At 34.2% G+C, this 57,671-nt stretch carries 48 protein-coding genes, 1 tRNA gene, 1 pseudogene and 2 CRISPR repeat arrays (1 of these 52 only partly in view); of the genes and pseudogenes, 38 read left to right on the top strand and 12 right to left on the bottom strand.

The window, feature by feature from the left end; translation table 11 throughout:
- Positions 1-518 precede the first annotated feature (518 nt).
- The 5 genes from H3T83_RS00070 to murJ all read left to right on the top strand — a co-directional run bounded on the left by H3T83_RS00070 (position 519) and on the right by murJ (position 9,760).
- Positions 519-2,636, top strand: coding sequence for a TonB-dependent siderophore receptor (locus H3T83_RS00070; protein ID WP_198214769.1), 2,118 nt, complete (start codon positions 519-521; stop codon positions 2,634-2,636).
- A 525-nt stretch (positions 2,637-3,161) separates the two neighbouring features.
- A complete protein-coding gene (locus H3T83_RS00075; protein ID WP_198214770.1) occupies positions 3,162-5,426 on the top strand; it encodes an aconitate hydratase in 2,265 nt (754 codons plus the stop codon).
- A 21-nt stretch (positions 5,427-5,447) separates the two neighbouring features.
- A complete protein-coding gene (gene icd, locus H3T83_RS00080) occupies positions 5,448-6,710 on the top strand; it encodes an NADP-dependent isocitrate dehydrogenase (RefSeq protein WP_198214771.1) in 1,263 nt (420 codons plus the stop codon).
- Positions 6,711-6,727: 17 nt separating this feature from the next.
- Positions 6,728-8,083 (top strand): citrate synthase, encoded by a 1,356-nt coding sequence (locus tag H3T83_RS00085; protein ID WP_086365700.1) that lies wholly within the window; start codon positions 6,728-6,730, stop codon positions 8,081-8,083.
- Positions 8,084-8,221: 138 nt separating this feature from the next.
- Complete coding sequence (gene murJ / locus H3T83_RS00090; protein WP_198214772.1) at positions 8,222-9,760, top strand: murein biosynthesis integral membrane protein MurJ; 1,539 nt, start codon at positions 8,222-8,224, stop codon at positions 9,758-9,760.
- 404 nt (positions 9,761-10,164) lie between these two features.
- Here murJ and H3T83_RS00095 read toward each other — a convergent pair whose 3' ends face one another.
- Positions 10,165-10,308, bottom strand: a complete 144-nt coding sequence (locus tag H3T83_RS00095) for a hypothetical protein (RefSeq protein ID WP_198214773.1) — start codon at positions 10,306-10,308, stop codon at positions 10,165-10,167.
- Between the two features lie 412 nt (positions 10,309-10,720).
- On the opposite strand from H3T83_RS00095, the gene H3T83_RS00100 reads away from it, so the two are divergent.
- Complete coding sequence (locus H3T83_RS00100) at positions 10,721-11,659, top strand: hypothetical protein (protein WP_198214774.1); 939 nt, start codon at positions 10,721-10,723, stop codon at positions 11,657-11,659.
- On the opposite strand, the gene dusC is transcribed toward H3T83_RS00100, so the two are convergent.
- The 6 genes from dusC to H3T83_RS00130 all read right to left on the bottom strand — a co-directional run bounded on the left by dusC (position 11,656) and on the right by H3T83_RS00130 (position 16,632).
- The gene (gene dusC / locus H3T83_RS00105) at positions 11,656-12,615 is read right to left on the bottom strand and encodes a tRNA dihydrouridine(16) synthase DusC (RefSeq protein ID WP_086354313.1); all 960 of its coding nucleotides are present in this window, start codon (positions 12,613-12,615) and stop codon (positions 11,656-11,658) included. The genes H3T83_RS00100 and dusC overlap by 4 nt on opposite strands.
- On the bottom strand, positions 12,606-13,385 hold the full coding sequence (locus H3T83_RS00110) for a molybdopterin-synthase adenylyltransferase MoeB (protein WP_198214775.1): 780 nt from the start codon (positions 13,383-13,385) through the stop codon (positions 12,606-12,608). Before H3T83_RS00110 ends, dusC begins: the two co-directional genes overlap by 10 nt.
- A 79-nt stretch (positions 13,386-13,464) precedes the next feature.
- Entirely contained in the window at positions 13,465-14,784 is a 1,320-nt protein-coding gene (locus H3T83_RS00115) for an amidohydrolase (protein WP_198214776.1), read from the bottom strand.
- Between the two features lie 21 nt (positions 14,785-14,805).
- Positions 14,806-15,255, bottom strand: coding sequence for a hypothetical protein (locus H3T83_RS00120; protein WP_065577773.1), 450 nt, complete (start codon positions 15,253-15,255; stop codon positions 14,806-14,808).
- 10 nt (positions 15,256-15,265) lie between these two features.
- A complete protein-coding gene (locus H3T83_RS00125) occupies positions 15,266-16,042 on the bottom strand; it encodes a DUF3100 domain-containing protein (RefSeq protein ID WP_065650838.1) in 777 nt (258 codons plus the stop codon).
- A gap of 44 nt (positions 16,043-16,086) precedes the next feature.
- Entirely contained in the window at positions 16,087-16,632 is a 546-nt protein-coding gene (locus H3T83_RS00130) for a cysteine hydrolase family protein (RefSeq protein WP_065614344.1), read from the bottom strand.
- A gap of 285 nt (positions 16,633-16,917) precedes the next feature.
- Here H3T83_RS00130 and aspS point away from each other — a divergent pair, with 285 nt between their 5' ends.
- The 5 genes from aspS (at position 16,918) to H3T83_RS00155 (ending at position 22,271) form a co-directional block, all read left to right on the top strand.
- Complete coding sequence (gene aspS / locus H3T83_RS00135; protein ID WP_198214777.1) at positions 16,918-18,675, top strand: aspartate--tRNA ligase; 1,758 nt, start codon at positions 16,918-16,920, stop codon at positions 18,673-18,675.
- Positions 18,676-18,685: 10 nt separating this feature from the next.
- Entirely contained in the window at positions 18,686-19,153 is a 468-nt protein-coding gene (nudB, locus tag H3T83_RS00140) for a dihydroneopterin triphosphate diphosphatase (RefSeq protein WP_065614346.1), read from the top strand.
- Positions 19,150-19,566 (top strand): hypothetical protein, encoded by a 417-nt coding sequence (locus tag H3T83_RS00145; protein WP_065650835.1) that lies wholly within the window; start codon positions 19,150-19,152, stop codon positions 19,564-19,566. Before nudB ends, H3T83_RS00145 begins: the two co-directional genes overlap by 4 nt.
- 56 nt (positions 19,567-19,622) lie before the next feature.
- A complete protein-coding gene (gene ubiD / locus H3T83_RS00150; protein WP_110453032.1) occupies positions 19,623-21,086 on the top strand; it encodes a 4-hydroxy-3-polyprenylbenzoate decarboxylase in 1,464 nt (487 codons plus the stop codon).
- A 114-nt stretch (positions 21,087-21,200) separates the two neighbouring features.
- Complete coding sequence (locus H3T83_RS00155) at positions 21,201-22,271, top strand: SEL1-like repeat protein (RefSeq protein ID WP_198214778.1); 1,071 nt, start codon at positions 21,201-21,203, stop codon at positions 22,269-22,271.
- Positions 22,272-22,282: 11 nt separating this feature from the next.
- Here H3T83_RS00155 and ppc read toward each other — a convergent pair whose 3' ends face one another.
- Entirely contained in the window at positions 22,283-24,925 is a 2,643-nt protein-coding gene (ppc, locus tag H3T83_RS00160) for a phosphoenolpyruvate carboxylase (RefSeq protein ID WP_198214779.1), read from the bottom strand.
- A gap of 330 nt (positions 24,926-25,255) precedes the next feature.
- Between ppc and H3T83_RS00165 the strand changes: the two genes are divergently transcribed.
- The 12 genes from H3T83_RS00165 to H3T83_RS00220 all read left to right on the top strand — a co-directional run bounded on the left by H3T83_RS00165 (position 25,256) and on the right by H3T83_RS00220 (position 36,003).
- Positions 25,256-25,747: an NADH-quinone oxidoreductase subunit J gene (locus tag H3T83_RS00165; RefSeq protein ID WP_198214780.1), complete on the top strand. Its 492-nt coding sequence runs from the start codon at positions 25,256-25,258 to the stop codon at positions 25,745-25,747.
- Between the two features lies 1 nt (position 25,748).
- Complete coding sequence (gene nuoK / locus H3T83_RS00170; RefSeq protein ID WP_065577763.1) at positions 25,749-26,051, top strand: NADH-quinone oxidoreductase subunit NuoK; 303 nt, start codon at positions 25,749-25,751, stop codon at positions 26,049-26,051.
- The gene (locus H3T83_RS00175; RefSeq protein WP_065577762.1) at positions 26,048-27,895 is read left to right on the top strand and encodes an NADH-quinone oxidoreductase subunit L; all 1,848 of its coding nucleotides are present in this window, start codon (positions 26,048-26,050) and stop codon (positions 27,893-27,895) included. Before nuoK ends, H3T83_RS00175 begins: the two co-directional genes overlap by 4 nt.
- Before the next feature lie 16 nt (positions 27,896-27,911).
- Positions 27,912-29,456, top strand: a complete 1,545-nt coding sequence (locus H3T83_RS00180) for a NuoM family protein (protein ID WP_198214781.1) — start codon at positions 27,912-27,914, stop codon at positions 29,454-29,456.
- Positions 29,457-29,606: 150 nt separating this feature from the next.
- The gene (locus tag H3T83_RS00185; RefSeq protein ID WP_181414536.1) at positions 29,607-31,181 is read left to right on the top strand and encodes an NADH-quinone oxidoreductase subunit N; all 1,575 of its coding nucleotides are present in this window, start codon (positions 29,607-29,609) and stop codon (positions 31,179-31,181) included.
- A 182-nt stretch (positions 31,182-31,363) separates the two neighbouring features.
- On the top strand, positions 31,364-31,693 hold the full coding sequence (yajC, locus tag H3T83_RS00190; protein ID WP_065577759.1) for a preprotein translocase subunit YajC: 330 nt from the start codon (positions 31,364-31,366) through the stop codon (positions 31,691-31,693).
- A 58-nt stretch (positions 31,694-31,751) separates the two neighbouring features.
- Positions 31,752-33,608, top strand: coding sequence for a protein translocase subunit SecD (gene secD / locus H3T83_RS00195; RefSeq protein WP_081298790.1), 1,857 nt, complete (start codon positions 31,752-31,754; stop codon positions 33,606-33,608).
- A gap of 15 nt (positions 33,609-33,623) precedes the next feature.
- Positions 33,624-34,619: a protein translocase subunit SecF gene (gene secF / locus H3T83_RS00200; protein ID WP_198214987.1), complete on the top strand. Its 996-nt coding sequence runs from the start codon at positions 33,624-33,626 to the stop codon at positions 34,617-34,619.
- A 123-nt stretch (positions 34,620-34,742) separates the two neighbouring features.
- Positions 34,743-34,818 (top strand) — tRNA-Ala (locus H3T83_RS00205).
- Positions 34,819-34,902: 84 nt separating this feature from the next.
- Positions 34,903-35,220: a chorismate mutase gene (locus H3T83_RS00210; protein ID WP_065650830.1), complete on the top strand. Its 318-nt coding sequence runs from the start codon at positions 34,903-34,905 to the stop codon at positions 35,218-35,220.
- A 1-nt stretch (position 35,221) separates the two neighbouring features.
- Positions 35,222-35,734 carry a ClbS/DfsB family four-helix bundle protein gene (locus H3T83_RS00215; protein ID WP_198214782.1) on the top strand — a complete coding sequence of 171 codons (513 nt, stop codon included), beginning with the start codon at positions 35,222-35,224 and terminating at the stop codon, positions 35,732-35,734.
- Positions 35,735-35,769: 35 nt separating this feature from the next.
- On the top strand, positions 35,770-36,003 hold the full coding sequence (locus H3T83_RS00220) for a hypothetical protein (RefSeq protein ID WP_065577746.1): 234 nt from the start codon (positions 35,770-35,772) through the stop codon (positions 36,001-36,003).
- Positions 36,004-36,025: 22 nt separating this feature from the next.
- A CRISPR array of direct repeats spans positions 36,026-36,663; the repeat unit is 28 nt; unit sequence GGTTTATCCCTATGTGTATAGGGAACAC.
- A 119-nt stretch (positions 36,664-36,782) separates the two neighbouring features.
- Here the strand turns inward: H3T83_RS00220 and cas3 are convergent.
- Positions 36,783-39,491: a CRISPR-associated helicase Cas3' gene (gene cas3, locus H3T83_RS00225; protein WP_198214783.1), complete on the bottom strand. Its 2,709-nt coding sequence runs from the start codon at positions 39,489-39,491 to the stop codon at positions 36,783-36,785.
- Between the two features lie 486 nt (positions 39,492-39,977).
- Between cas3 and H3T83_RS00230 the strand changes: the two genes are divergently transcribed.
- The 5 genes and pseudogenes from H3T83_RS00230 to H3T83_RS00250 all read left to right on the top strand — a co-directional run bounded on the left by H3T83_RS00230 (position 39,978) and on the right by H3T83_RS00250 (position 46,679).
- Positions 39,978-41,858 (top strand): extracellular solute-binding protein, encoded by a 1,881-nt coding sequence (locus H3T83_RS00230; RefSeq protein ID WP_198214784.1) that lies wholly within the window; start codon positions 39,978-39,980, stop codon positions 41,856-41,858.
- A 1-nt stretch (position 41,859) separates the two neighbouring features.
- Positions 41,860-42,948 (top strand): microcin C ABC transporter permease YejB, encoded by a 1,089-nt coding sequence (locus H3T83_RS00235; RefSeq protein WP_198214785.1) that lies wholly within the window; start codon positions 41,860-41,862, stop codon positions 42,946-42,948.
- Complete coding sequence (locus tag H3T83_RS00240; protein WP_065614357.1) at positions 42,948-43,979, top strand: ABC transporter permease; 1,032 nt, start codon at positions 42,948-42,950, stop codon at positions 43,977-43,979. Before H3T83_RS00235 ends, H3T83_RS00240 begins: the two co-directional genes overlap by 1 nt.
- A pseudogene (gene yejF, locus H3T83_RS00245) lies at positions 43,976-45,559 on the top strand (microcin C ABC transporter ATP-binding protein YejF); the annotation flags it as partial. The gene H3T83_RS00240 and the pseudogene yejF, both read left to right, overlap by 4 nt.
- A 259-nt stretch (positions 45,560-45,818) precedes the next feature.
- Positions 45,819-46,679, top strand: coding sequence for a hypothetical protein (locus H3T83_RS00250; protein ID WP_065650823.1), 861 nt, complete (start codon positions 45,819-45,821; stop codon positions 46,677-46,679).
- 65 nt (positions 46,680-46,744) lie between these two features.
- Here the strand turns inward: H3T83_RS00250 and frdD are convergent, their stop codons facing one another.
- The 3 genes from frdD to H3T83_RS00265 all read right to left on the bottom strand — a co-directional run bounded on the left by frdD (position 46,745) and on the right by H3T83_RS00265 (position 48,107).
- Positions 46,745-47,098 (bottom strand): fumarate reductase subunit FrdD, encoded by a 354-nt coding sequence (gene frdD / locus H3T83_RS00255; RefSeq protein ID WP_086320426.1) that lies wholly within the window; start codon positions 47,096-47,098, stop codon positions 46,745-46,747.
- Between the two features lie 14 nt (positions 47,099-47,112).
- Positions 47,113-47,550, bottom strand: coding sequence for a hypothetical protein (locus H3T83_RS00260; RefSeq protein WP_198214787.1), 438 nt, complete (start codon positions 47,548-47,550; stop codon positions 47,113-47,115).
- A gap of 197 nt (positions 47,551-47,747) precedes the next feature.
- Positions 47,748-48,107, bottom strand: a complete 360-nt coding sequence (locus H3T83_RS00265) for a hypothetical protein (protein WP_198214788.1) — start codon at positions 48,105-48,107, stop codon at positions 47,748-47,750.
- Between the two features lie 617 nt (positions 48,108-48,724).
- Between H3T83_RS00265 and casA the strand changes: the two genes are divergently transcribed.
- From casA to H3T83_RS00315, 10 genes are all read left to right on the top strand, one after another.
- On the top strand, positions 48,725-50,251 hold the full coding sequence (casA, locus tag H3T83_RS00270; RefSeq protein WP_198214789.1) for a type I-E CRISPR-associated protein Cse1/CasA: 1,527 nt from the start codon (positions 48,725-48,727) through the stop codon (positions 50,249-50,251).
- Positions 50,252-50,271: 20 nt separating this feature from the next.
- On the top strand, positions 50,272-50,889 hold the full coding sequence (gene casB / locus H3T83_RS00275) for a type I-E CRISPR-associated protein Cse2/CasB (RefSeq protein WP_065650819.1): 618 nt from the start codon (positions 50,272-50,274) through the stop codon (positions 50,887-50,889).
- Between the two features lie 5 nt (positions 50,890-50,894).
- The gene (cas7e, locus tag H3T83_RS00280) at positions 50,895-51,959 is read left to right on the top strand and encodes a type I-E CRISPR-associated protein Cas7/Cse4/CasC (RefSeq protein WP_110453043.1); all 1,065 of its coding nucleotides are present in this window, start codon (positions 50,895-50,897) and stop codon (positions 51,957-51,959) included.
- A 13-nt stretch (positions 51,960-51,972) separates the two neighbouring features.
- The gene (gene cas5e, locus H3T83_RS00285; RefSeq protein WP_198214790.1) at positions 51,973-52,716 is read left to right on the top strand and encodes a type I-E CRISPR-associated protein Cas5/CasD; all 744 of its coding nucleotides are present in this window, start codon (positions 51,973-51,975) and stop codon (positions 52,714-52,716) included.
- Positions 52,717-53,385 carry a type I-E CRISPR-associated protein Cas6/Cse3/CasE gene (gene cas6e / locus H3T83_RS00290; RefSeq protein ID WP_110453045.1) on the top strand — a complete coding sequence of 223 codons (669 nt, stop codon included), beginning with the start codon at positions 52,717-52,719 and terminating at the stop codon, positions 53,383-53,385.
- An 11-nt stretch (positions 53,386-53,396) separates the two neighbouring features.
- A complete protein-coding gene (gene cas1e, locus H3T83_RS00295; protein ID WP_110422615.1) occupies positions 53,397-54,314 on the top strand; it encodes a type I-E CRISPR-associated endonuclease Cas1e in 918 nt (305 codons plus the stop codon).
- A gap of 2 nt (positions 54,315-54,316) precedes the next feature.
- Positions 54,317-54,610: a type I-E CRISPR-associated endoribonuclease Cas2e gene (gene cas2e / locus H3T83_RS00300; protein ID WP_065577731.1), complete on the top strand. Its 294-nt coding sequence runs from the start codon at positions 54,317-54,319 to the stop codon at positions 54,608-54,610.
- Positions 54,611-54,694: 84 nt separating this feature from the next.
- Positions 54,695-55,517: a CRISPR direct-repeat array (repeat unit 29 nt; unit sequence GAGTTCCCTGTAGGTACAGGGATATACCG).
- Positions 55,518-55,765: 248 nt separating this feature from the next.
- Positions 55,766-56,392 carry a dTMP kinase gene (gene tmk / locus H3T83_RS00305; protein ID WP_065577730.1) on the top strand — a complete coding sequence of 209 codons (627 nt, stop codon included), beginning with the start codon at positions 55,766-55,768 and terminating at the stop codon, positions 56,390-56,392.
- 11 nt (positions 56,393-56,403) lie between these two features.
- On the top strand, positions 56,404-57,402 hold the full coding sequence (gene holB / locus H3T83_RS00310) for a DNA polymerase III subunit delta' (RefSeq protein WP_198214791.1): 999 nt from the start codon (positions 56,404-56,406) through the stop codon (positions 57,400-57,402).
- 63 nt (positions 57,403-57,465) lie between these two features.
- On the top strand, positions 57,466-57,671 hold the 5' end (the start) of the coding sequence (locus H3T83_RS00315; protein WP_198214792.1) for an MBOAT family protein. Its footprint extends 1,195 nt past the window's final position; 206 of the gene's 1,401 nt are visible here — the first part of the coding sequence; its start codon is at positions 57,466-57,468; its stop codon lies beyond the right edge, outside the window.

A 57,671-nucleotide genomic window follows, 5' to 3' on the forward strand; every position in this document is an offset into this window, starting at 1 on the left:
CGCTCACGACCCACCACCCTTTTTCATCAATATAAAAAACAACTCAAATAAAATTAATAGATAAAGCGATGAGAACGCTAGCGTTCGACAAATTCGTCAGGAACGAATTTGAACAACACAACGTGTTGGCCCTGAAAGGGTGAGACACAGGATGTGTCGAATAATCTAGCTCACGACCCACCACCCTTTTTCATCAATATAAAAAACAACTCAAATAAAATTAATAGATAAAGCGATGAGAACGCTAGCGTTCGATAAATTCGTCTGAATTATTTCAATTATCGTTTATTCAATTTTTTATCATTTCTAAAATTTGCTTAAACTAGTAAATTGGTCCCTAACTAAAATTAATTAAATTTCCTAATTATATAAATTAATTTCAATAAGATATGAGTTGATAACCTTTTTTAATTGATTAAAAAATATAAAATAATTTGTAAATGCAAACAATAATCATTATCATTATTTGTTGTTATTTTGAAATTAATTAGATAACACAGCAAATAATAGGAAAAATAATGAAATTAGTTAATCAATTAGTCTTACCTTGTATATTGGGCTCATCAGCTTTTATAGTTAATGCCCAAGAAAAAGTTAATGGTGATAATGATATTGAAACTATGAAAGTTGTCGCAACTATTAAGGATAATAATGATCAGCGCATAAAAAAATCATCAACAGCAACTAAAACATCCTTTGATATTAAGGATATACCACAAACCATCAATTCGGTTAATCTTGAACAAGAGAAAATTTATGGACAAAACGACCTAAGTGTTATTGTCAATAAATTGCCTGGTGTAGATGCAACCTATGATATGCGGGATGAAGGCATAAAAATTAGAGGCTTTTCGGCAAGTTCTGGTGATATTTACCGAGATGGTGTTCGTGCAAGCGGACAGGTTAGGCAAAGTACCGCTAATATTGAGCGAATTGAAGTACTAAAAGGGCCTGCCTCGGTACTCTACGGTCGAGGTTCTGGTGGCGGAATAATAAATATGATCAGTAAACAAGCCAACTTTGATTTACCAACGACATTAAGTATTCGTGGTGGATCTTGGGATAAATATGGTGGAATGGTAGATATTAACCATGTTTTACATGATAAGCTTGCGGTACGAATGACCATTGATCATCAATCGGATAAAAGTTTTCGTAAAGGTATTAAACAACGAGATACAATGATTTCTCCAAGTTTATTGTACGATAATTTGGAAGGATTTAATTGGTTAGTACAATATACTAATGATAAATTATGGCGTAAACCTGATCGGGCTCCAGCTTATTATGATTTACCTAAAGGTGTTTCGATTAAAACGGCTTATGCGCATCCAGATGACTATGTCAAAGATAATTTTAATTCATTACGTTCGGTAATGGGATATCAATTCAATCATAATTGGTCTATCAAATTAACGAATATGTATCGTAAAGCTGATCAAAATTTTGATCATCTTTATGCGGGTACTTATTGTGATCTGAATGGAAAAACTAGCAGAAAAGCCTCTTGTAACTACCAAGGTAAATTGAAATTCCGTCGAGCTTGGCAAGAAACTTCAAACAAAACCTATAGTAATACGCTTGATTTAGCGGGTAAATTTGCTACGGCAAGTATAGCTCATGATATGTTAATTGGAATTGAATATAATATTGAAAAACGACAACCTCGATTAGCTTTAACTAATGAATATCCAGAAGCAATTGATCCGTTTCATCCTCATTGGAACTCTAAAAAGCCTCGCTACAATAAATTAAGTACTAAGACAAATCATAAAGCTACATCTAAAGGATTATATTGGCAAGATCTCATTAGTTTTACTGAACAATGGAAATTACTGGCAGGATTACGTTATGATAAATATGAGTTTGCTTCGGATAATAAATTAAATCATCAAAGTCGTTCTTATGAGGGTCACTCTTTAAGCCCACGGATAGGATTAATTTGGCAGCCGATAGAGTCACAAAGTTTTTATGCTTCTTATAGTAAAAATTTTGCACCCTATGGTGGTCGAGGCATGATAACTATTGCTACTGATTCTAAGACGGTCTATGATGACAAACCTCAATATTCACGCCAATATGAAATCGGGATTAAGAGTGATTGGTTTAATGATAAGCTATCTTCTCAAATCGCCCTCTATGACCTTGAACTATATAATGTTCGTTATCAACCAGATGCCGTCAATGACCCTTATAATTGGCAGGTTAGAGGTAGTGATCGAAGCCAAGGTATAGAATTAAGTGCAATAGGACAATTGAGCAAAAATTGGTATATCAATAGTGGTGTTGGTTATCAACAGGCTAAAGTTCATAAAGATAAAAAAACACCTGATAATAAAGGTAAATATTTATCTAACACAGCCAAACATAGTGGTCATATTGGTGTTCGTTATTTACCTTACGAAAATTGGTTTACCGAAGTCGAATTTAATTATAAAGGTTCGATGTATAACGATGATAAAAATCTGGTTAAGCGTTCAGGTTATGGAACATGGAATGCGGCTGTAGGTTATCAAACACGATCTGTTGATATAACTTTAGCTGTAACTAATTTATTGGGTAAAGAGTATTGGCGATCAAGTAGTATGCCGGGAACACCTAGAGCTTTCTTACTAACTGCTAGTTATAAATTATAATTGTTAATAAATATTTGTCAGAGCTAAATTAGGTTTTGATACATTAAAGAGGGAATAGTATTCCCTTTTTTAATTATTCTTATCTTTTAACGACTGATTAAATAATTCTGAGCATCTAATTTGAATAATGAGATTAATGTTAAAAAACTTAAAATAAAATTTAGATGTAGCAAAAAATCATTTATTAATATCAAAAAACATCCTTATTTTGCTATTTTATGGCTTAAAAACCCCTCTCCTCAAAATTTTTACATTATTTTTACTTATACAATTTGCTAATTTTGAATTTTCTTTAATGTGCATAATATTTAATATTCCGCTAGTATAGAATTTGTACTAGTTAACAAGTCTAAACTAATTACTACTAATAATATTGATATCAGCAATTACGTTAGGATTGCATAAAATAAAAACAATGCTATATTATATGAATAATTAATCAAAAAAATAGAATAAATATTCAATTATTGTGCTTGTGAATAGAGCTTTAAAGGATATTATAATATCAGCAATGGGAGCTTCATTATGGTTTTCGATATTGATTTAATAAAAGGTATTTATCAAAGTTATCCACAAAAAATTGATGTTATCCGCCAGAAAATTGGAAAACCATTAACATTGACGGAAAAAATTCTCTATGCTCATCTGGCTGAAGGAGAGGAACTTAAAGCTTATAAACGAGGGGAAGATTATGTAAATTTCTCCCCCGATCGTGTCGCGATGCAAGATGCAACCGCACAGATGGCACTATTGCAGTTAATGAATTCAGGCCGTAAACGAGTTGCAGTTCCATCAACAGTCCACTGTGATCACCTTATCCAAGCTTATAAAAATGCCCATGATGACCTGATTATTGCTGAAAGTAATAACCATGAAGTTTATCAATTTTTACGTGATGTTTCGAACAAATATGGTATCGGATTTTGGAAGCCTGATGCTGGTATTATTCACCAAGTGGTGCTGGAAAATTATGCCTTTCCTGGTGGGATGATGATTGGTACCGATTCACATACCCCTAATGCCGGTGGTTTATCCATGATTGCAATTGGTGTTGGTGGTGCTGATGCTGTTGATGTAATGGCTGGTATGCCATGGGAACTGAAAATGCCAAAAATTATTGGCGTAAAATTGATTGGCAAATTATCGGGTTGGGCATCACCAAAAGATGTCATTTTAAAACTAGCCGGTATCTTAACAGTTAAAGGTGGTACTAATTCTATTATTGAATATTTTGGTGAAGGTACTGAGTCATTATCTGCCACCGGTAAAGCAACGATTTGTAATATGGGGGCAGAAGTGGGAGCAACGACTTCAATCTTCCCTTATAGTAAAAAATCTGCTGATTATCTTAGCATGACCGGTCGTCAAGAAATCGTTGATTTTGCTAATACATTAACCGATTGTTTCAATCCTGATAAAGCGGTATTAGAACAACCTGAAAATTATTACGATCAAGTTATCGAGATTAATCTATCGACGTTAGAACCTTATGTTAATGGCCCATTTACTCCTGACTTAGCTTATCCTATTTCCCAGCTTGCCTCTGCTGTTAAGGAACATGATTATCCTGATAATATGGAAGTTGGACTTATTGGCTCATGCACTAACTCTTCTTACGAAGATATGATGCGCGCAGCCTCAGTGATTGATAATGCCAATAAGTTAGGCTTGAAAGTAAATGCCAAGCTAATTATCAATCCTGGTTCAGAACAAGTTAAATATACTTCAAAACGGGATGGTATTTTAAGTCGTTTTGAACAAGCTGGTGCAGCTATTATGGCTAATGCATGCGGGCCTTGTATTGGGCAATGGCGTCGAGATGATGTTGCCGATGAACACAAAAATTCGATTGTCACTTCGTTCAATCGTAATTTCGCTAAACGTAATGATGGTAGCCCAAACACCTATGCATTTGTTTGCTCGCCAGAAATAGTAGTAGCGCTATCAATTGCTGGTAAATTAAGTTTTAATCCATTAACCGACAATCTCATCAATGATAAAGGTGAAAAAGTGAAGCTTCCTGAACCCATTGGCGATGAGTTACCAAAACAAGGATTTGCTGTCGATGATGCCGGTTATATTGAGCCGATGGCTGATGGTAGTTTAGTTGAAGTTCGTATTGCACCTAATTCAGAACGGTTGCAACAGCTGTTACCTTTCTCACCTTGGGATGGTAAAGATATTATTTCGCAACCGTTATTGATTAAAGCAACCGGTAAATGTACCACTGACCATATTTCAATGGCCGGTAAATGGTTAAAATTTCGTGGTCATTTAGATAATATTTCCAATAATATGTTAATTGGTGCGGTTAATGCTTTTAATCAGAAAACCAACAGTGTGTTGGATGCACAAACTGGCGATTATGTTGAAGTCCCTGCGTTGGCTCGTAAATTAAAAGCACAAGGAGTCGGCTCAATAGTCGTTGCTGAAGAGAATTACGGTGAAGGTTCGTCAAGGGAGCATGCCGCAATGGAGCCGCGCTTTTTAAATGTTAAAGCAATTGTGGTTAAATCGTTTGCGCGTATTCATGAAACTAATCTGAAAAAACAAGGCATGCTTGCATTAACCTTTGTTAACAAAGATGACTATGACAAGATTCGGGAAGATGATCAAATTAGCATTACAGGACTTTGCGATTTTGCACCGGGTAAAAATTTGACATTAACCCTTCATCATCGTGATGGTAGTCAAGATTCTTTTGCAGTGGCGCATACTCATAATCAAGCACAAATTGAATGGTTCAAAGCGGGTAGCGCATTGAATAAGTTAAAAGAAGAATTTAAATAAGAAATAAGAGGAAGAGACAATATGAATCAGCAAGTTTCAATTGAAAATGGACAATTAGTCGTTCCAAATCATCCAACGATTCCTTTTATTGAAGGCGATGGCGTTGGTAAAGAGATTTGGCATGCTGCTCAAACTATTTTTGATAAAGCAGTTGAAAAGGCTTACCAAGGCAAACGTAGTGTTCTATGGAAAGAGGTACTTGCTGGTGAAAAGTCGTTTAATGCAAATGGATCATGGTTACCGCAAGAGACCATGGATGCCTTCAAACATTATCTTATCGGTATCAAAGGACCATTAATGACACCAGTTGGCGGTGGGATCCGCTCACTCAATGTTGCTTTGCGTCAAGAGTTAGATCTTTATGTCTGTTTGCGCCCAGTGCGTTGGTTTAAAGGTGTTGAATCACCGTTAAAGCACCCAGAAAAAGTCAGTATGACCATTTTTCGTGAAAATACTGAAGACATTTATGCCGGTATTGAGTGGCAACAAGGTACGGTCGAAGCTGAAAAGTTTTATCATTTTTTAGCTGACCAGATGAAAGTGACCAAAGTCCGTTTTCCTAACACTTCGGCTTTCGGGGTTAAACCTGTTTCTATTGAGGGATCTGAGCGTTTAATCCGAGCCGCAATTAACTATGCATTACAACATAAATTACCATCGGTTACTTTAGTTCATAAAGGTAATATTATGAAATTCACAGAAGGTGGATTTAAGCAATGGGGCTATGAACTTGCGGAAAGAGAATTTACTGACGTAGTATTCACCATGAATCAATATGCTAAAATTCAAAAAGCCGAAGGTAAGGCAGCAGCTGAACAAGCATTACAAGCCGCGAAATCAGCCGGTAAATTGATTATAAAAGATGTGATTTGTGATGCATTTTTACAAAATACCTTGTTAAAACCCGAGGATTATTCGGTTGTTGCGACATTAAACCTTAATGGTGATTATGTTTCCGATCAGCTTGCCGCCATGGTAGGTGGGATTGGTATTGCACCGGGCGCTAATATTAACTATTTAACCGGACATGCTATATTCGAAGCGACCCATGGTACCGCTCCTGATATTGCCGGCCAAAATCAGGCCAATCCATCATCACTTTTATTATCTGGCGTGATGATGTTTGAATATTTAGGATGGCATGAAGTTGGGCAACTAATTACTAATGCAATGGAAAGCTTATTTCAATCAGGCAAAGCAACTGCAGATTTAGCGCGCTTTATGCAAAATGGGCAACCATTATCAACAACCCAATTTACTCAAGCCGTTATCGATAATTTATAATTCAAAGGGGATGGTTAATGAAAGAAAAGTTCTTAGTTTATAAATTATCAGAAACCATTAAAAATACCAGTAAAATTGAATCTCAGCTATTCGAACAATTTAATGTAAAACGTGGATTACGTAATGCTGACCATACCGGTGTTTTAGTTGGGTTAACCAAAATTGGTGATGTATTAGGTTATGAACGCTTAGATGATGGCTCACTAAAACCAATTGCAGGTAAATTATTATATCGTGGTATTGATATTGAAGAGCTTGTGCATAATGCTCAACAAGAACAACGTACAGGTTTCGAAGAGACTATTTATTTACTCTTATCTGGTTCTTTGCCCGATAAAGAAGAATTACGTGATTTCTCACGCTTACTTTGTGAATCAATGGCATTAGAAAAGCAAACCAAGATTGCAATTATGGAGCTTGAGGGGCACGATGTAATGAACATTTTGGCTAGAACTGTTCTAGAAATGTATACTTATGATTCACTGCCAGATGATACTTCTCGTGATAATTTAATGCGTCAATCCATAGATCTGATTGCTAAATTTCCAGCTATTATTGCGTATGCTTATAATATGTTAAGTCATAGCGCTAAAGGTAAATCCTTACATATTCGCCATCCTCATGAGGATTTTTCAATTGCGGAAAATTTTCTTTATATGATGAAAGGGTCAGGAGGATATACAGAGTTAGATGTAAGAGTGCTTGATTTAGCCATGATAATTCATGCCGAGCATGGTGGTGGGAATAACTCAACTTTTACCGTTCGAGTAACGAGCTCAACGGGTACTGATACTTACTCATCAATTGCCGCTGGGATTGGTTCATTGAAAGGCCCATTACATGGCGGAGCAAATTTACAAGTCGGAAAAATGCTTAAACATCTTGCTGATGAGATTAAAAATTGGACTGACGTGAATGAAATTGATGCTTATTTACAACGTATTTTAAATAAAGAGGTCTTTGATCAAAAAGGGCTAATTTATGGTATTGGTCATGCTGTTTATACGGTATCAGATCCACGGGCAATGTTACTAAAAGAGATGGCATATAAACTCGCTCAAGAAAAAGGCCGTGAAAAAGAGTATAACTTCTTAAATTTATTAGAAGAACGAGCTATTCATGCGGTAGTGAATCGTAAAAATGCTCGAACCAAAAAACAAGTTTGTGCCAATGTTGATTTTTACTCTGGGTTTGTTTACGACATGATTGGTTTACCTAAAGAAGTTTATACTCCTCTATTTGCTATGTCGCGAATTGTTGGTTGGTGTGCTCATCGTATTGAAGAACTCAATTTTGATGATCGTCGAATTATCCGTCCGGCCTATAAAAATATTGGCCAACTTATGTCATTTACTCCTTTAAAAGATCGTTAGTTTATTTACCGTCAGTATTTCCTGACGGTAGCTGCTAAAAATATTGCTTATTAAAAAATCGTGGTGATTTAGAACAATAGTTTGTAGACTATGCCTAATTAATCGTTTTTGGCTATGTACTTTGTACATAAATTATATATGAATCTTTTAAAATCTTTAGCTACAGTTAGCTCAATGACAATGGTTTCACGAGTTTTAGGCTTTGTTCGTGATGCGATTATTGCCCGTTTTTTTGGTGCGGGGATGGCAACTGATGCCTTTTTTGTTGCTTTCAAATTACCAAATTTGCTTCGTCGTATTTTTGCAGAAGGTGCGTTTTCACAGGCGTTTGTACCGATTTTAGCTGAATATAAAAATCAACAAGGCATTGAGGCTTCACGTACTTTTGTGGCTTATGTCGCTGGGCTACTAACGCTAGTATTGGCTATTGTTACCTTGATTGGTGTTATAACTGCACCTTTTATAATAATGTTAACTGCACCTGGATTTATGCAAGACTCAACTGAAAAGTTTGAGCTTGCTACTGTGATGTTGAGAATAACATTTCCCTATATCTTTTTTATTTCACTCGCATCATTAGTGGGGGCCATACTTAATACCTGGAATCGTTTTTCTGTTCCTGCGTTTGTGCCAACTTTACTTAATTTAAGTATGATAGTTGGTACATTATTTTTAACACCTTATTTTAATCCTCCGGTACTTGCACTCGCTGTTTCAGTAGTTATTGGTGGTGTTTTACAACTGCTTTATCAGCTACCATATTTAAAAAAGATTGGTATGTTAGTTTTACCGCGAATTAGCTTCAAAGATAGTGGTGTTTGGCGAGTGTTAAAACAGATGGGGCCGGCTATTTTAGGTGTTTCGGTTGGCCAAATATCGTTAATCATTAATACAATCTTTGCATCATTCTTAATTTCGGGTTCTGTTTCTTGGATGTATTATGCTGACCGACTTATGGAGTTTCCAGCCGGTGTGCTCGGTGTGGCTCTAGGTACTATTTTATTGCCATCTTTAGCAAAAAGTTTTGCTAAAGGTGACCAAAAACAATATTCAGAGCTATTAGATTGGGGGCTTCGTCTCTGTTTTTTATTAGCTTTGCCAAGTACCGTAGCATTGGGTGTTATTTCAAAGCCATTAATATCAACTCTTTTTGAGTATGGACAATTTACTTTAAATGATACGTTAATGACTCAACGTGCTTTAATTGCATATTCAATTGGTTTACTTGGGATGATTTTAATTAAAGTATTAGCGCCTGCGTTTTATTCCAGACAAGATATTAAAACACCCGTTAAAATAGCCATTGTTACTTTGATATTAACTCAGTTAATGAATTTGGTATTTATTGGGCCATTACAACATGCAGGTCTCTCATTATCAATTGGGCTGGCAGCATGTTTTAATGCTGGGCTGTTATTTTGGCAACTTCGTAAAAAGAAACTCTATCAACCACAGCCAGGTTGGTATCGATTTTTAATCAAGGTCATTACTGCAGTTTTATTGATGTCAGCAGTATTGTGGTTTGGTGCACAGTTATTACCTGATTGGTCTACTGGCTCAATGTTAACTAGAATTAGCCGTCTATTCTTGTTAGTTATAATGGGTATTGGCATCTATTTTGGATCACTGGCTTTAATGGGTTTTAAAATAAAGCATTTTATTAAACGGATTGAATAAATATAGATAACAAGGAAGTAAGATGGAGAAAGCATCTTTTTTTAAATTGTCGATGATAGGTAGTACAATTTATTTGTTTCTGAGTTTTTTATTGATTATCTTTTATTGCTCTTATCTACCAGATATAGGTTTTTCACAAGAATTATTTTGGGATTATCTTAACTCCGTTAGCTTATTAGATTCGTTTTTTTTATATCAATTTTTTGAAGTGTTATGGCTTTTTGGAGTATTAACATTATTTCTTCATTTTAATAATATTTATCTTGTTAACTTACATAATATCCTTTTATTAATGCTATTAATATTAATGTATTCAGGCATCACTTTTTGTATATGGTGTTTTATTGACACTTATATTGATGAGCTCTCTTCTTTATCACAGCGTATATTATGTTATTCTGTATTCATTTTTCTTCATTATATTTTTTATTCTTTACTTCTGTATTATTTGATTGAACTATCAAAAAAATTTTTTTTAAAACATCGGCAACCTTTTCGTTTAACGCCCCAAAATAGTAGTTTAATTCATGCGATACTTTTTTTAGCATTTATTTGTCCAATTTTTTTTAGTGGATTTGAAATAATTGAAGTTTTTTACGATCTATCTGTTAATCCTAATTTAAAATTTACTTTTGTTCTTTTTATACTATTTTGTATGCGTGTTAGTAAAAAAAATTTCATGATTTCTTTTGATGAAATTCAATATGCAAGGTTATTTAAAAGTGTATTCGTATCCAGTGTCTTGTTGTTACTTAATGTTTTAATTTTTTTACTTCTTAGAGGAAAGTCTAGAAGTTTTTATTTTGATTATTCCTCGTTAATCTTAGATTATAATAAACTGTTTTTTTTAGTTGTATTTTTTCTTTTATTAACTTATCTAATTTTCAATAAAGTGACTAAATATTATTTTTTAAAATTTGATAATAAAAAATAATCAATGGAATGGAGTGTAATATACATATGGAAAAGAGTTTTTTTAAACTACCGTTGATAGGTTGTTTAATCTATTTTTTGTTAAACATATTATTGAATATATTTTCTTTATATTTGCACGCAGATGAACTTTTCTTAGGTAATTTTACTTGGTATGTATTTTTTAATGTACCTTTTTCATCTTTATTACAGTTTTTTTTTGAACACTATTTTATAGATTCCTTATTAGTTTTTGGCCTTTTAACTCTATTCTTTCATTCTGCCCATGTTTATGTTGTTAATAAAGTTAATATTATTTTGTTGATTATTATAATGTTGATTTATTGTATTGTTGCCTATTTCATAACAATTAATACGAACGTTTATTTAAAAATAGAATCGCCTTTGTTTCTAATATTTTTTAATATAGCATTTGCTATTATCCATTATGTACTTGATGCTTTACTTTTATATTATTTGATTGTTTTTTGTAAAGGTTATTTTATTAAAAGCCAAAATGAGTTTATTTTAACGAAAAAAGATTCCCCAAATATTCACTTCGTTCTTTTTTCTATTTTTAGTTGCTTTATATTGATTAAATGTTTTATCTTTCTAAATCGAGCCTTTTTAAATGTATTTAATGGTTCTATTTATAATTATTTAACGGCTATTTATTTGGTTGCGATATTATGTGGTTTTGTATTAAGCAAACAATCTTTTCATGTTTTCTTTGATAAAATTCAATATGAAAAACTTTTTAAAAGTGTATCAATATCAAGTGGTTTAATTTTCTTCTTTATTTTTATTGCCTTTACTATCATTGATAATAATCCATCAAAATACTATATTGATTCATTTATATCTGTTTTTAACAATATTAATAAATTACTTTTAGTGATATTGCTTATTTCATTGATTTGTCTAACTATTAATAAAACAACTAAATATTATTTTGGTAAGGCAGTATTTAGAAAGAGTCAAAATTAGTTAGATTCATTATCTAATTTGGTTTTCAAAAAATTACAGATTTCATTTTGTGATTTTAGTTGCCTGATTTCTGGTAATACTATTGATGCTTGTGGGTAATATTGTCTTAAATAAGCTAACCACTGCTTTATCCTAGCCGAATGGTAAAGTGGTTTAGCATCTTCGATGGATGTCATTGCATAACGAAGCAGTAATTGTATAACTTTATGCCAATTTAATGGTGAATGATTAAAACGAATTGTATTGGCTAAATTAGGAATATTAAGTATTCCTCGTCCTAGCATAATGTCATTTGTATGACTTTGTGTTATGCAATTTTTAGCATCTTCAGCAGAAAATATTTCACCATTAGCAATAACAGGAATGGTTAATTTTTGTTTAATTTTACCAATGGTTGGCCAATCAATTTTCTCGGCTTTATATCCATCTATTTTGGTTCGTCCATGAATAACAATTTCATTAGCACCAGCTTGTTCAATTGCTTCAGCTATTTCGTAACAGTGAGATTTATCATCCCAACCTAATCGAATTTTAACAGATAAAGTTGAGGCAGAGCCAATTGCTGTCCTAACTTGAGTTACAATATTAAATATTTGCTCAGGATATTGTAATAAATAAGCACCACCATGGCTGCCAACAACGGTTTTAGCTGGACAACCAAAATTGATATCTATGCCATAAGAACCTAGTTCAAGCGCTTTAATGGCATTTTCAGCCATCCATTCAGGAGATTGTCCTAATAATTGAACTCGGACTGGCGTTCCTGATAAGGTTTTTCCTTCATTATAAAGTTCTGGACATAGTCGATAAAAAGTTCTGTTTGATAATTTATGCTGAGTTACTCTTACAAATTCAGTTACACAATAATCAAATTGATTAATTTCAGTTAATATTTGCCGCACATGATAATCAAGAACCCCTTCCATTGGTGCTAAAATGATGCGATTTATTTGCATTTTAGCTCCTGTTTAGCATGTTGGTTTCCACACACAATACAATTAGTTTGTTTAGTAAATATGACTTGGTTAAATTCCATTGTCATACTATCAATCATTAGAACTCGACCAATTAAAGGTTTGCCATAATTGGTAAGTACTTTGATTGCCTCTAGAGCTTGCATTGAACCGAACATGCCAACTAATGGTGCCATTACCCCCGCTTCAATACAAGTAAGTTGGTCTTCACCAAATAATTGACTTAAGCATTGATAGCATGGTTGATTATCTTGATAATTGAATACAGTGAGTAAACCTTCCATGCGGATTGCTGCACCAGAAATTAATGGTTTCTTTTCGAGAAAACAACAGCGATTAATTTGTTCACGGCTGATTAAATTATCGGTGCAATCAATAACGATATCATGCTGTTTGATTAGCGAAATTAGCTCATTATCACTCAGTTTCTGATTAATTGTTTCAATAATCATATCGGCATTAATATTACATAATGCTTGTTTTGCGACTTCAACCTTATACTGATTTATTGATTGTTGAGTATATAAAATTTGTCTATTTAAATTCGACGCTGATATTGTATCAAAATCAATCAATGTTAGTTTACCGATGCCTGATGCTGCTAAATAGACGGCAGCAGCACAACCTAACCCGCCTAATCCTATAATTAATGCTGTACTATTTTTTAAAGTTTGCTGCTTGTCGATATCGAATCCATGCAAAGTGATTTGTCGGTCGTAGCGTAGCAATTCTTGATCAGAAAGCGTTAACATATGAAGTGATAGTTATTGTTGATAATGATTTGTATAGTATAACAAAAACTTGGCACATGATTGTGCCAAGTTTTTAACTTTATTTATCAAAACCCGATAGGAATGTTAAATATTCCTCTTTTGTCATAAGTGGTTGGTAATTTGTCATTAATGTTTGAGCTGATTTCGCATCATCATAAAGTAGATCAATAATGGTACATGCCATCATTTGTGCAGGGCGAATATAAGCCATATCTTCATCAAATACAGTGTAATCTTTGCCATGTAACACGCCTCTAACCGAACCAATCCAAGGATGACTTACTGGCATAATATGCGATAGATCACCTGTGTCGGTACTTCCTGTCATATGAGGTGCAATTGAAACGTTTTCTTCACCAATTAAATTTTCAGCATTTTGTTTTAGAAAATCATTGAGTGTTGGATTATTATTTAACGGCAGATAACCTGGAAGATCTTTAATTTCGCAAGTAGCACCAACAGCCATTGCTCCTGCCTTTAGTGCTTGATTAATTCTTTCATTCGCGTCAATCATGGCTGGTACATTAGCTGCTCGCACATAACTTTCCATTCTTACATCGCTTGGTACAACATTTACTAAATCACCACCTTGGGTAATAATTGGATGAAAACGAATATAATCTTTTTCTTGAAATGTTTCACGGATAGCATGGACACCCATCATTCCCATCATAGCTGCATTTAATGCATTTACACCAGCATGAGGAGCTGCGGCAGCATGGGATGCTTCACCTTTATATTTAATTAGTTTACCAATAAAGCCATTGCTTGTCGTTGAGATCTCAATAAAACCATCTTGGCGTTCATTTGGCACACTGGTTAAATGTATTTGTAATGCCATATCAACATCATCAAAATCACCGCGAGAAATTAATTCTGGTTTACCACCAATATATTTAATCTTACCTTCTTCTATTAATCGATTTCGATAGGTAATTTCAACATATTCTTCGGCTGGAACGGCAAATGGTACTACATCACCAGCTAAAAATTCCATGGCACCTGAATCAATTAATCCCATGGTAACCGCCATCATGTTGGCTATTTGGGCATTATGTCCACAGCAGTGAGCAGCGCCGGATGTTTCATCAGCAGCAGGGTGGTCGGCACAGATGATCGCATCTAGCTCACCAATAACCGCTATACTATATTTGCTACCTTTACCGCCTTTAAGACGACCTTTTACCCCGGTTAAGGCTAATTTATTTTTAAAAGGAACACCCAATTTCTCAAAAGCATCTTCTACTTTTTTAGCGGTTTTATGCTCTTTGTAACCGAGCTCTGGTTCTGACCAAATTGCCTCGGCAATTGACTTGATATCTGCTTTTCGATTGGCAATTGCATCGCAAACTTTTTTCTTTAGTTCTTCTTTTGTCATAAATAAAATCCTTATCTAAATTTAGATAACGCCTTCCCAGTGTAGTGTGACTTGAGCAATTATAGCTGCAAAAATAAATGTACCAGAAAAAACAGCTAAAGATACGGGAATAATGCGCCAAGAGATATTTTTAAATAACGCAAGATCTTTACCGATAGCTAATCCCGCATAAGCAAGTATAGGCGTACAAACTGCAAGTAATGACACTTGATCAGTAATTGCAACAATTTCTTGATGGTATGGGAATATTGGTGCTGACATAATAGCTGCAACTACAGATACCCATAAAATTACCGGTAATTTATTAAATCCGGGTAACTTACTTATTAACAGCCCTACAATAGAGATAATAACTAGCATCGCTACTGCTTCAAGCGATGAAATCAAATCAATTTTATATCCCACAGTGTTACCAGCTGCCATAATAATGGCGACTAAAATAAATACAAAAATCGTCTCGAAAATCTTCATTATGACATCCTTATTTTTTGCGTCGAAAACGGTCTAAAGTGTTATACATAAAAGAAGCGAAAGGCAAAGAAAATAGTGTGTAAATATACATACCCACCATTCCCGACATTAAATTCGCTGTGGTAGCATAAGCATTAATGTTTTCTGATAAGTCAGGATATAAATCGCTTATTGGTGCAAGTGAGGCTGCCATCATACTTCCACTACCTACACCAGCTCCCATTGCTAGCGCATATGGGTGTAGAATGTTCAATTTTGCTATTAAGCTGGCAAGAATACTCATCCAAATCGCACCATAAAGAGTACCGCAGACATACATAGCCATAACACCTCGACCTTCGGGTGAATCTAAACCATATTTATCTGCAACTATGGCGATATTAGGTTCGCGAGCTACCGAATAAGTAGCCCCAACAGCTTCTCGTTTCATACCTAAGATCATTGCTAATGGTAGGCCCAGTAAAATGGTTCCGGCAAAATGACCTAATTCTTGAAAAATTAGGGCTAGTTTGGCATCTTCTAAAATCATATCAATTTTCGGGCCTACAGCTACACCAAGTTTTGCGACAAGTAGAATTAATGTAACCATCATCACAAGACTTGCATTTTGCATATTTTTATTGGTTAATATTTTTAGTTTTGGGAAGCTAATAATGCCACCAAAAATCATTGCATATAGCATTGGATAAACAGCAATAATCCATATAGTTTGTCTGCCGATAAGCTCACAAATAATTACTACTAAAAAGGCAATTAAATGCAATTTATAGTCTCGTAAAACTTCCATTCTTGCTCCTTCTTTATTTTTTATCTGTTTTTATACTGCACTTTTTATACTACGGTTGCTCCTAAGGTATTTTGAAAATGCTTCAAAGCCCATTGATGGCCAATGGGATCAAAGCTTGCAACAGCATTTTGATGAATAACTAATTTATAACCTAAGTTATAGGCATCTACAGCCGTATGCAAAATACAAATATCAGTACAAACCCCAATCAGATGGATTTCAGTGATATGTCTTTCGCGTAAACGGAGGTCAAGATCCGTACCACAAAATGCTGAGTAGTGACGTTTATTGATCCAATAGATATTGTCTGAATATCGGTGTTGTTGGTAAAGTTGCTGTAATTTACCAAATAATTGTTGGCCAACAGTCCCAACAAGATTGTGAGGGGGAAATAGCGAATTTTCCGGATGGTATTTATCTAAAGGTTCATGAGCATCAATAGCAAAAACGATAAATTCATTATTGTTAATAAATGATTGAGTTATGTTTATCATTTCTGATTCAATTTGTTGACCTACGGAACCGGTTGTTAAAGCTCCATTATCAGCAATGAAATCATTAGTATAATCAATTGAAATTAAAGCTTTCATATCCAATAAACAACATTTAAATAATCCTAAAGCTTATTAATAAATATCAGTTATGACAAGTTATTAAATTAATCATTTTTCAAATTTATTTATAAAAGATGTATTTTGATTAATTATCTTATTGAATTTAAATAAATTTACAAATGATTATATAAATTAAAATTATTATCATAAACTGAGTATAAATAAATTAAATAAGGATTATTTTTATAGATAGTCTTTATCCTCCGATAAATTGCTCTATAATAATTATCATTTTTGGCAATTGTACACAGGATATATTTAATGAGAACAATTTATTGCGGACAATTAAACGCAAGTTATATTAATCAAGAAGTCACACTATGTGGATGGGTCAATAAACGCCGAGATTTAGGTGGAATGATTTTTATTGATATGCGTGATCGTGAAGGAATTGTGCAAGTTTTTTTTGATCCTGATTACCCACAAGCACACGAATTAGCTGGCGAATTACGTAATGAATTTTGTATTCAAATTAAAGGAAAAGTAAGGGCAAGACCTGAAGGTCAAGTTAATAAAGATATGGCAACTGGCGAAGTTGAAATTTTGGCTACTGAGCTGACTATTTTCAATCGTAGTGATGTCTTACCTCTTGATTTTAATCAAAACAATAGTGAAGAACAACGTTTAAAATATCGCTATATTGATTTGCGTCGACCAGAAATGTCTACCATTTTCAAAACTAGAGCCCAAATTACCGCATTTGTTCGTTCATTCATGAATGAGCATGGTTTTTTAGATATTGAAACACCAATGTTAACCAAAGCGACGCCGGAAGGTGCTCGTGATTATCTTGTACCAAGTCGTGTTCATAACGGTGAGTTTTATGCACTTCCTCAATCTCCGCAACTGTTTAAACAGTTACTGATGATGTCTGGTTTTGATCGTTATTATCAAATTGTTAAATGTTTTCGTGACGAAGATCTTCGTGCTGATCGTCAGCCAGAATTTACTCAAATTGATGTTGAGACCTCTTTTATGAGTGCCGAACAAGTACGTGAAATTATGGAGAAAATGATTCGTGAACTTTGGTTACATGTGAAAAATGTCGATTTAGGTCGTTTTCCAATATTAACTTTTGCTGAAGCAATGCGACGATTTGGTAGTGATAAACCAGATTTACGTAATCCACTGGAAATTATTGATGTGGCTGATTTAGTAAAAGATATTGATTTTAAAGTATTTTCAACACCAGCGAATGATCCAAAAGGTCGAGTTGCGCTACTTTGCGTACCAAATGGTGCACAATTGACACGCAAACAATTAGATGATTATACGCAATTTATCTCGGTATATGGCGCTAAAGGTATGGCGTGGATCAAAGTTAATGAACGTAACAAAGGTTTAGCAGGTGTACAAAGCCCAGTAGCTAAATTCTTTAATGAATCTCAAATGGAAGCTTTATTGAATCGTGCTGATGCTAAAGATGGTGATATTTTACTATTTGGTGCAGATAGTTATAAAGTTGTTAGTGATGCATTAGGGGCTTTACGTTTGAAAGTCGGTAAAGATTTAAGTATAACTGATGAGAATAAATGGGCAGTACTTTGGGTTGTTGATTTCCCAATGTTTGAAGAAACAGAGGAAGGCTTAAGTGCTATGCATCATCCATTCACATCACCGAAGGATTTCACGCCAGAGCAATTAATTAATAATCCTCAAAATGCGGTAGCTAATGCATACGATATGGTTATTAATGGTTATGAAGTAGGTGGTGGTTCTGTACGTATTCATCGAAGCGAAATGCAACAAGCTGTATTCTCAATTTTAGGTATTAATGAAGATGATCAGCGTGAAAAATTTGGCTTCTTACTTGATGCACTAAAATATGGTACACCACCGCATGCAGGTTTAGCCTTTGGCTTAGATAGATTAACTATGCTGTTAACTGGAACTGATAATATCCGTGATGTTATTGCTTTTCCAAAAACAACTGCAGCAACATGTTTGTTAACTGATGCACCTAGTCCAGCTAATCCAGCAGCGTTAAAGGAACTTGGTATTGAAGTGAGTCAAAAGTAACGGTATTTATATGCAAAAGTATAAGAACCCTGAGTCAGTTTTAGTTGTTATTTATTGTAAAAGCACTCAGCGAGTTCTTATGTTGCAACGTAAAGATGATCCTAATTTTTGGCAATCAGTTACAGGTAGTTTGGAAAAAAATGAATTGCCTAGGGATACGGCAATTCGTGAGGTTTTTGAAGAGACCGGTATAGATATTAATGGAAAAAATCTTAAATTAATTGATGCAAAACATGTGGTTGAATTTGAAATTTTCCCTCAGTTTAGATATCGGTATGCACCAGAAGTAAAGATAAATAAAGAGCATTGGTTTTATTTACCTCTTTGTGATGAGGTAACGCCAGTACTTACTGAACATTTATCTTATCAATGGTTAACTATAAATAGTGCAGCCAATCTTACTGTATCACCAAATAATGGTGAGGCTATTGGTAAAATTGGTTCAATTGAGAAAATTAATTTAAGAGATCAAAAATGAAATTTAATCAATATATCTTTTTGTTGTTTAGTTTATCCTTTCTAATATCAAACAGTTATGCTGAGATAAATATAAAAAGGTGCAAAGTTAATCAAGGTGACTACATCATTTTTGATGAGTATGATTCTCAAATCGCCGAAAAAATCATCGATTATAAATTACATAATCAACCCGAGAAACGAGAAAATAGTATTATTAAAATTTTCGCCAATGAAAATAGTGATGATCGTAATTATTGGTTAGCTTCGATTCAAACTGATAATAAAACTGAAGATTATTTATTTTATCAAGTAGATCAAAATAAATTTACTGAAATTGATCAGCAACAGTTTCAAATTTTATTACCTAAAATTGTTGGGTGTAATCAGATCAAAGAAGTTCCTATATATAGTGAAAATTTCGATGCAGATTAATTAATATTTATCAGCTTGTATTTGATTAATGTAATTTAGAGTTGAAAGGAGCAATAATGGCATTATCTAATTTTCGGGATTTTTTAGATTACCTTGAACAGCAAGGCGAACTGAAACGAATTAGTTATCCGGTTAATCCTCATCTTGAAATGACAGAAATCGCTGATCGTGTATTACGTTCACAAGGTCCGGCATTATTGTTCGAAAATCCAATTGGTTATAAAATCCCAGTGTTGTGTAATCTTTTTGGTACGGCTAAACGAGTTGCTATGGCGATGGGGCGAGAAGAAACTACAGAATTGCGAGCAATTGGCGAATTGCTCGCTTTTTTACGAGAACCTGAACCACCGAAAGGTATTCGACAATTTTTTGATGTTTTGCCTAAATATAAACAAGTTCTCAATATGCCGGTAAAGCGTCGTTCTTCAGCACCTTGCCAGGAATTAATTTTTAAAGATGATGAAGTCGATTTAACTCAATTACCTATTATGCATTGCTGGCCAGGAGATGTAGCCCCACTCGTAACTTGGGGGTTAACAATAACCAAAGGTCCTCATAAAGAGCGTCAAAATATTGGTGTTTATCGCTTACAATTATTAGGTAAAAATAAATTAATCATGCGTTGGTTATCACATCGTGGTGGTGCGCTTGATTTTGCTGAATGGCAAAAATCTCATCCAAATGAAAATTTTCCAGTTAGTATCGCAATAGGCGCAGATCCAGCCACTATATTAAGTGCCGTTACGCCAGTGCCAGATACATTATCAGAATACGCTTTTGCAGGATTGTTACGAAATAGTCGAACTGAAGTTGTTAAGTCATTATCAAATGAATTAGAAGTGCCAGCAACAGCTGAAATTATTCTCGAAGGTTATATCGATCCCAACGAACTTGCTGCTGAAGGCCCTTATGGTGATCATACTGGTTATTATAATGAAGTTGAAAAATTTGCCGTGTTCACGGTAACTCATTTAACTAGACGCAAAGATGCCATTTATCATTCCACTTATACCGGTAGGCCACCAGATGAACCGGCAGTAATGGGATTAGCATTAAATGAAGTGTTTATTCCAATATTACAAAAACAATTTCCTGAAATTGTTGATTTTTATCTTCCACCAGAGGGATGTTCTTACCGAATTGCTATTGTCACAATCAAAAAACAATATCCAGGGCATGCCAAAAGAGTCATGATGGGTATTTGGTCCTATTTAAGACAATTTATGTATACTAAATTTATTATTGTTTGTGATGATGATATTAATGCAAGGGATTGGAAAGATGTTATGTGGGCTATATCAACAAGAATGGATCCACACCGAGATACTACATTTGTTGATAATACGCCAATTGATTATCTAGACTTCGCTTCACCTGTATCTGGCTTAGGGTCTAAAATGGGATTGGATGCTACAAATAAGTGGCAGGGTGAAACAAATCGAGAATGGGGAAGCATTATTACTAAAGATGAAAAAGTGGTTGCCCATGTTGATAAAATTTGGCAGGAACTTGGTTTGTAATATATTTAACTAATTAATGGGAAAATAATGGATAAAGTTAATTGCAAAACAAAACTATTCCCTTTTGGAGCAATTATGTATAATTATTGCCAATATTATGGCATTTAGACAATTATGAAAAAACTTCAAATTATATTGGCTTTGATGTTATTTATCTCTTGTGGAGTAATGGCAAGTGAAGCTAAAACACAGCCTGATACGGAATTAAAAGTGAGCGACCCAGGTTCACTAATACCTTCTTTATTGCTTGCTGCTGAAAAGGGTGATATGCAATCACAATATAATCTCGGTACCATTTATAAACAAGGGTTAGGTGTTGAAGTTAATAATTTAAAAGCATTTTTTTGGTTCAATAAAGCTGCGGAACAAGGATTAGCTAAAGCACAAAATAATTTAGCTTATATGTATCAAAATGGATTAGGAACCAAAGCGAATTTATCTGAAGCATTCAAATTTTTTAAATTGGCAGCTGATCAGAATTATCCTTTAGCTAAATATAATTTGGCGTTAATGTATAAAAATGGTGAAGGAGTTGCTAAAGATATTTCTGCTGCGATTAATTATTTTACCCAAGCAGGCGATCAAGGTATTTATGATGCCTATTTAAATCTGGGTATTATGTACTTTTTTGGTGATGATGTAGAAAAAGATCGAATGATTGCTGCTGATTGGTTTAGTCAAGCTGCAAAAGATAATAATGCTGAAGCACAATATTATTTAGGATTAATGTCTCAAAATGGTGATGGTTTAACTCAGGATTATGTTGCAGCACTTTATTTTTATACGCAAGCCGCAGAACGAGGTCATGTATTGGCGATGTATAATTTAGGTATTATGTATGCAACTGGCTCGGGGACAAGACCAGATAATACTCAAGCAGCTCATTGGTTTACTAAAGCAGCCGAGGGTGGTAATGCTGATGCCCAATATAATATTGCTGTTATGTATGATGTCGGTGGTGGGGTCCCTAAAGACGAACAAAAAGCTATAGATTGGTATAATAAAGCCGCCAATCAAGGAAGTGTTGATGCTCAATATAATTTAGCTATTAAATACCTTGAAGGTCAGGATGTTAAACAAAATATTAATGTAGCTATTTATTGGTTCACCAAAGCTAGCGAGCAAGGTGATGAAGATGCTAAAGCATATTTGGAACAACTTTCTCAAAATAAAAAGGGCGAATAAGCCCTTTTTTATTATCCTGAATTTCGCATTCCTGCTGCAATACCTGAAATTGTTATCATTAATCCTTGTTCAACAATACTATTTTCATCATTATTTTTACGAGAACGACTCAATAATTCGGCTTGCAATAAGTTAAGTGGTTCAATATAAGTATTACGCAATGCGACTGACTCGGCAATCCATGGTAAGTCAGCCATTAAGCTAATATCATCCGTGATGGTTAGTACAGTATTGATATCTTCAGTTAATAAATTTCTTAATTCATCACCTAATGGCCATAATGTAGAGGAAACTAGACGTTGTTCATAATATTCATGAATATTTGGTGCTGCTTTGGCATAAACCATTTCTAGCATTCCTAAACGAGCATTAAAAAATGGCCAATTATGATACATATCTTGCAATTGATCTTTTTTACCTTCAAGGATAACAACTCTAAGTGCACTACCTGCACCAAGCCATGAAGGCACCATTAAACGGTTTTGAGTCCAAGCAAAAATCCATGGTATTGCACGTAGGCTCTCAATTCCACCACCTGTTCGACGTTTTTGTGGACGAGAACCTAATGGTAATCTACCTAGTTCTGCTTCTGGTGTAACTGCTCTAAAATAATCAACAAATTCAGCTTTTTCTCGAATATAGCTTCGATAGCATTGGCAAGAATAATCTGACATTTCATCCATAATATCTCGCCAGACTTGCTTAGGCTCTGGAGGTGGAAGTAAATTTGCTTGTAAAATCGCTGATGCATAAAGCATTAAGCTACTAAGTGCAACCTCAGGTAAACCAAGCTTAAATCTAATCATCTCGCCTTGTTCTGTAACACGTAAACCACCTTTAAGTGATCCTGGTGGTTGTGAAAGTAAAGCCGCATGAGCTGGTGCACCACCACGTCCAATTGAACCACCACGACCATGGAATAATACTAAGTTAATATTATATTTTTCAAACAAATTGACTAATTCTTCTTGTGACCGATATTGTGCCCATGACGCAGCAAGTGTTCCTGCATCTTTCGCAGAATCTGAATAGCCAATCATTACCATCTGTTTGCCATTGATCTTTTCTCGATACCAAGGAATATCTAAAAGTTTTTGCATAACAGATTTAGCATTATTTAAATCCTCTAAGGTTTCAAATAACGGTGCAACAGGAATATTTTTTTGGCAATCAACACTTTTTAGGAGTAAATAAACTGCCAAAATATCAGAAGGAGCTTTGGCCATTGAAATTACATAAGAAGCGATTGATTCCTCACCCGCTTTTTTAATCACTCGGCAGGTATCTAACACTTCTTTTACCATTTCATCTGGTTGCCAATTATAAGGAAGTAATGGTCGATTAGATTGCAATTCAGCTAATAAAAATTCCTGTTTTTCTTCTTCTGTCCATGAGGCATAACTACCTAAATTAAGTTCTTTAGTTAAAGCATCTAAAGCCTCAGTATGGACCGAGCTGTCTTGACGGATATCTAATCTAACTAATTGCAATCCAAAGCTTTTAATACGTCTTAATGTATCTAGTAATGGCCCATGAGCAATAGTTGACATGCCATTCTCTATTAAAGATTCATAACAGATATAAAGTGGTGTCCATAATTGTTCATTTTTAGTCAAAAGATCGGTTGGCGCTAAAACTTGCTCATTGTTTAATAGTGAAATGATATAACCGTGGGTTTTAACTAAACGAGATCGTAGTTGTTTCATTACGGCTCGGTAAGGCTCTGATGCAGTTTTATTTTGTTCGTTTAATAAATCAATAACCGATTGACTACATTCTGTCATGGATAATTCACGAACTAGAATCTGAATATCCGCTAAAAATAATTCAATTGCTTTTAATCTGGCTTGTAACATGACCTTTTCTGTCACCTTAGCTGTGACATTTGGATTGCCATCTCGATCTCCGCCCATCCATGAGGTAAATTTAACTGGTACATGTTCAACGGATAGCTCTTCATTAAATGAATCAACTAGTTGATCATTGAACTCACGTAAAAATAGAGGAACACCTTCCCATAAACTATCTTCAATAACCGAAAATCCCCATTTAGCTTCATCAAGAGGTGTAGGGCGTTTTTTACGAATTTCGTCGGTATACCATGCTTGGCAAACGAGCTGTTTTAAACGACGCATAATCCGTTCTTTTTCATAATCGGCTAAATCATTATGGTCAAGTTGTGATAAACAACTATTAATTGCGGTATAAGTATTAATCATTGTGCGGCGATTGATTTCCGTTGGATGAGCAGTAAGTACTAACTCAATAGATAAATTATCAATCGCTTGTGAAATAGTCTGAGGGGCAAAATTTAAGTCTTTAAGTGATTTGAATAATTCAGTCATCTTTTTAGGACTACTTGATGCTTCGCCATGAGGCGAAATACCATAATACTCTGCAGCAGTGTTAACTAAATTTAAAAACTGGTTGAATGCACGTGCAACATGAAGTAGATCTTGATCATTAAGATTCTCAATTAACTTAAGTAATTCATTATGCGCTTGTTTATTTCCTTGTTGTGCCGATTTGGATAACTGACGGATTTTTTCGACTAAATCGAAAGTTTCATTACCTGTTGCGCGTTTAATTGCATCGCCTAATAGGGTGCCTAACATATTGACGTTACTTCGCATTGATGAGTATTGATTATTCATTCTATTCTCTACTTGTTTATATTTTTGCCTAAGTGCGTTTAAACTGTATGATTAAAATGACAATTTAAAGAAAAAGGTATAAATATAGGTTAATCGCTCAGGATACATACTTTATAACAATGTTGTATTGAATTTAAATAATAAAATTTTATGGATTTTATTATTTCTATTGTTTTTATTATATTTGCTAAATAAATATTCTTACTATTATGAAAAGTTAAAATTTTATTTAGAAAGACTTTTTTGTATTAACACTACGTTAGTAAACTGTATATTGTTGTCAATTAAGTATATACTAATGTCATTATGAAATAAGTATTGGATGAATTAATGATCGTTGTTTTTTATATCGCATCGATAATTGCTGTTGTTGCAAGTATAAAAGTGATTTTTTGTCGGCGAGTAGAAAAAGCAATTTTATATCTGGCTATATCACTTTTTGCATCAGCATTAATATTTATTCTCCTTGAAACATATATTTCGGCTGTTTTATATATTCTTTTTTTTATTGGTGGAGCTGTCATTCTGTTTAGGGCTGTTTCTTTAATGCTCGAAATGCGTCGCGACAATGTTGAAAATGGTAAACATGGTATCAGCCCCAAAATTTGGCTAGGACCATTAGTTTTAGCGTTTATTTTATTAGTTGTTCTTATTTATGGCGTAGTAAGCACTGACTATACACAGTTCACGGAATCTCATGAATTGATGCACCAAATGTCAATCTATGCTTATGTATTAATGGCTGAATTAGCTACATTTTTATTATTAGGTGCTGCAGTTATATCTTATCATTTTATGCATCGAATGCTGTCGGAGAAATAATGTGATACCACTTATGTATGGTTTGATTTTTGCCTCTATCTTATTTGTAATAGGGCTTTTAGGGGTAATGATTAGACGTAATCTCTACTTCTTATTGTTAAGTCTTGTCATCATGAATAATGGAGCCATTGCAGCACTTTTTGTTGCAAGTAGTTATTGGCAGCAATCTGATGGAGAGGTGCTTGCTATATTAGCGGTAACGGCTGTATTAGCTCAAATATCTGTCGGGCTTGCTTTACTGGTAAAATTAATTTATCGACGTAAAAACTTTAATATTGACTCATTGAGTGAAATGAAAGGATGAATTTACTTTATTTAACTATCATTGTTCCATTGCTATCTTTCTTGATATTAGTCTGTTTTGGGCGACAAATACAATCCATTAATGTTATGTTAATCGGGATTTGTACGATGTTTCTTGTTGGATTAATAACAATATTTTCTTGTATTGATTTTACTACCAATACTGTTCCTGATATGACATTGGTTTATACAAGAAATTTATGGACTTGGTTTTCAGTCGGTGATTTTGAAGTTCCTATATCTTTAACACTAGATGGCTTATCACTAACATTCTTAGTATTAATATCATTCTTTGGTTTATTGATTTATTTTTTTGCCGCCTGTTATTTAAAATCGAGAAAAGATATTTATACTTTTTATGCATATAGCAATTTACTTATAGCAAGTGTGTTAACGGTTGTTCTTGTTGATAATTTGTTTGTAATGTTACTTGGTTGGGAAGGGGTGAGTATAAGTACTTACTTACTTATTGGTATCTACTACAAACAAGCTCGCAATAGTTATGCTGCCGTTAAAGCATTTGTTATGATGCATTTAACTGATATTTTTCTAATCATAGGTATATTCTTACTTTATCAGACTTTAGAAACATTAAAAATTAGCGATATTTTAATAAAAGCGCATAATGATTTAGCTGTTGATTCAGATATTATTTTTTGGATTACGTTAATGTTATTTCTTGGCGCTATGAGTAAATCTGCGCTTTTCCCAATGCATTCATGGTTCAAAGAAACAACACTAGCACCGATGCCAGCGGTTGCGTTATTGCAATCTTCTACTGTTATATTTGCTGGTGTTTATCTGGTCTTAAGACTAAGCAATCTGTTTATGATGTCGAGTGATACGCTTAATATAATGCTTTTATTCGCTTCTTTGACTGTTATTTTTGCCAGTAGTATTGCTTTGGTTCAAAATGATATAAAACAGATTATAACTTATATCAATTTAGCGCAAATAAGTTATCTATTTTATGCATTTTCGACCCAGAGCTGGAATTTGTCATTAAGTTGTTTGATTAATTATGCTGTAACTAGCACATTACTCATTCTTGCTTCTGCAATTTTAATCAAACAGTGCCAAGGTGAACGAGACATCAATAAACTTGGTGGCTTGTTAAAGTCTAATCGAGTTTTATATGCAATCTTCTTAGTAATCATGTTATCACTTAGTGCCTTACCGTGGGTGTCAGCATCATTTTATATTAAAGGTGATATTATTTGGGGATTAATGGCTCAAGATAGCTTAATGGCCGGTACTATCGGCTTATTAGGTATTTTATTGTCTAGTTTATGTATTTGGCGGTTGATATTTTTGGTTTTCCATCATTCAATTAAAATTGAAAAGATAATAAGAATCAGAAAAATAAATTATTATCCGCTTTTTATCTTATTGATATTTACTACGGCACTGTTTATTTACTTGCCATTGCCGATAAAAGGGATAATCCCAATAGCCAATTTAGATACGCAAGGTCAGATCCCATTTAGAATATTGCTGTGTGCAGTAACCTTATTAAGTTTAGTCATTGCCTATATTCTTTATGCTCATCCGAACGCTGAAGTTCATGAAATTCTCAATACTCCGATGATCAAATCGTTAGGAAAATTATGTAAAAGTGATTGGCGATTTGACTATTTGTTAAATAATGTTTTTGTAAAACCATATATTTATTTAGCAAACTTACTGAAAAAGGATCCATTAGCATTATGGGATGATTGGATTATGTGGGGGATAAAGAAAATAAATGCTTATATTGTCAGTTTAGAAAACGGACAAATAAGATGGTATATGGTTTCAATGGTAATAGGTAGCATTATTATATTAATGTTATTGATTTTTATTTGATAAAGGTGTGAACTTAATGTTGTTATGGCTTGTTTTCTTACCTGTAATTGGCGGATTTATTGGTTGGCTTTGTCATGTATTTTTACAAAGAATCATGACTTCAACCGATATACAGTTGCGCTGGCAACGTTTACCAATGATGATTGCTCTTACAACCATATTAATCACGTTTATTTTGGTAATTGTTTTATGGGCAGATGCAAGCAGTTCTTTAGAACAAAGTCCAAACTGGATTAAAGAAGTTAATATTGATTGGATCCCTTTACTTGGTATTCATTTTCATTTGGTATTAGATGGTTTATCTTTGATTGTTATTAGTTCAACACTCTTTGTTGTATTGTTAGTTATTGTTTATTCTAGTAAAGAAAATCTTAATAATGTCGGATTATTTTATTTATGTGTATTATTTATGGCATCAGCCATTATGATGTTATTTGTAATCACTGATCTGTTTTTAATGTTTTTCTTCTGGGAAGCGGTAGCTATTCCAATCTATTTTTTAATTTCGTTGTGGGGCAGACGAGATTTAAATTCACAATTACGTTTTAATGGTGCTAGCAAATTTTTAATTTACACTCAGATAAGTAGCCTACTAATGCTAATATCGATTGTATCATTGGCTTTAATCAACTGGAACATAACGGCGAAATGGACTTTTGATTATCAAATTTTAACTAATACGCCGATTTCAAGTAATACCGAATTTTTATTAATGCTAGGCTTTTTAGCTGCTTTTATTATACGTATTCCTTTAATCCCTTTTCATAATTGGTTTATTGAAGCACATATTGAATCGTCAACAAGTGGTTCGATGATGATAAGTGGTTTGTTAGTTAATACAGCGGCATTTGGTTTATTACGTTTTGTGATCCCACTTTTTCCTAATGCTTCGCTAACAATTATGCCGTTTATTTTAGTGTTGGCTATATGTACGTTGTTTTATACCGCTTTACTTGCTTTTAATCAGACAGATATTAAGAAGCTGATTGCTTATATCCATATTGCTTTAATGGGATTTGTCACGGCTATTATTTATAGCGGCTCAGTTATTGCTTTCCAAGGTGTTGTTATTCAAATGATAGCTGTTAATTTAGCTATTGTTGGTATGTTTATAATAAGTGGTATGTTAGCAGAATGTTATTTAACCCGAAACATTAATCAATTCGTTGGATTAAAAGAGCAAGTAAAGTATTTGTCTTCTTTTACTCTATTTTTTATGTTAGCTGTGTTAGGTATTCCAGGAACGGCTAACTTTGTTGGTAATTATATGATGTTATTAGGTAGTTATAACTCATATCCTTATTACACTATCTTACTGGCAATTGGATTATTGTTACTGTCGATATCGTTAATTATTCGCATGCAACCTATTTTTTATGGCGTAGTTGATAAAATTACGGTTACAAAACACTTGCTGAGTAAAAAAGATATTTTTCTATTGTCTAGTGTGCTTATTGTATTAATTTTTATTGGATTATATCCAAAAATGGTTTTAGATATGTCTTATTCTATTGTCAACCAAACACTGCAATATATAATTACTGAAAGAGTGGGAGAGTAATAACTTATGATAGCTTTATTGCCAATATTTATATTGAGCTTTGCCATAATAGTTTTGCTCATCGCATTATTTATTTTCAAAATAGATACTAAAAAGTGTGCAACTTTAACCATATCGGGATTAATTTTTGCATTAGTTTTCTCAGCAATTTTGGGGTATAAAATTTCATTTAATACCCAAGCAATATCAGATATTAGTAGTGACAATATGCAAATATCTGTTTCTTCGCCACTAGATACTAGTGATAAAACGCCTGCAACTGAACAAACGGTAGCTATTGATGCCGTACCTACAGAACAAGAAATCACTACCTCGGAAAATTCGGAAATTACAGAGTCTGTTACAGAAAATAATGATATGGTTGGATCGTCACCTAATGTAGATGATACTCAGCAGAATGATGCTAATAACGAATGGGGAGCTCATCATGTTACTGCGTTATTTACTTGTGATGGTTATGGGTTACTTTATACCAGCTTAATTTTAATCATTTCAATTGTGGTCGCATCATTAGCTTATCGATGGTTTGTACAAGAAGAAATCAACCATGGATTATTCTATATAATTTTACTATTTATGACATTAGGCGGAATCACTTTAGTTTATGCTAGTCATTTAATGTCATTCTTTCTTGGAATTGAATTACTTTCGATTCCATTTATTGGCTTAATCGGCTATCAATACATCCAAACCCATGCGCTAGAAGCTGCGATTAAATATATGATTTTGTCTGCCATTGCTAGTTCATTTTTGTTAATGGGTATTGCTTTTTATTATGCTACGACTGGCGAGCTGACATTTAGTGGTTTAAGTTATCAATTATCAACCATGACCTATCCAAGTACATTATTATTAATTGGTATTTGTTTAATGTTAGTTGGTATTGGTTTTAAACTTTCGCTGGTACCTTTTCAACTTTGGTTACCTGACGTTTACCAAGGGGCTCCGACAGTTGTTTCATTACTACTATCAACGGTAGGTAAAGTCGCCGTGTTTTGTGCTATTGCCAGACTATTTTTATTAGCACCAATAGTAAATAATGAAACAATCCGTATTATTTTGGTTATTATGGCCTTTTGTTCAATTTTATGGGGAAATTTATTGGCATTAATGCAAAGTAGCTTAAAAAGGTTATTGGCTTATTCCTCAGTTGCCCATTTTGGCTATCTTTTACTAGCTTTAATTGCCGTGCAGTATCAGGTGCTCGCTTTAGAAACAATAGGTGTTTATTTAATTGGCTACATTTTTGCCAACATCTGTGTTTTAGGCGTGATCAGCTTAGAATCCCATTCCAATGAGTTACAAGATCATGAAAAAGAAATTGATCTTTCAGGATTATTTTGGCGTCGCCCTATTTTAGCCTTGGCAATGGGAGTTGGTTTATTATCTCTAGCAGGTGCACCACTTACAGCAGGTTTTGTAGGACGTTTTCTTTTAGTACTATTAGGTGTGACGGCTGAGTTGTGGTGGTTAATTGCTGCAGTAGTAATTGGTAGTACCATAGGTTTATATTTCTACTCACGACTTATTCTTAATCTTTATATTAGGCAGCCTATCAGCCGTGATGATTTCTCAAGTAATAATTCTATTATTAAATTGAAATGGCAAGATATAAAAGTGAGTGAATTATTTATTGTTATCGCAGCATTATTAACCATGGTATGTGGTGTTTATCCTAAATGGTTATTTAACTTGGTTAGTATGGCACAATATTTAACGACTTAATTTTTTGGCTGGTTCATTGTTGGCGGGTACTGTATTTATTTAGTTAATTGAATAAAATTGTTAATAATAGCGATATTTGTTGTTGACTTAAAAGATATTGGCAAGAAATAGTTAATAATCGATTTATTTATTGTGTTATAATTCTGCACTTTAATATTTTTATATTCATTAAGAGGACCAATATGGACTTTTTTATTTCTAATGCATACGCAGCTGATGGTGCTCAGCCTGGTGGCGATTACATAATGCCAATTATGTTGGTGGTGTTTGGGCTATTTTTCTATTTTATGATTATGCGTCCACAACAAAAACGTGCTAAAGCACATCGTGAGTTAATGGCTTCTATTTCAAAAGGTGATGAAGTATTAACTAATGGTGGACTTATTGGTCGAGTATCAAAAGTTAATGAAAATGGTTATATTGTGTTAGAGTTAAATGATACAACTGAAGTTGTTATCAAACGTGACTTCATCACATCGGTATTACCAAAAGGAACAATGAAATCATTATAATAGATTTTGCTATTATAATTCATTGTATTAATTATCTAATCCCACAAGAGAATATGTCGTGCTAAATCGCTATCCTTTGTGGAAGTACATTATGTTGGTCGTCGTGATTTGCGTCGGCCTACTTTATGCTCTTCCAAATATTTATGGTGAAGATCCCGCTATACAAATTTCAGGTTCAAATAGTGCCGAAATTAATGTTGCTACGCAAGATAAAGTCAAACAACTTTTGGTGAAAAATCAAATTGAACCTAAATCACTAGTTTATGAAAATAAATCTATTTTAATTCGTTTAAGTGATAATGATACTCAGCTGAAAGCTAAGGAATTAATATCACAAGAATTAGGTGATGATTATACTGTTGCACTAAATCTAGCGCCTGCAACACCATCATGGTTAACAATGATTGGTGCCGAACCCATGAAATTAGGGCTCGATTTGCGTGGTGGTGTGCATTTCTTAATGGAAGTAGATATGACTACTGCGTTAAGTAAATTGACAGAACAATCGATTGAAAATTTAAAAGCAGAGTTCAATAAAAATAATCTAAATTACAAAGCATTAAATAAAAGTAGTAATCAACAAATCTTAATGCAATTCGATAATACAGAAGATCGAAACAAAGCCATTACTAAAATTAATGGATTGCAAGATTATGAATTAACTTCGCAAAGTGAAAATAGCATCGTTATTAGTGTTAGCCAACAGCGGCTACAACAAGCTAAAAGTGATGCTGTACAACAAAATACCACCATTTTGCGTAATCGTGTTAATCAATTAGGTGTTGCTGAACCAATTGTTCAACGTCAAGGTTCTGATCGTATTGTTGTTGAATTACCTGGTATTCAAGATACTGCATTAGCTAAACGAATTTTAGGTGCAACTGCAACCCTCGAGTTTAGACAAGTAAATGAAGATGGTTCAACTGACTTAGAAGCTATTTTAAAAGGTGAAATGCGTGTTCCATATGGTTCTGAAATAAAATATATGGAAAATGGTCGTCCGGTCTTACTTTATAAACGTGTAGTATTAACAGGTGATCATATTACCGATTCTTCATTTAGAGTAAATGAATATAGCCAGCCTGAAGTTTCTATTAACTTAGATAGTGCTGGCGGCAAAACTATGCTTGATTTCACGCAGAAACATCTGAAAAAAGCAATGGCAACATTATTTGTTGAATATAAAGATACAGGAAAACGTGATGAAAATGATAAACCTATTCTTGAAAAACAAGAGAGAGTTATCAATGTAGCAACGATCCAAGGTATTTTTAGTGACCGATTCCAAGTAACTGGGATTAGTAGTGTTGATGAAGCTAGAAACTTATCACTACTATTAAGAGCAGGTGCATTGATTGCGCCGATCCAAATAATTGAAGAACGTACCGTTGGTCCGTCAATGGGGCAAGAAAATATTACTCAAGGTTTAGAATCTTGTGTATGGGGATTATTAATTTCGGTAATCTTTATGTTAGTGGTATATCGTTTATTTGGTGTATTCGCTAGCCTTGCATTAGTTGCAAACTTAATTCTTATTGTTGGTGCAATGTCTTTATTACCTGGGGCAACATTAAGTATGCCAGGTATTGCCGGTATCGTACTAACTGTAGGTATGGCAGTTGATGCGAATGTTTTAATTAATGAGCGTATAAAAGAAGAGCTCAGTAATGGTCGAGGTGTCCAACATGCAATTAACGAAGGTTATGCTGGCGCTTGGAGTAGTATTTTTGATGCCAATATTACCACATTAATAACTGCGATTATTCTTTATGCAGTAGGTACAGGTTCTATCAAAGGCTTTGCCATTACATTAGGTATCGGTATTGTAACATCGATGTTTACCTCGATCGTAGGGACTCGAGCTCTGGCCAATCTTATTTATGGTGGTCGTCGCGTCAATAAGTTATCAATTTAGAGGTTTATTGTGACTATTAATAAAAAAGAAAATCATGATGTTAGAGAATTAAATCATGGACGAAGAGTACTCGACTTTTTAAAATTTGGCTTCATCGCTTTTGTTATCTCAATGTTATTGGTTGTTGCTTCATTTGTGGTTGTTCTTGTTAAAGGGTTCAATCTTGGACAGGATTTTACCGGTGGCACCACAGTTGAACTGACAGTAACTAAAGCCGTAAATCTTGATGATTTACGTAATAGTTTACGTGATGCAGGTTATCATGAACCAGTCGTTCAGTATTATGGCAGCAGTAAAGATATTATTATCCGTTTAGCCACCGCCAATCAAAATGAGGGTAGTGTATCATCTGCAATTGATAATGCATTAGGTACTAAAATCTCTAATTTAGTACATAAAGATATTGATAGTAATGCTGAAATTAAGCGAGTTGAATTCGTTGGTCCTACGGTTGGTTCTGAATTAGCTCAAGATGGTATTTTGGCGATCTGTGCAGCATTAATTTGTATCTTAATCTATATTGCATTTCGATTTGAATGGCGATTTGGTACTGGTGCTGTTGTAGCATTAGCGCATGACGTCGTCATTACCGCGGGCTATTTATCACTCTTTGATCGTGAATTAGATTTAACCATTATTGCAGCAATGTTATCTATAATTGGTTATTCACTTAATGATACTATCGTTGTATTCGATCGAATTCGTGAGAATTTTAGAAAAATACGACGTGCGTCGCCATATGATGTTATCAACATCTCATTAACTCAAACATTACATCGAACCTTAATGACATCTGGCACAACGTTAGCCGTTGTTATTATCTTATATATTTTCGGTGGTTCAATGTTAAAAGGTTTCTCTGAAACATTAGGGGTTGGTATTGTGTTAGGTACAATTTCATCAATTTATGTAGCAGCATATATGTCGCTTAAATTAGGTGTGAAACGTGAACACTTTATGCCACCAAAAGTTGAAGCAGAAGGCGCGGATCAAAACGCAATTTTACGTTAATCATTCAAGCTCTGTCATAGCCTGACAGAGCTTTGTTAGCTTTTTTTTTGAGCAAATAATATTAATTTATTTGACACCCTTTAACTAGTTGCATATTATTAGCCAAAGTTTTTCATCCCTTTAGGGGCCATAGCTCAGCTGGGAGAGCGCAACGCTGGCAGCGTTGAGGTCAGGGGTTCGATCCCCCTTGGCTCCACCAATTCTAAATTCTGCAATTCAAATCCTTTTAGAAATATTTATACAGTGCTAAGATAGCAAAACTAGCAATTATTAGTCATTAAATATGATTCAATACAATCCAAAAATCTTAGCAAATGAATGTCGTGATATGAATGATATTCGAGCGGAAATTGATAATATAGATCATCTGGTAATTCAATTACTCGCAACTCGTTTTGACTATGTTAAAACAGCAAGCCAATTCAAAAAAAATGCTACCGATGTGCAAGCTAAAGAACGTTTTAATAGCATGCTTGAGCAACGTAAACTTTGGGCTGATGAGTTAGGTCTCAATGGCGATGTAATTAAAGAATTGTATGCTAACTTAGTTAGATATTTTATTGATGAAGAATTAAAGTATTTTAATAATAATGGTAAATAAAATGAATTACGCCAATAAACAACAACTATTAGATGAAATTAATAAAACAGCTAAGCTATTTATTGATGAATTCAGTGGATTAACCGAAGCGGAGAAAGATAAACTGATTGAAGGTGTTGATCGAACACCAGCCCAAATGATAGCTTATCAATTAGGATGGTTAGATCTTGTAAAATCTTGGGATGATGCCGAACTTGCTGGGCAAACGCCTATACTACCAGCGGAAGGATATAAATGGAATCAGTTAGGTGAATTATACCAACATTTTTATAAAATATATCAAGATTATTCATTACAAGAACAGATCCAATTATTTAAGCAGAAACTGACTACTTGGAATAGTTGGATTGAGTCATTAGATGATGATACGCTTTTTACTAAAGATGCTCGTAATTGGACAAAACCTTATCCTTCAGCATGGCCTGTGGCACGATTTATTCATATTAATTCAGTTGCGCCATTTAAATCTTTTAGAACTAAAATCAGGAAATGGAAAAAACTAAATTCACATTAGTAACATCATAACAATTTTTTAAATGGATAGAAAAAATGGCCTTTTCAGAATTAGAAAAAGAACAATTGCTACAACTTAAATATGTTGGCGATAAAATTATTGAAAGATTACAACAGATGGAATTAGATTCATTCGAAAAACTACGTAATAGCAATTTAGATGAAATATTAAATAAAGGTGCTTTACTAACTGGATCATCATGTTGGAAAAATAGCCATCAAGCTAAAACAGCCATCCAAAATATTTTGGCTTGGGTTAATCAAAGCTAATTAATATTTGATTCTAACTCTTTGTTTATCCCTATGTATATAGGGAACACACCGCAGTATGTTCATATGCCCCTGCTAGCTACGGTTTATCCCTATGTGTATAGGGAACACTTGTCTAATGGTGAATATGTTGTTAATGCAGCTGGTTTATCCCTATGTGTATAGGGAACACGTTCGTCGGTTTCCTCATCAACACCGCCATAACGGTTTATCCCTATGTGTATAGGGAACACATACGGGGGGGATGTAATACAGCAATTAACTGCGGTTTATCCCTATGTGTATAGGGAACACCGGATTAATACTAATTTAATGCAAAATACCCACGGTTTATCCCTATGTGTATAGGGAACACTGCCATTATTATCTAGCTCCCCTTGTTGCAACCGGTTTATCCCTATGTGTATAGGGAACACAGATTCACCTAATTTATTTACACTTTCCGAAGCGGTTTATCCCTATGTGTATAGGGAACACTGGAACAAAGCAGGTGGTCAGGTTTTGAATGGCGGTTTATCCCTATGTGTATAGGGAACACCATACAATGCGATATATAGCAAAATTCGCGCGCGGTTTATCCCTATGTGTATAGGGAACACATTCCCTTCAACCGTTGCTAAAACGCTGGCGATGGTTTATCCCTATGTGTATAGGGAACACCCTAATTATAACCATTTGTTTTATAATTGAAATATAAGGGAGTAATTTTTTACCGATTTTTTCTGTATGAAATTCACTCAACTTATTGCAAGTTAAAATTATTAATATTTAACTTTAAATTAATTTAGATAAAAGCCTAATTCCTTGGAATAAAAAGAAGGTTCTTTTTCTGTCTCAATTAACACAATAATGGCATTTGGTCTATGTATTTGTTGTCTCAATTTTTCTAGATGCTGTTCGTCAAGTTGTGGGACGGCTTTTTTAACTCTAGCCCATTTAGATGCACTAATTGTAATATGGCTTTGTTCCCATGCGTATTCGTTACTACTACAGTAAGGAATAACTTTTCCATCTTGTTGATATGCTAAATAAAGATCAATATTATCTTTTGATAAACGGGTTGAAACTTCAATTTCCTTATCCCATTCAGCATTGAATTGTTCACGGCTATAGCATTTATTAAAATTTAATATGATACTTTTAGCTTGTGAGCTTTGTCCTAGTTGTTGTCCTAGTGCTTGATAAAAAGCCTCTTGTAAACCTTTTGGTGGTTCAAGATCATGGCGATAAACCGCTTCTATAAGTAGTCTCGCCGCTTCAGGCATTGTTATAACACCTCTTTCACGTAAAACCCGTTGGGTAAACCATAAATAGGCATGATTAGCGTAAACATATTTAGTATTGCGAAATTCTGGATTATCTAGCCAATCTTCGCTTGGATCATCCTGCCATGTTGGCGCAAATACGGTCAATATAGGTGGATTTCGCTCATCACGTGGTTGATTCTGGTGAGTGGCTGATTTGATATTTCCGTGTTTATCTCGCACATGTCGTTGTAAACGCCCTGCACGTTGAATCAATAGATCAATAGGTGCAATGTCACTAATCATTTCGTCAAAATCAAGATCTAATGATTGCTCAATGACTTGAGTCGCAATTATGATTTTTGCCGAGCGAATGGTGTTATTTGAAGTTTTTCCCGCCCATTCGATAGTTTTTTGCTCGATAGCCAAACGATCACAATAAGCAAAACGACTATGAAATAGCAAAATTTGCTTACTATCAAGATGCAAATTTTGTTGTATTTGTTGATATAAACTAATAGCATCAGCCACACTATTTTTTATCCAACAAATAATTTTTCCTTGCTCAATTGCACTCTTTATTTTTTCGATACCGGAATTGATATTATCAATCCAGTCAATCTTAACTTGTCGCTTTACTTCATCTCTTGTTGCTATTGCTTGTTCGACTAAGTTTTTTTGATTTAGTTGAGTAAATAAAGGAAAAGGTAAATCTGTATCAAGTGTTAAAGGTGATGGTGTTGATGTTAATCCACTATAGAAGGCGTTAAGCAATTTTTCGCGCAGAAAAAATGGTAAAGTCGCAGTAAGAATAATTGCACTGCCACCTTGCGATGCATGATAATGCAATAATGATTCTAATAGTTTTACCATATAACTATCATAAGCATGAACTTCGTCTAAAATAAGTAATTTATGACGCAACCCTAATAATCGCAACGATTGATGTTTAAACGGCATTACAGCCATCAAAGCTTGATCCAACGTACCAACCCCAACTTCCGCCAGTAATGACTTTTTACGAGTATCGACAAACCACTCATTGCACTCGCTACTGGCTGAATTATCATTGTTGAGATATTTTTGCTGACTAATATTATCTAAATTAATTATTGTTTGAGTAAAAGTCGGATTCATGTAACTTGCACCATGAGCCAAAACCAGAGATGGATGGCTATCGGCTTGATACAATTGACCGTAGATCTGTGCCGTTCGTTGATAGATACCATTAGCGGTTGCTTGAGTAGGCATACCGATGTAAATACCGTGAGCTTTCCCGGCAGCCATTAATCTATGAGCCAAAATCATAGATGCTTCGGTTTTACCGGCACCGGTGACATCCTCCATAATAAATAATTCGGGGCCATTATCGGTTAGTGGGCAAGATAATGCTTTTTGTTGTAGAGGGGTTGGTTTTTCTATAAATGGAAACAGGTTTTTAATACCATTAAAAGGAGTAATGGATGACCTTTTAGGTAAAGTTGCTACGGCTTTTTCAGCATTAGCGAGTGCATAGTTTACCCAATACTCTGATAACTCCATTGATTTTGAACAAAAAGTGAAAAATTGCTCATTGGAACCTAACCAATCGCTAATAACTGTTATGGCTGCGATTAACCAGCTCAGTTTGCTGAGAATTTTGCGAAATTTTTTATCAAAAAAACTAGTGTGGTAGCCAGCTAACCGATTATCTACAATAAACAACTTATTAATTGCTTTAATATAATCTAAAGATGCATGTTTATCTTGTGAATTAAATGCTAAGTTGCCTTTGGGATCTAAGATTGGTGGCTTGCCATGGTGGCCGGTCATGATTAATAACCAAATATTATATATTTGGTCAATATTATAATTGTAATGTTCTAATTGGATTTCTGATTCTTGCATTAAATAATTCTTCCATAACCAGTGTCCAAGAGAATCATGTCGAGTTAAATAACTTTTGGCAGGATCTGGGGCGACGAGATGGGGGTTATTGTGTTTGAATAATTGCTGAAATCCATTAGCGAATTTGCCAATATCATGCCAAGCTAGAAAATAGGCGAACCAAAGGGCTGCTGTTTCAGTGTCATCTGATGAAAAACCAATCTGTTCAAATAGCTCTGCAGAATTAAAATAATCGTTTTTTACTATATGATATCCACAAGCTGCAACATCTAAATTGTGGTAGGCTAAAAGGTGATAATTATCTGACTGATCGCCTTGTTGGCATTTTCCCCAATATTTGTAGAATGATTCAAGCATTAAAACGGATATCCTTATTTTAGATGATTAACTGGTTGGAGTATTTAGCTGAGTATCATTAATGATTCTAAAATAATAAAATAATATCGATTAAATTGCTAAATTTTTATACTAAAAAACCCCGTTCCTCAAAATTTTTTTATTATGAATCATGACGATTTATTCTTATCTAGTTAAAAATTTATTTTCTATAAAAGAATAAATCTTAAACAAATATTGATAACAATTAATGTTATAATCGTCGTTTATTATTAAGTTTATTAATAAGGTTTTGCTCATTCGCTGGAAGTTTGGCAAAATAGTTAACTTACTATGTTATTTAGCGTATTCTAAATTGTTTGAAATTTTTAAGACTCAATAGGGTAAAATCTTATTTTGATAAATTGTTGATAAAACAGGAACTAAATTAGGATGATTAGTCAAAGAAAAAAAAATATCAAAAAGTTATTCATCTCAAGCTGTTTGAGTGGATTATTATTTTGTTCAATGACTATCTATGCCGAAGAAGAACCAAATGTCACTTTGCTGTCAGATACACCGCTACAAGCTAACCCATCAACTGAGACCATTGAATCCCAGCCGATTGACAGCATTGAACCGAATCAACCAACCGAGCATATTTACCATAAAACCATTTTTTCGTTATTGGGTGATCCTAAATATCCTGAAAATTTTGACCATCTAGAATATGTGAATCCCAATGCCCCTAAAGGTGGGATTATCAAACTACATGAAATAGGTACCTTTGATAATTTTAACCGTTTTGCTAGTCGTGGCGCACCTGAACATCATTCTGGTTCGTTATATGATTCTCTTTTTACCTCAACAGCCGATGATATTTCCAGCTTTTATCCACTGATAGCAACTTCAATAACTTATTCTGATAGTTATCGTTGGGCAGAAGTCTCGATTAATCCTAATGCACGTTTTCAGGATAGTAAGCCAATAACCGCATATGACGTGGAATTTACTTTTCATAAATTTATGACCGAAGGTGTTTCACAATATCGAGTTTATAACAAAGGTATAAATGTTAAAGCGATAGATGATTATCGGGTTAGGGTGGAATTACCTGAAACCGATCGTGAAAAATTACTTTCTTTTGTTGGTAGTATGCGTGTTATTCCTAAACATTTTTGGCAAGATCATAATTTTTCTGAGCCGTTAAGTACTCCTCCTATTGGTAGTGGCCCTTATTATATTAGTGATTATAAAATGGGGCAGTACGTGGTTTATAAGCGTAATCCTGACTATTGGGCAAAAGATTTACCTGTTAATAAAGGTTTAGATAATTTTGATGAAAAACGTATCGATTATTATATGGATACGAGTATAGCGTTAGAGGCGTTTAAAGCTGGAGAATACGATTTCCGCGGTGAAGGGCAACCGAAAAACTGGTTTACTCAATATCAAGGAAAATACTTTGATTCAAAAGATATCATAAAGAAAGAAAAAAACGTCGAAACCGCTGTAGATACTAAATGGTTAGCGTTTAATTTGCAGAAAGATCTTTTTAAAGATGTTAGAGTTCGTCAAGCAATAACCTTAGCTTTTGATTTTGAATGGCTTAATCACGCTTTTTATTATGATAGTTATAAAAGACCGTTTAGCTTTTTTGAAAATACCATTTATGCTGCAAAAGGTAAACCTAGTGAACAAGAACTTAAATGGTTAACACCATATAAAGATATTATTCCCGAGCAAGCCTTTGATGAAGCCTACACTATTGCGAAAAGTGATGGACAAGGTTTTAACCGCAATAACTTATTAACTGCAGCTAAATTGTTAGAAGAAGCAGGTTGGATCATTAAAGATGGTAAGTTAATTAATGCTAAAACTGAGCAACCTTTTGCGTTTGAATTGTTGACTTATCTAGGTGATGACATTAAATATGCGATTCCATTTCAGCAAAATTTAGCTCGTTTGGGTATTACAATGAAAATAACTTCATTAGATTATGCCCAATTAACGCGCAGAATGCGTGAGCGTGATTATGACATGATGCCACGTAATTATAGTGCAATAGATTATCCATCCTCAGATTTAATGATTTTTTGGGGGAGTGAATATTTAAATTCTTCTTATAATGGTTCAGGATTACATAATCAGGCAATTGATTCGATTATTGCTGAAATAATCAAAAATGTAGGTAATCAAAGTGAGTTAATTTCACTAGGAAGAGCGCTCGATCGTATTTTAACTAAAGAATATCCGATGATTCCAATGTGGTATAACAGCAAAACTTATTATGCATATTGGAACAAATTTGGGCAACCAGCCATACAGCCAACTTATGCAATAGGTATTGATAGCTGGTGGTATGATGCAGACAAAGCAGCTAGTTTGACAAAGAATAGAGTACGCTAATATGTTGAATTATTTTATCCGTCGATTATTGCTAATTATACCAACCTTATTAATCATTTTGACTATCAACTTTTTTATTGTGCAAATTGCACCGGGTGGCCCCGTCGATCAAGCTTTAGCTATGATAGAGAATGGCCCTCAAGCAGGGCAAGTATTGCTGCCTGGCAGTGAAAATAGCCCTGCTAAGTTGACCGAACCAAAAAATAAATCAAATTATCGTGGTGCCCGCGGTTTAGATCCAGAAATTGTGGCAATGATTGAAAAACAGTATGGATTTGATAAACCGCTTTGGGAACGCTATATCAATACGTTAAAGCAATATATCCAGTTTGATTTTGGTAACAGTTTTTTTAAAAGTGAATCAGTATTAAGTTTAATTGCCAAAAGTTTACCTGTTTCTATTTCATTGGGATTATGGAGTACATTAATCATTTATTTAATCTCAATCCCATTAGGAATTCGTAAAGCGGTTAAAGATGGTTCAAGATTTGATTTTTGGTCAAGTACGTTAATTATCATTGGTTATGCAATACCCGCTTTTTTATTAGCCGTATTATTAATTGTTTTGTTCGCAGGTGGCAGTTATTGGGATATTTTCCCGCTACGCGGATTGATTTCTAATAATTTTGAACAATTAGATTTTTGGGGCAAAGTAAAAGATTATGCGTGGCATATTTGCTTACCGACTATTGCTATGGTAGTAAGTGGTTTTGCCACACTAACCATGTTAACCAAAAACTCATTCTTAGATGAGATTCGTAAACAATATGTTGTTACTGCCAGAGCGAAAGGGTTAAGTGAAAGGCAAATTCTGTATAAGCACGTTTTTCGTAATGCAACCTTGCTTATTGTATCGGGCTTTCCTGCTGCATTTATTGGAATTTTATTTACCGGTTCAGTATTGATTGAAGCTATTTTTTCGCTTAATGGATTGGGTCTTCTCGGCTATGAAGCAATTATTCAGCGTGATTACCCGGTTATTTTTGGTTCATTGTATATATTTACATTGATTGGGCTTATTACCAAACTCTTATCAGATTTATCTTATATGATAATCGATCCACGTATTGACTTTGAGGCTCGCAACTGATGACTACGCACTATTCAATTAATCAGCTACGTTGGCAACGATTTAAACGCAATCGACGTGGGTATTATTCATTATGGTTATTTTCAATATTATTTATAATCAGCCTATTTTCTGATTTTATATTTAATGATCGACCGATATTTATCAAGTATCAAAATAACTATTATTCGCCCATATTCCATTTTTATCCGGAAACTGAATTTGGTGGGCAATTTAAAACACAAACTAATTATTTAGATCCAGCGGTACAAAATAAGATTGAGTCTGATGGTTGGATACTTTGGCCTCCATTTCGTTATACTCATAATACTGTGATTCATGACACAACCAGCACGTTCCCTACACCACCATCAAAAAATCATTTGCTTGGCACCACCGATGCTGGATTTGATGTTTTAGCAAACATTGCCTATGGTTTTAGAGTATCAATGTTTTTTGCCTTGTTTCTTACCTTTTTCACCTCCATTATCGGCGTGCTAATTGGCGCAATTCAAGGTTATTATGGCGGAAAAGTTGATCTATTAGGACAGCGATTTATTGAGATTTGGAGTGGTTTACCTGAACTATTTGTGATAATTCTGCTTGCCAGTATCTTACCGCTTAATTTTTGGTGGTTATTAGGTATTACGGTGTTATTTGGCTGGATGGCATTGGTCGGTGTTGTTCGAGCAGAATTCTTCCGAACCCGTAACTTCGATTATATTCGAGCCGCTAAAGCTATGGGCGTAAGCGATAGTAAAATTATGTTACGACATATGCTACCAAATGCGATGGTGGCAACATTAACATTTTTACCATTTATTCTTTGTGGTTCAATTTCAACACTAACGGCACTTGATTTTCTCGGCTTTGGTTTACCAATTGATTCACCATCTTTAGGACGATTATTACTACAAGGCAAAAATAATTTGCAAGCGCCTTGGTTAGGAATTAGTTCTTTTTTAGTTATTTCCATCTTATTGTCACTGTTAATATTTATTGGTGAAGCAATTAGAGATGCATTCGATCCAAACAAAGGAGTATATAAATGAGTTCTCCTTTATTATCTATCATTGATTTAAGTATTGCCTTTAAAACTGGCCAGCATTCACAAAATCAAGTTGTTGACGCTATTAGTTTTGATATTAATGAACAAGAAACAGTGGCATTAGTCGGTGAGTCAGGTTCTGGTAAAAGTGTAACAGCACTGTCAATATTAAGGCTGTTATCAAAAGAGCGAGTGATTTATCCTTCAGGAGATATTATTTTCGAAGATAAATCATTATTACATGCCTCTGAAAAAGAATTGCGTAAAATTCGCGGTAATGAAATTAGTATGATATTTCAAGAGCCAATGGTATCACTTAATCCATTGCATACCGTTGAAAAACAACTTTATGAAGTCTTATCTTTACATCGGGGTATGCGACGTAATGTGGCTCGAGGTGAAATCTTACAATATCTCGATCGGGTTGGCATTAAAGATCCTAAAAGCAAACTGGCTTCTTATCCTCATCAGCTATCTGGTGGTGAAAGGCAACGTGTAATGATTGCCATGGCTATTTTAACTCATCCAAAATTATTAATTGCTGATGAACCAACTACTGCTTTAGATGTTTCTGTTCAGGGACAAATTATTGAACTACTCAAAGAGCTCAAAAAAGAGCTTAATATGAGCATGTTATTTATTTCACATAATTTGGGAATAGTAAAAAAATTGGCAGATAAAGTAGCGGTAATGCGAGATGGCCAACTTGTTGAATTCAATAATAAACAACGTATCTTTTTGCGTCCACAACAAGAATATACTCAAACATTATTAAATTCTCAGCCTAGTGGTGAACCGGTTCCTTTACCTGATACTCCCGGTATATTGCTGAATGTGAATCATCTTAATGTTGAGGTCGTCACTCAAAAACGATTATTTAGCAGCAAAAAGAAAAAAATTGTTGATAATATTGGTTTTGCGGTACATCAAGGTGAGACAGTTGGTATTGTTGGGGAGTCAGGCTCAGGTAAAAGTACCACCGCACTGGCTATTTTACGTTTAATCAAATCAAAAGGTGATATCCTATTTGATAGCCATCCTATCCAGAATTTATCTGGTAAGAAGTTATTACCATTCCGTAGCCGAATTCAGGTTGTATTTCAAGATCCCTTTTCATCACTTAATCCGCGCTTTAATGTTGAGCAAATTATCAGTGAAGGTCTAATGACACATAAAAAATTGACTAAAGCTGAGCGAGAACAAGCGGTAATTGATATTATGCTAGAGGTTGGTTTGGACCCTGAAATGCGTTTTCGTTATCCAAATGAGTTTTCTGGTGGACAACGGCAAAGAATAGCGATTGCTAGAGCTTTAATATTGCAACCGGAACTATTAATTTTAGATGAGCCAACGTCATCTTTAGATCATACAATTCAAAAGCAGATAATTAATTTACTTAAATCATTGCAGGAGAAACATCATCTTAGCTATCTGTTTATTAGCCATGATCTTGCGTTAGTCTATTCAATATGTCATCAGATTGTGGTTATGAAAGACGGTAAAATTGTTGAACAAGGTTCACGAGAAAAAGTGTTTTATACGCCGGAATCAGAGTACACCAAAGTTTTACTATCATTTTTAGATAAACCACCGAGAAAAGCGACTAAAACGTTAATTCATGCGGATATTATCGAAAAAACTCAAAAAGCAGAATCACCTGAAAATGTAGAAAAAGATGAACAGTCTGATGAAAAACAACAAGCTCAGCAAGAGCATAAACAAGAACAAAAGGTTAATTGGGAAGACGCATTATTAATGCGAAAAAAATAAATGTACAACTTTGTGGCTTAGCTATAAGCCACTATTAAATATTTAGTTTAGTAAACGAGTTAACAGGTTCATTATGCAAAAAAATATATTCCGTTTTTTAACCGCTTCATGTTTATCATTTATCTCAATAAATGCAATGGCATTGACGTGTTCAGATAATCCCGAACAAAATAAAGTTGAGGCAAATAACTATATTTTTAAAATATTAGACTTTATTGATTCAACAGCTAAAGGGATTAAGCAAGAAGTGAGAACTTCAACCATTACATCAGATACTGGTACGATACGTTCAATTGTCAAACATAGTTTAAATTATGATCCAAATGGTTTGATTACAGAAAGTCATTACGATCTTTATTCCGGTGACAATGAAAAACTCTATTCTGAACATCTACAAAAAAACCAATCTGGCTGGCAAAATGTGATTGAAGATATAGAGGATAAAACAAGTAGCACTACTCAGTTCAAAATCGATACACAAGGTAGAGTTATTGCTTCTGAACAGATAAAACAAGCGCCCGATTTTACCTTTATTGAGAATGATAGTTATCAATTTGATAATAACAATTGTTTAATTAATAAAAATGTGCAATGGCAGCTAAAAGAGTTGGATGCTAATGGTCAGGTAGTAGGAACAGTGCAAAAAGGTGCTTCGATTTATGCGTTTGGTTATCAAAATCGCCATCTAGCAAAGGTATCGGCGCAATATAGTAATAAAACTAAAAATGAAAGCGATTTTTCTTACCAATATGATGATAAAAATCGATTAAATGCAATCCAATCGACTTATTCAATAGTTGGAAAAAATACAACTCATTACATGACTGAATTTTTAACTTTTAATGAGAAAAATGATTGGTTGAGTGCAACACAATCAAAACAAAATAGGAAAAACAAACAAACTAATATCGTTCGGCAGATTACTTATTATTAATCAATTAAACATGGCGTTATCACTAGTGAACTCGATAACGCCAATGAATAAACATCACTCTAGTTTTATCTTACAAATAAAATATAAATCGCATGAGCTGTCCATGCTAACGCTAAACCATACGTAAGTAGCTTTTCTCGCTTTGGATAGATATTAAATTGATGTAACAAAGTTAGAATCTGTTGCAATCCACACCAAATTGGTAGCGAAATCATTAAGCACAAAAATAATTTACCTAATTCAGTATTGGCTAACTTTAAAATATATGAACGCGTTATTGCGTCACCAAAAGGAATGATAAACGCAACAATGATTAATACCACTGGTGCGAAAATAGCTGCCCAAAGCCCACCTAAAGCAAATAATCCTTTGGCCACTTTTAAGTCTGACTGTATTGGTTGAGTTTCTTGATTTTTCATTGATCAAATACCACTTATTTAATTATCAATAATAGTAAGCAATATGAAAGTAAAATTGTTACACCCCATAAGCCAATAATAAGTAAATATCCTTGTTTCTTTTTATGAATATTTTGCTTAAAAATAACCTTTGGCATTAACCTAAACCAGTTTATTGAATGAAATAAAGCGAGTAGTAATGCAATACAGTTTAGCACTACAACAACTGGGCTTTGTAAGAAAAAAATAAAACGATAAAACTCATCTTGTCCCATTTTATTTGTATACATACAGATAACACCATACATCAATACCAAACTAACCCAAATCATGGAAAAAGGCGTTAATTTATCAATGATTGACAGAAATAACGGCTGTTTTGTCTGTAACGATGTGATCTCGGATTGTGTACCAGTATTGTTATTATTTAAATCATTATTTGCTGGATAATTATCATTATTCTTCTTAATCATAACTTTCTCAATGTCAGTAACATTATTATGTAATTAACGTTTCTAGGGATGAATGTTTAATGTTGTATTATAAACATTAAGTGATTCAAATCGTCAAATTAAAGTCCTGCATAATATCGGTTTTTAAGGTAATAACACTAGGCAGAAAGTGCGTTGAAATGGTTTGCATGACATTGCAAATGTGATTAACTAATAAATTATTTGCTAGTAACAAATAACTTATAATCAGTTAAATATGAGCCTATTGGTGTTTCTTTGACTCTTACTTGAGCTTTAGTACCATATTTGATTTTGTCATTTAAATTTATGCATAGAAAAAAGTAATAATTGTTATCTTTATCAAGAATCTTTAAACCATGTTTACAACGTCCATGCCTACCTCTACTTGGCCCTGGCGTGGTAATTTTATATTCAGTGGTATAAGTTTTATATTCAGTAGGATAGAAATAAATGATCTCTGCTGGTAGAACTAAAAAAATTAGGAGATTAAAAGAAAAAATCATAAAAGCACGTGCAAGGTACTGTTTAATTCGTTCTAAAAATGATTTTTTTAACATTTTTTTTCTAGAAAAAGCGAGGAGAAAACTAAGCAGGATGGCTACAGTAAAAAATGCATATTCAACTTTAGGAAAAATAATTGTTTTTTGGTGAAATCGTAAAGCAAAAAGAATATTAAGAATAAACAATATTGCCACTGACAGCTGTAATATAGTTGTTATATTTTTCTTTAATACAACTTTTTTTAATAGATCTTGATTATAATTTTTAAAGTTTTGTGGCATATAAGATCTCTATCATCTCTTCTTAATAATAAAGTTTATTTTTACTATATCATTAATAGCTAATTTTTAGCTAAACTAAAATAATTATTAAAAATAGCGTACATTACGCAACATTAATCGTAAATTTATTATCAATCGTTTAGAAATTTTTTATGATTTCATTTAAAAAATTATTATCAATATGTAATACACTACAAAATTAGTGCAATTACCAAAAAATTGATAGACTATTGAATTATAAAATGTAATAAATGAGCAAGAAATTCGATCGTTTATTTTAAGCTTTGAAATCAGTAAATCGGCTTCATATAGACTTAAGTAATTTAAACTTAAACCGATAAGCGAAATAACGTATATTTCGCTTATTTTAAACTAAAAAAAAGGGGGATAAATTGTCTTCTTTATCATTGTTAGACCATGAATGGATTCCTGTTGTTTATTTTGATGGTCATATTAGTAAAATTAAACCTAGTCAGTTAGTTAACGAAACCATTGCCGACTTAGCCTATTTTAGACCGGATTTTCAAGGTGCTGCTTATCAATTCCTTATAGGTTTACTGCAAACTACTTTTTCCCCTGAAGATAATGATGAATGGTTAGATTATTGGCATGAAGGTATAACTCAAGTACAACTCGATGAGGCATTTGAACAAGTTAAACCGGCAATGCAATTTGGTAAAGCTAAACCGGCGTTTATGCAAGACTTTACGCCATTAAATGGTAATAAAGTGCCGATTTCAGGTTTATTGGTTGAAGCACCGGGTGAAAATGCACTAAAGAAAAATACCGACCATTTTATTAAGCGGGATTTTGTTAACGCTATCTGTCCTCATTGTGCGGTTATAGCTCTGTTTACTTTACAAACTAATGCCCCATCAGGTGGGCAAGGACATCGAGTCAGTTTGCGAGGTGGCGGACCAATTACCACTTTAATGATGCCAGAGTTAAACACCTCAACACCATTATGGAAAAAATTATGGTTAAATGTAGTGCCACTTGATGATGACGAAAAGCCACAATGCTATGATGAAACTGTCTTCCCTTGGTTAAACAAAACCATAACCAGTGAACCACCTAAAAATTTAAGTGTATTTCCTGAACAAGCTAATTGTTGTCAAGCATTTTGGGGTATGCCTCGTCGCATTGAGCTAGATTTTGAAAATACAACACAAGGCCATTGTGATCTTTGTGGCGAAGAATCGTCTGAGCTTATTAGCCATTATCAAACTAAAAATTATGGTGTTCAATATCAAAACTGGCGCCATCCTTTATCTCCTTATCGAACTGATAGTAAAACAAATACACCCATTGCGATTAAAGGACAACCTGGCGGGTTAATTTACCGCGATTGGCTAGGCATGGTTAGCACTAATGATGAAACCCAATCGGCTCGAGTGGTCGGAGTTCATTATAATCGAGGATTGAAATCTGCCGAAAAATATCACCTTTGGTGCTTTGGATACGATTTTGACAATATGAAGGCACGCTGTTGGTATGAACACACTTTTCCAGTATATCCTGCATTAGCTGATCCTGACAGCGATCTTAAAGAGCTGATTGAACAAGCATTAGAATTTAGCAAAGACGCTTTATCATTACAGCGTAAAGCCTTGACAGCTATCAATAAACAGTCCAGTTCAGTGGATATTGCTTATTGGAAAGAAACAGAAATGCCTTTTTACCAATTTGTGAAACAACTTATCAAAGAAAAAGAGAATCCTAATGGGCGTTTTCATCTGTTGTTAGATTGGACAAATACCTTATTAAAATATATTACTCAAATCTACGATAACGCTGCTTTTTCTGATCCAGATCAACAGATGATAAGTTCCGAAAAAATTACAACCAGAGAAAAATTACTTAAAGATTTTAACAAACTTAGAAATATCAAAAAGATTAAACTTAATAAAACGTCTTGATTGCATGTAGGGAGAACAACATGTCAGACACTATCCAAAAAAAGCTGATGATCTTAAATGATAGCCACAAAAAGATTATCGATGAATGGTTTTCTATGTTGCAGCAACGGCAATGTAAATTTAATGGTATTAATTACAATGGACGAAAATTACGTGCTGAATTACGCCGGGTTTCATTGTCTGAATTAATAATTCTACAGGATGGCTATACGATTTTAGCTAATAAACTTCTTAATAACGACAGTAAATTAGCGCAAACGGATATTCATTATCATGCATTACAGATATTGGTTAATGTGGCTGTTTTTGCAGAGTTAAATAATGATAAGGCACCATTTGCTGCGCAACTGAGTGAAAAAGTAAAAGGCGGAGAACGTAATTATTTATCTAAATTGCGATTTGAACGTCTTCTTAATAGTGAAACCCCAGAAGAATTTTGTCAGCGTTTAATTCGTGCCGTTAAGTTACGCGGTGAAAAAGGCGTTAATCTAACTTCTCTTGCTGACGGCATCTTTCTATGGATGCAAGAGTGGTATGCGCGTGAACACAACTGGCCAGCTAATACTAATCCGTTTAAACGCTTTTCTACTCGTTGGGCTATGGACTATTTTTCAACTAAAAATAATACTAAGGAATAATCATCATGACTACATTTATTCAATTACATCTATTAACCGCTTATGCTCCTTCAAACTTAAACCGTGATGATTTAGGTCGACCAAAAACTGCTAAAATGGGAAATACTGACCGTTTGCGTATTTCGTCACAAAGCTTAAAAAGAGCGTGGCGTACTTCTGACTGTTTTTATCAATCATTAAGTGATCATATTGGTGTTCGTTCACGTCGTTTTGCTCGAGACTGGGTCTATACCGCAATGATTGATAACGGCGTTTCTGAAAAAATAGCTACAGCAAGTGCAATTAAAATAGCGAATCAGTTTGGTAAAGTCAGAAATGAGAAATCACCAAAAGATCCATTGACTAATTTAGAAATTGAACAATTGGTACATATTAGTAGCAATGAACAGCAAGCAATTAAACAATTAGTTGATGTACTAATTAGTGAAAAACGCGAACCTAGCGATGATGAAGTTAAATTATTACGTAAAGAAAATAGTAGTATTGATATCGCCTTATTTGGCAGAATGTTAGCTGATAGCCCGGCATTTAATATTGAAGCTGCCTGCCAAGTTTCTCATGCATTAGGCGTAAGTACAGTGACCATTGAGGATGATTTTTTTACTGCTGTTGATGATTTAAATAATAATGAAGTTGATGCTGGCTCGGCACATTTGGGCGAAAGAGGCTTTGCTTCGGCGCTGTTTTACACTTATGTCTGTATCAGCCGTGATTTACTTCTCGAAAATTTAAATGGTGATGAAGCATTGGTTGAAAAAACCTTAAAAGCTTTAACTGAATCAGCCGCCAAAGTTGCACCAACAGGAATGCAAAATAGTTTCGCTTCACGAGCATATACTTCCTATCTTTTAATAGAAAAAGGAAGTCAACAACCGCGCTCTTTAGCGGTAGCTTATTTTAATCCAATTCGTAGTCAAGATATGGTAAATGATGCTATTAGTCGTTTGGAAGAGCAACGAGATAAATTTGATAAAGTTTATGGTCAATGTGCTGATAGTCGCTATGTTCTCAATAGTGAAACTGGAGAAGGAACCCTTAGTGCTGCATTAGATTTTGTTGCGCAAAAATAGGGGGGTGGACAAGATGATCAACCATCTTATTTTTCAGATTTATGCCCCATTTACCTCTTGGGGTGAACCTGCTGTTGGCGAAGTTCGCCACAGCAATATTATTCCCTCTCGCTCTGCTTTATTGGGATTAGTCTCGGCTGCACTCGGCATTCGTCGTGATGATAATCAGATTGATCATTTTAATCAGCAATATCATTTTGCGATTCGTCCTTTTATTGCTAACAATAGTTGGTTTAGAGATTTTCATACCGTCCAAGCTCCTAGGGCTAATAAAAAGCAAGTCTGGTATACACGCTTTGATGAAATACGACAAAACCCTCTTGAACTAGAGACGTTATTATCACAGCGTGAATATTATAATGACGTTTACTATCAAATAGTCATGACTGAGACTGAGAATGCACCTTATAGTTTAGAGCAAATTCAGCAAGCATTACTTAAACCTGTTTTTCCCTTATACGCAGGAAGAAAAAATTCACCTTTATCGTTACCGTTATCGCCTATTTTGTATCAAGGAACATTGCGTGAGGCTTTTAGTTTTGCCGATAAACTCTATCAAGAGTGTCATCGTCAAGATCCGGTTATTGATAAACTATTAAAAGGTATTGCTGATGAATATTATTGGCAACAGACCAATCAAGAAGATCACTTTGAGGTAATTAAAATTCAGCGTCGTCAAGATCAACCAATAAGCCGTCACCGTTGGCAATTTAGTGATCGTCAGCAGTTTTCCGGCTATTTGAAAGGGAGTGAATAGATGTATTTTTCTCGAGTTACTTTAAAATTAAATCGACTTCCTTATGTTATGCAACAGAAAATGCAAAATTCAGGACTTTATGCTATTCATCAATGGTTATGGCAACTCTTTCCTAATCAAGAAAAACGTTGCTTTTTATTTCGTGAAGAGAGAATTGGCAAAGGCTATCAATACTATCTGTTATCAGAAATAGCACCACTAACCAATCATGAGCTATTTTTAATAGAAACTAAACCATACCAGCCAAAATTAACCGTTGGTATGAAATTGATTTTTTCCCTGCGAGCAAATCCAGTGGTGTTTAAAAATGGTAAACGTAGTGATGTGATGATGAATGCTAAATATCTGGCTAAACAACAAGGTTTAGATAATGAGATAAAAATTCGTCAGAATGAAGCTGCCATAAATTGGTTAATTAAACAGAGTGAATCCAGAGGATTTTCATTATCAACAACTGATGGACAACAACTGGATTGCACAGTAATTAATTATACCCAAGAGCAATTTATTAAAAAAAGCAATTTTAAACCCATTACTTATAGCAGTGTTGATTATCAAGGGGTGTTAACCGTAACGGATGTTGACTTATTTTTAAATACCATCTATCAAGGAGTTGGCAAAAGTAAAGGATTTGGTTGTGGTTTATTTTTGCTAAAACATTATCAATAGGATGCGCGATTATGGTTTATGTTCCACTTAATCCGATTCCTTTAAAAAATAGAACGTCAATGATTTTTTTGCAATATGGACAAATTGACGTTCTAGATGGAGCGTTTGTATTAATTGATAAAACCGGCATCCGAACGCATATTCCAGTGGGCTCGATAGCTTGCATAATGTTAGAACCTGGGACTCGAGTTTCTCATGCGGCTATTAAATTAGCTGCAACGGTTGGCACTTTGCTAGTTTGGGTCGGTGAAGCCGGTGTAAGAATGTATTCATCGGGTCAACCAGGTGGGGCAAGATCTGATAAACTGCTCTATCAAGCTAAATTGGCTTTAGATGATGATTTACGTTTAAAAGTAGTCAAAAAAATGTTTGAGTTACGATTTGGTGAACCTGCGCCTAGCCGTCGTTCCGTTGAACAGTTACGAGGCATTGAAGGATCGCGAGTACGTGAAACTTATTCATTACTGGCTAAACGTTATCATGTTAAATGGCATGGGAGAAAATACGATCCCAAAGATTGGCAAAAAGGAGATACGGTTAATCAATGTATAAGTGCTGCCACGTCTTGCTTATATGGCATCACCGAAGCAGCTGTTTTGGCGGCCGGTTACGCACCGGCTATCGGATTTGTGCATAGTGGAAAACCACTCTCATTTGTTTATGATATTGCTGATATTATTAAATTTGATACCGTTGTACCTAAAGCTTTTGAAATAGCGGCAAAAAACAATGCAGATCCCGATCGGGAAGTTCGTGTGGCCTGCCGTGAAATTTTTAGAAGCCAAAAAACATTAGCAATATTAATTCCGCTTATCGAAGAAGTTTTATCTGCTGGTGGAATTGAACCGCCCCCTGCTCCAGATGATGCCCAACCACCAGCTATCCCAGAACCTCAATCTCTAGCTGACAGTGGCTTTAGGAGTCGCTAAAAATGAGTATGTGTGTTGTAGTAACTGAAAATGTCCCTCCAAGGTTACGAGGTCGTTTAGCAATTTGGTTACTTGAAATTAGAGCCGGGGTTTACATCGGTGATATATCAAGACCAATAAGAGAAATGCTATGGCAACAAATCACTAAACTTGCTGAGGAAGGCAATGTTGTCCTTGCTTGGGCGACTAATACTGAGTCAGGATTTGACTTTCAAACTTATGGTGCAAATAGAAGGGTTCCGGTAGATTTAGATGGACTAAGGTTGGTCTCTTTTTTACCTATTGAAAATCAATAGGTTAATGTTCTTTAAAAATTAGAAAAATTTGGTAGATTTTAACTAACTAAAAAATATTATATAAAACAAATATCTATATTTAGAGAGTTCCCTGTAGGTACAGGGATATACCGTTCTTTACGTTTTTTGTTATATTCTAATTCTGGAGTTCCCTGTAGGTACAGGGATATACCGGAACTATATTCGGTTCAATAACAACAAATTCACGAGTTCCCTGTAGGTACAGGGATATACCGAAAATGACAGGTCAGAATACGGAGTAACAGCAGAGTTCCCTGTAGGTACAGGGATATACCGCAATCAGGAACTTTGATTTTAACGGTTTTAATGAGTTCCCTGTAGGTACAGGGATATACCGAAATGCTTGATTGTGCTGTCATCGACTTTTGAGAGTTCCCTGTAGGTACAGGGATATACCGTTTACTTTTGAAATGGAAATGTTTATTACAGAGAGTTCCCTGTAGGTACAGGGATATACCGTCAGGGGGTTAGTTGACGATAGTGGATCTTTGGAGTTCCCTGTAGGTACAGGGATATACCGGTTGAGGGCGTTTTAAATATTGATGAATTTGAGAGTTCCCTGTAGGTACAGGGATATACCGGGTTTTTATGTATAGTTCCAGCAAATACAGTAGAGTTCCCTGTAGGTACAGGGATATACCGTAAAAAGTGCTAGTATACAAAAAATTGTTAATGAGTTCCCTGTAGGTACAGGGATATACCGCAATTGAATCCAACAAAAGCAACCCTGTTGAAGAGTTCCCTGTAGGTACAGGGATATACCGCAGCCAAAGAGCATAACAAAGAGGTTGAAAAGGAGTTCCCTGTAGGTACAGGGATATACCGAAACAGACCTAACACCTGATTTTCTGAAACAAGAGTTCCCTGTAGGTACAGGGATATAACTTTATTAGCTAATAAAATTACATCCAAATGGTTTTAAATTATCTACCTTTATGTGAGTAGATGGTATACACTCCTCAATATTTTTTACAAGGCTCTAATGATAGCTATTTATAAAAATAAAAGTTAATAATCATATGTATAGATAATATGAAATAGAGGTTTTTTAGTTAAACTAAAATAATTATTAAAAATAGCGTACAATACTCAACATTAATCGTAAATTCATGATCAATCATTTAGGAATTTTGTATGACAGGTAAATTTATTGTCATCGAAGGTTTAGAAGGTGCTGGCAAAACAACAGCCATCAATACTGTTGCACGTATTTTAAAACAACATCATATTTCTGATTTACAATTTACCCGTGAACCTGGCGGTACACCAATTGCAGAAGCATTACGAAATATTATTAAAAATGGTTTAGATAATGAGCCGCTAACTGATAAAGCGGAATTGCTAATGCTTTATGCTGCTCGTATTCAATTGGTTGATAATGTAATTAAACCGGCATTAAAAATGGGGAAATGGGTTATTGGCGATCGACATGATTTATCAACTCAAGCTTATCAAGGTGGTGGGCGACAGATCGACAAGGTTTTTATTGAAACATTACAAGCTCAGGTTTTGGGTGATTTTAAACCTGATTTAACATTGTACTTAGATATTGCGCCAGAACTCGGTTTAATGCGGGCCAGATCGCGCGGGCAGCTTGATCGCATTGAACAACAATCATTACCTTTCTTTGAGCGTATTCGTCAGCGTTATTTACAATTAGCTGAACGTGATAATACTATTGTAACCATTGATGCCAATAAATCTATAGAAGAAGTGACAACTCAAATTGAAACTATTTTGAATTCATGGCTAATAAATTAGGTTTTAGTTTTATGATTTTTAATAAATATCCTTGGCTTGCATTACCTTTTCAGCAACTTGCTGATACGATTGTTAATAATCGGGCGCATCATGCCTTGTTAATTAATTATATTCAGGGAAGTGGTGAAGAAGAATTGATAAATCTACTGATTAATCGATTAATTTGTCAATCTTCACAACAATTAGAGCCTTGTGGTAATTGTCATAATTGCCAGTTGTTTTTATCTCAGCATCATCCTGATTATTACGTCATTACACATGAGCAAGGTAAACAATCAATTGGTATTGATCAAATACGTAATATTTCGACTAAAGTTTATGAAAAATCACAACAAGGTGGTAATAAAATAATTTGGATCAAACATGCGGCTTCAATGACCGAGGCGGCAGCTAATGCATTGCTAAAAACTTTAGAAGAGCCACCCGAAAATACCTATTTTATTTTGAGTGATGAGCATAATAGCCAATTTTTACCCACGATTCACAGCCGTTGTTTTTGTTATTTTTTGCCTATCCCAAAATTAGAAGAATCTATTGTTTGGTTAAAAAAGCAACACAATCATCTATACAGTGATAATGAACTTGCCACTGCATTATTATTGAGCGAAAATGCGCCAATAAATGCAGCAACATTACTACAACCTGAAAAATGGCAGCAGAGAAAATCATTTTGTGAGAATTTAACAGAAGTCTTACCACGAAATAATTTTTGGCAATTAGCAAAAACTTTTAATCATGAAGGTTTTTTTGAGCACATTACTTGGTTTTGTGCATTGTTAAGCGATGCCTTAAAAGCCAAACAAAAAGTAGGTCGATACATAGTTAATCGCGATCAAGTGCCTTTAGTCAGGCTACTTGCGACAAAAAATAATGATGAAATAGCTTCGTTGTATCAAATTTGGTTACAAGCGAGGAATTTATTGTTATCGGTGACTGGATTAAATAAAGAATTGATTATCTATAATGTTTTAGCTCAATCACAACTAATAAGCTATCAGCAGCAGAATTAATATAGTGATAATGTAGTAATAAAGTTTTTGGTCAACGATATATTTACAGATGAAAGGATTGCAGTGAGTTATTTATCGATTGAATTTAGTCTAATTTTTGTGGTTTTCTTTGCGATATATTGGGCTTTTAGATTTTTACCAAAATTTCAGAATAAATTACTTTTGATTTCAAGTTATCTTATTGTTGGTAGCTATAGTTTACAGTTTGCTGTTATTCTTTTTATTTATACTTGTGCGATATATTTCTTTTCCTTGATGATTGCTGGTTC

The organism is Gilliamella sp. M0320 (assembly GCF_016101635.1).
Classification (GTDB): Bacteria; Pseudomonadota; Gammaproteobacteria; order Enterobacterales; family Orbaceae; genus Gilliamella; species Gilliamella apis.

What these genes read in the sequence shown, in the direction of transcription:
- H3T83_RS00070 (WP_198214769.1), top strand. Translation starts at nt 519, where the DNA reads ATGAAATTAGTTAATCAATTAGTCTTACCTTGTATATTGGGCTCATCA.
- H3T83_RS00075 (WP_198214770.1), top strand. Translation starts at nt 3,162, where the DNA reads ATGGTTTTCGATATTGATTTAATAAAAGGTATTTATCAAAGTTATCCA.
- icd (WP_198214771.1), top strand. Translation starts at nt 5,448, where the DNA reads ATGAATCAGCAAGTTTCAATTGAAAATGGACAATTAGTCGTTCCAAAT.
- H3T83_RS00085 (WP_086365700.1), top strand. Translation starts at nt 6,728, where the DNA reads ATGAAAGAAAAGTTCTTAGTTTATAAATTATCAGAAACCATTAAAAAT.
- murJ (WP_198214772.1), top strand. Translation starts at nt 8,222, where the DNA reads ATGAATCTTTTAAAATCTTTAGCTACAGTTAGCTCAATGACAATGGTT.
- H3T83_RS00095 (WP_198214773.1), bottom strand. Translation starts at nt 10,308, where the DNA reads ATGCTAAAAAAAGTATCGCATGAATTAAACTACTATTTTGGGGCGTTA.
- H3T83_RS00100 (WP_198214774.1), top strand. Translation starts at nt 10,721, where the DNA reads ATGGAAAAGAGTTTTTTTAAACTACCGTTGATAGGTTGTTTAATCTAT.
- dusC (WP_086354313.1), bottom strand. Translation starts at nt 12,615, where the DNA reads ATGCAAATAAATCGCATCATTTTAGCACCAATGGAAGGGGTTCTTGAT.
- H3T83_RS00110 (WP_198214775.1), bottom strand. Translation starts at nt 13,385, where the DNA reads ATGTTAACGCTTTCTGATCAAGAATTGCTACGCTACGACCGACAAATC.
- H3T83_RS00115 (WP_198214776.1), bottom strand. Translation starts at nt 14,784, where the DNA reads ATGACAAAAGAAGAACTAAAGAAAAAAGTTTGCGATGCAATTGCCAAT.
- H3T83_RS00120 (WP_065577773.1), bottom strand. Translation starts at nt 15,255, where the DNA reads ATGAAGATTTTCGAGACGATTTTTGTATTTATTTTAGTCGCCATTATT.
- H3T83_RS00125 (WP_065650838.1), bottom strand. Translation starts at nt 16,042, where the DNA reads ATGGAAGTTTTACGAGACTATAAATTGCATTTAATTGCCTTTTTAGTA.
- H3T83_RS00130 (WP_065614344.1), bottom strand. Translation starts at nt 16,632, where the DNA reads ATGAAAGCTTTAATTTCAATTGATTATACTAATGATTTCATTGCTGAT.
- aspS (WP_198214777.1), top strand. Translation starts at nt 16,918, where the DNA reads ATGAGAACAATTTATTGCGGACAATTAAACGCAAGTTATATTAATCAA.
- nudB (WP_065614346.1), top strand. Translation starts at nt 18,686, where the DNA reads ATGCAAAAGTATAAGAACCCTGAGTCAGTTTTAGTTGTTATTTATTGT.
- H3T83_RS00145 (WP_065650835.1), top strand. Translation starts at nt 19,150, where the DNA reads ATGAAATTTAATCAATATATCTTTTTGTTGTTTAGTTTATCCTTTCTA.
- ubiD (WP_110453032.1), top strand. Translation starts at nt 19,623, where the DNA reads ATGGCATTATCTAATTTTCGGGATTTTTTAGATTACCTTGAACAGCAA.
- H3T83_RS00155 (WP_198214778.1), top strand. Translation starts at nt 21,201, where the DNA reads ATGAAAAAACTTCAAATTATATTGGCTTTGATGTTATTTATCTCTTGT.
- ppc (WP_198214779.1), bottom strand. Translation starts at nt 24,925, where the DNA reads ATGAATAATCAATACTCATCAATGCGAAGTAACGTCAATATGTTAGGC.
- H3T83_RS00165 (WP_198214780.1), top strand. Translation starts at nt 25,256, where the DNA reads ATGATCGTTGTTTTTTATATCGCATCGATAATTGCTGTTGTTGCAAGT.
- H3T83_RS00175 (WP_065577762.1), top strand. Translation starts at nt 26,048, where the DNA reads ATGAATTTACTTTATTTAACTATCATTGTTCCATTGCTATCTTTCTTG.
- H3T83_RS00180 (WP_198214781.1), top strand. Translation starts at nt 27,912, where the DNA reads ATGTTGTTATGGCTTGTTTTCTTACCTGTAATTGGCGGATTTATTGGT.
- yajC (WP_065577759.1), top strand. Translation starts at nt 31,364, where the DNA reads ATGGACTTTTTTATTTCTAATGCATACGCAGCTGATGGTGCTCAGCCT.
- H3T83_RS00210 (WP_065650830.1), top strand. Translation starts at nt 34,903, where the DNA reads ATGATTCAATACAATCCAAAAATCTTAGCAAATGAATGTCGTGATATG.
- H3T83_RS00215 (WP_198214782.1), top strand. Translation starts at nt 35,222, where the DNA reads ATGAATTACGCCAATAAACAACAACTATTAGATGAAATTAATAAAACA.
- H3T83_RS00220 (WP_065577746.1), top strand. Translation starts at nt 35,770, where the DNA reads ATGGCCTTTTCAGAATTAGAAAAAGAACAATTGCTACAACTTAAATAT.
- cas3 (WP_198214783.1), bottom strand. Translation starts at nt 39,491, where the DNA reads ATGCTTGAATCATTCTACAAATATTGGGGAAAATGCCAACAAGGCGAT.
- H3T83_RS00230 (WP_198214784.1), top strand. Translation starts at nt 39,978, where the DNA reads ATGACTATCTATGCCGAAGAAGAACCAAATGTCACTTTGCTGTCAGAT.
- H3T83_RS00235 (WP_198214785.1), top strand. Translation starts at nt 41,860, where the DNA reads ATGTTGAATTATTTTATCCGTCGATTATTGCTAATTATACCAACCTTA.
- H3T83_RS00240 (WP_065614357.1), top strand. Translation starts at nt 42,948, where the DNA reads ATGACTACGCACTATTCAATTAATCAGCTACGTTGGCAACGATTTAAA.
- H3T83_RS00250 (WP_065650823.1), top strand. Translation starts at nt 45,819, where the DNA reads ATGCAAAAAAATATATTCCGTTTTTTAACCGCTTCATGTTTATCATTT.
- frdD (WP_086320426.1), bottom strand. Translation starts at nt 47,098, where the DNA reads ATGAAAAATCAAGAAACTCAACCAATACAGTCAGACTTAAAAGTGGCC.
- H3T83_RS00260 (WP_198214787.1), bottom strand. Translation starts at nt 47,550, where the DNA reads ATGATTAAGAAGAATAATGATAATTATCCAGCAAATAATGATTTAAAT.
- H3T83_RS00265 (WP_198214788.1), bottom strand. Translation starts at nt 48,107, where the DNA reads ATGTTAAAAAAATCATTTTTAGAACGAATTAAACAGTACCTTGCACGT.
- casB (WP_065650819.1), top strand. Translation starts at nt 50,272, where the DNA reads ATGTCAGACACTATCCAAAAAAAGCTGATGATCTTAAATGATAGCCAC.
- cas7e (WP_110453043.1), top strand. Translation starts at nt 50,895, where the DNA reads ATGACTACATTTATTCAATTACATCTATTAACCGCTTATGCTCCTTCA.
- cas5e (WP_198214790.1), top strand. Translation starts at nt 51,973, where the DNA reads ATGATCAACCATCTTATTTTTCAGATTTATGCCCCATTTACCTCTTGG.
- cas6e (WP_110453045.1), top strand. Translation starts at nt 52,717, where the DNA reads ATGTATTTTTCTCGAGTTACTTTAAAATTAAATCGACTTCCTTATGTT.
- cas1e (WP_110422615.1), top strand. Translation starts at nt 53,397, where the DNA reads ATGGTTTATGTTCCACTTAATCCGATTCCTTTAAAAAATAGAACGTCA.
- cas2e (WP_065577731.1), top strand. Translation starts at nt 54,317, where the DNA reads ATGAGTATGTGTGTTGTAGTAACTGAAAATGTCCCTCCAAGGTTACGA.
- tmk (WP_065577730.1), top strand. Translation starts at nt 55,766, where the DNA reads ATGACAGGTAAATTTATTGTCATCGAAGGTTTAGAAGGTGCTGGCAAA.
- holB (WP_198214791.1), top strand. Translation starts at nt 56,404, where the DNA reads ATGATTTTTAATAAATATCCTTGGCTTGCATTACCTTTTCAGCAACTT.